A 57,671-nucleotide genomic window follows, 5' to 3' on the forward strand; every position below is an offset into this window, starting at 1 on the left:
CATGCCGGAGTGATCCATGCCGGAGTGATCCATGCCGGAGTGATCCATGCCGGAGTGATCCATGCCGGAGTGATCCATGCCGGAGTGATCCATGCCGGAGTGATCCATGCCGGAGTGATCCATGCCGGAGTGATCCTCCGCAGTATTCGAAGGTGATTGATCCTCGGCCAAGACCGGCAAGGTCGTGAGGCCTAACAGCACAGCGCCGGCCGTGAGGTAGTAGAACTTTCTTGGCATCATCGATCCCTCCGGCGGCCTGTCAGGAGCCCCACCAGGATCCCGATCAACCCGCCGATGGCGACGCCGAATACCACAAACCGCACCACGGCACCGCTGGGGACATCGGCGTTCCCGAACAGGCCGCGAATGTCGTAGTCGAGCCAAATCGGCACGCTTTTACGGTAGTACTCTGGAGTGAAGAATTTCTTCCAGTCCACGCCGTGTACTTTTGGAAAGCCGTTGTCATCCAGATACGACTCGAACGTAATCGCACTGATGGTCCCGCCGGGGTAAATGCCGTCAGTGGTTTGGGCCGCTTCGCGGTGATCGTGGAAGATCCAGATGCCTTCGCCATAGTTGTTCAAGCCGTCGTTGGTGGTCTGCAAGGTGAGATCCACCCGTTGCGCTGAGGCGATCCAAATCACGTCTCGCTGGAACTGGTTGCCAGGTGATAGCGGAATGCCGTCCAGGTGTGTGACCAAGGGCCTGAATCCGTGGCTGTGAAACGCCACCCCTTCGGAGCCGCCATTCAACACGCGCATTTTCACCTTGGTGTCCGGCTCAACGATGACCAGTGAATCCTGCAAGGTGTAAGGGAAAGACACGCCATTGAGCAGGTAATAGTCGGCGTCGTCGTCGGTAATATCCCAGCGCCGATGCTGCTCATGAATGGTCAGCCGAGGATCGGTGTGTTTCTGTATGGTTTCGCCCAGCTCCTTGAAAAAGTCCTGAAAGTGCAGGTCGTATTCCCGGTCGTGGGTTTCTCGAACCGCGACGGAACGATGCCGGACGTGCCCGGCTCCCACGTTGATGCTTTGGACCCAGTTGTTAGGGCGATTCTCTTCAATGACGAACATGCCTTGCATGCCCATGAGGATATGGACGTTGGCTTGCACGTGGCAGTGATAGAACATGGTGCCCGCTTGCCGCGGCTGAAATTCGTAGACCAAAGCATTGCCTGGCATGGCCGGCATTTCGCTGGTTTCCGCCACGCCGTCCGTACCCACACCATGCAGATGACTCATCGTCTCGTCGTGAGGGATGCCATGGTCCGCCGAAAAGGGGTGGTCGACGCCATGAAAGTGGATGGTGTGCGGCAGGTAGTGGGTGTTTTCCAGGGTGACGGTGACCTTGTCGCCCTGTTCAACGCGTAATACCGGTGCCGGCATGCGCAGCAAATCGTTGGCTTGACGGGTTTCGAAATTGGCCGTGGACATGCCGAAGGACTTGGGCGCGAAGATCCAAAATCCCGGTTCGATACCCGGGGCAATGCTGAATGTGGTCACGGGTACCGGCAGATCCGGCGAGTTGCCGTTGAGTTCGAGCACCTCGAGTTTGATGTGGATCTCATCCGGGTCCCCGTCGCCGTCGAGATCCCGACCTTTGGTTACGGTGTCGGGCAGCAGGCCGGCACTTAACAGGGTTCCCGCTGAGACCTGGTTGGTCCCTTTGACAGCCGCCGCCACAAGGTAGGGATTATCCGGTTTGCAGCCGTCGGATGCCTCGATCTCCACGCCTTCGATCACCTGCGCTTTGCGCCAACCGCGTGCGTCGGTGGGACAGATGATCTCGGGGTCCGGCAGTGGATACTCGCCGGTCGCGGGGCTTTGGCTGTAGTCCGATGCACCGAACCACTCGTAAGCAGTCACCCGCCAGCTGTGTGGAACCCATTTGGCCGGTGCAGAGAAAAACGCGATGGTGGCGAAAACCAAGGCGGCCACCACTAATAATCCGATGTTACGCAAGCTCATGATGAATTCGTCAATCGTTATTCTGGTCGAAGCGGACAACTATTAAGGCCGTTAGGAGGTGAACTAGTTCCCTAACTTTGATCACTTGTCCGCTGTGACGTTGCCCCCGCGCGATGATCAAACGTGGAGAATTGGACACAGTGTGGCAAATTGCCACGACAGTTGAAAGCGCGCACCGGACTTCGCGCGCGCGGCATTGACGCAAGTCAATGATGTGTGTCGAGTTGCGGGGCGGTGTGTTGAGGACAGCGGGAAGAAAAAACCGGTCCGTCATTGACGGACCGGGGAGTGGCGCGGCCGTTATGCAATTTCTAGCGGCTGATTTATTCGACGTACTCGATTGAGATGCCCGGTAAAAACGGTGCGATCACGCCGGCTGGCGTGGTACTCAAGGCGGCGGCCAGGGCACCCAGGACCAACTCGCTGCCGGTGTTGACACCGCGCTCGACGATCACCCGGGCGGTTCCGACCAGGGTTGGACGGTCCGTTTCCAGTGCGCTCACTATCGCGCTGATGTCGTAAGCGCCTATTACGAGGCTGCGCTCGGTGAGATCCTTGATTGTAAAGTTCGGATCTAAGATTACGGTGTCCAGTGTGATCGTCCAGCCTTGCCCGTAGATTTGCCCCAGCTCATCATGAGCCATGGGTGTCATTTCTGCGTGAGCGGAAAAAGCGGACGAGGCCAAAAGCGCGCCTCCCGCCAGTAAGTGTCTGAATTTCATATGCAACCCCCAAACTTTGCCACGGTTTGTCGTCATCTTCCGGACCCGGGCGAGGTCTGCGTAGGCGGAATCCTCGCGTGGTCTGCTTTAAGTTATCGGCGGGGGAGAGGAATGATTGAGGAACATTTGGGCCGATTCGAGTAACCCAAAAGCTGATGAGAAATAAGACCGGCGCCTAGGCGCCGGTCTTCGGTTTATCTTAGCGATTTTGTGTTATGCCAACGCCTCGCGACAGGCTTTGACAACGGCTTGGCAAGCCTCCGCCATGTCGAGGCAAATAGGGTGTTTCTTACCGTGTTTGCGGCATTCCACTTCGCAGGCTTCACATACTTTGAGGCAAACCGCTGTCATGTCCGGCAACTGTTCGGCCTGATTGTGGGCCAGGGTGACCAATGTGTTGCATGTCGTGATGGTGTTTTCCACCAAGATGCCGCATTCCGCCAGGGTGGTATCACCGCCTTTGAACTCGCGGAAGATGTGAGCCAAGCACGCTTGACCCACGTTGGTGCATCGATTGGCTGCACGAATGAGCTCGCCATGTCTGGGGTTGCCGTGTCCGTGAGAATACCCTCCGGCCGGAGCGGCCAGCGCCGGTCCCGCAACCCCTAATACGGAGACTGCGCCCGCGCCGGCCAAAAGTAGGCGACGTGTGGGGTCGATGTCCGAATCGGACCCCGTCCGTTTTCCGCTAACGGTGTTCTGAACAATCTCACGTGACATGGGGATGTCCTCCTAACTCGGTGACATAGGGCGCGGTTGGCTAAATGCATCTCGGCGTTTTCAGTTTGCGCGGGATGTTCTGCCTGTTTCATGACCGAAGTCACGCCCGGCGTGAATCAGATCGGGTGGTTGAGTCGCGGAGATACTCATCCACCGCCCGGGCGCACTCGCGCCCCTCGTGAATGGCCCAGACCACCAAAGACTGGCCCCGTCGTTGATCTCCCGCTGCGAAAACGTTCTCCAACGAGGTTTGGTAACTCGGCGTATCGGCCAGCACATTACCTCGCGTGTCCAGGTCTACATTCAATTCTTCCAATAGCCCTGGATGGATGGGGTGCACAAACCCCATGGCCAACAGGACCAAATTGGTGGGAATGTCGAACTCGCTGCCAGCGACTTCCGCCATCTGCCAGCGTGCTCCTTGGCTTTGCCATGCCATGTGTACGGCTCTCAAGCCCCGAACATGTCCCGTCTGGTCAGTATCGAAGGCTTTGGTGCCTACGCTCCACAGTCGCTCGCATCCTTCCTCATGGCTGGTGGAGGTTCGAAGTTTGTGTGGCCAGTTGGGCCAGCTCAACAGTTTGTCTTCGTGCGAGGGCGGGCAGGGCATGATCTCGATTTGGGTCACCGATTGGGCGCCCTGGCGTACGGCGGTGCCGACGCAATCGGCGCCCGTGTCGCCGCCGCCGATCACCAATACGCGCTTACCTTCGGCGGTGATCTTCGGGCCGGCGATGGCCTCACCGCTGCTGCGCTGTTTCTGCTGACTTAAAAAATCCATGGCGAAGTGAACGCCATCGGCATCGCGGCCCGGTACGTCGAGATCTCGTGGCTGTTCGCAGCCAGCGGCCAGGACGACGGCATCGAAGCGGGCCAAAAGATCTGAGGCGCGGATGTCTTTCCCAACCACCGTATTGCGACGAAATTCGACCCCTTCGGCCTGCATCTGGGCCACCCGCCGATCGATCAAGCCGGGATCGAGCTTGAAGTCGGGTATGCCGTAGCGAAGCAAGCCGCCGATCTGGTTTCGTTTCTCGAATACCACCACGTTGTGCCCCGCGCGCGCAAGTTGTTGTGCGCAGGCCAAGCCGGCCGGCCCGGAGCCGACCACGGCCACTTGCTTGCCGGTCCGGCGAGGTGGGATTTCCGGGGTAATCCAGCCTTCTTTCCACCCGCGGTCGGCGAGAGCGGCTTCGATGGTGCGAATGGCCACCGGTGCGTCCTGCAAGTTCAGCGTACACGACGCCTCGCAGGGCGCCGGACAAACCCGTCCGGTGAATTCGGGGAAGTTATTCGTTGCCAGTAGGCGTTGCAGCGCGCGGTGCCAGTGTCCGCGGTAGGTTAGATGATTCCAGTCGGGGATCAGGTTATGGAGCGGGCAGCCGCTGTGACAGAACGGGATGCCGCAATCCATGCAGCGGGCGCCTTGATCCTGAAGTTCCTCTTCACTCAGCGGAATGCTGAATTCATGAAAGTGCTGAACCCGCTCACCGACTGGCGCGTAGGCCGGGTCGCGCCGCCGGATCTCCAAAAAGCCCGTCGTTTTACCCATGACTTTAGCCTCCCATCGTCAGGCTGACGCCGCTGCGTCGGGTGGGGCGGGCGTGAGCCTGCAGACGTTCCAACGCGTGGCGGTATTCGATGGGAATGATTTTGACGAAGCGGGGCATGAACTGCGTCCAATGCTCAAGGATGTCCGCGGCACGGTCGCTGCCGGTCAATTGGTGGTGCCGATGGATGAGGGCGTGGAGCTGTTCGGCATCCCGCTGCGTCATATGAGGACTGACGTCCACCCAGCCGTGGGTGGTGAGTTCGCCCCCGTGGTGTTCCAGTACCGTGCCGTGGGCTGCCTCATCGGCGATGGGTTCCAAATCCACCATCGCCAGGTTGCAGCGTTGGCGGAAATCGCCTGCTAAATCGAGTACATAGGCGATACCGCCGCTCATGCCCGCGGCAAAATTGCGGCCCGTTTCGCCCAAGACGACCACGAGACCGCCGGTCATGTATTCACAGCCGTGATCGCCCACGCCTTCGACGACTGCAATGGCGCCAGAATTGCGGACTGCGAAGCGCTCTCCGGCGATGCCGCGGATATAGGCCTCGCCGGATGTGGCGCCATAGAGCACGGTGTTGCCGACGATGATGTTGCTTTCCGCAGCCCGTCGATGCGTGGCGGGCGGGCGGATGATCAAGCGGCCGCCGCACAGACCTTTGCCGACGTAGTCGTTGGCCTCACCGGTCAGGTCCAGCGTGATGCCCGGTCCGACGAAAGCGCCGAAACTCTGACCTGCGCAGCCCGTGAGATTCACGTGCACCTTATCGTCGCTCAGCCCGGTTGCGCCATAGCGACGAGCAACTTCTCCCGAGAGCATGGCGCCGATACTTCGGTCGGTGTTACGGGCGGTCACCGACAGGGTGACCGGTCCCTCGCAATCGAAGGCTTTTTTGGCCGCTGCGATCAGTTGTCGATCCAACACCTCGCCGAGGTCGTGGTGTTGTGTCTGGCAGTGGGCGATGGGATCACCCGGCGTCAGCTTGGGGGGATGGAGAATCCTAGAGAAATCCAGGCCCCGGGCCTTCCAGTGGTCGAGCGCCGGTCGCATGTTCAGCCGCTCGCTGTGACCGACCATGTCGCTGAATCGGCGGTAGCCCAACTCGGCCATGATCGATCGGACCTCCTGGGCAAGAAACATGAAGAAACGAACCAGATCGTCCGGGGTGCCGGGGAATCGGCGTCGCAGTTCACCATCTTGGGTCGCGATGCCCACCGGACAAGTATTGAGATGGCATTTGCGCATCATGATGCACCCTTGGGCGATCAGTGCGGCGGTGCCGATGCCGAATTCGTCGGCGCCCAACAAAGCGCCGACGACGATATCGCGCCCGGTTCGGATGCCGCCATCCACTTGCACGGCGAGGCGGCCGCGCAAGCGATTGAGAACCAGTGTTTGTTGCGTTTCGGCCAAGCCGATTTCCCAGGGTGAGCCCGCGAAGTGAATGGAGGTCAGCGGGCTGGCGCCGGTGCCGCCTTCGTGGCCGGAGATGGTCAGGTGGTTGGCATGGGCTTTGGCCACGCCGGCGGCCACCGTGCCCACGCCCACCTCGGACACCAGCTTGACGCTGATGCGTGCCTCAGGGTTGACGTTCTTCAAGTCATAGATCAGCTGGGCCAGATCTTCGATGGAATAGATATCATGGTGCGGTGGCGGTGAGATCAGCCCGACGCCGGGAGTCGAATGACGTACCCGGGCGATGGCCTCATCCACTTTGTGTCCCGGCAGTTGACCGCCTTCGCCCGGTTTGGCTCCCTGCGCCATCTTGATCTGGATGTCCTTGGCATGGACCAGATAGTCGGCGGTGACCCCGAAGCGTGCTGAGGCGACCTGCTTGATGGCGGAGCTCATCGAATCGCCTTCGGGGGTTGGCTGGTAACGAATAGCGTCCTCGCCCCCCTCGCCGCTGTTCGACTTGGCGCCCAGCCGGTTCATGGCGATGGCCATATTGGTGTGCGCTTCCCAGGACAAAGATCCGAACGACATGGCGCCGGTGGCGAAGCGCTTTACGATCTCTTCGGCCGGTTCGACTTCGTCCAGGGGTACCGGCGGCCGGTCGAAGCGGAATTCGAACAGTCCGCGCAGATTTTTCAACTGAGCACTTTGATCGTTGATCGCCGCGGTGTACGCCTTGAACTGTTCAAAATCGCCCTTGCGCACCGCGTGCTGTAACAGGGAAACCGTCTGCGCGTTCCAGATGTGCGTCTCGCCTTGCATCCGATAGGCGATCTCACCGCCGGGGTCGAGGGCGTCTTTCAGCTCGGATGCACCGCCGAAGGCCCGACCGTGACGTTGCGCGGTTTCTGCAGCGATTTCGGCCAAGCCTACCCCTTCGATGGTGCTGTGGGTGCCCGTGAAGTAGCGCTCGATGAAGTCCGTCGACAGGCCGACGGCATCGAAAATCTGCGCGCCGCAGTAGGACTGGTAGGTAGAGATACCCATCTTCGACATCACCTTCAGGATGCCTTTGTCCACCGCCTTGATATACCGCTGATGTGCGTCCGCCTCGGCCACGGGTTCAGACAGGCCGGGCAGCAAGGCGGTCACGACGTCGAATACCAAATACGGATTGATGGCCTCGGCGCCGTATCCCGCCAGCAGACAAAAGTCGTGGACGCGCCGGGCCTCGCCCGTTTCTACTACCAGCCCGGACGCGGTTCGAAGGCCTTGGCGAATGAGATGGTGATGGACCGCCGCGGTCGCCAGTAGGGCCGGTATCGCGATCTGATCGGCGGCGACATCACGGTCCGAGAGGACCAGGATGTTGTAGCCTTCGCGCACGGCGTCGGTCGCTTGTTCGCAGAGCCGGTCCAAGGCCAATTGCATGCCGCCAGCCCCGTTTGAGGCCGGGTAGCACATGGACAAGGTCCGGGTTCGGAAGGCCCGGTCCAGATGGTGCTCGATGGCGCGGATCCGTTCCAGGTCGGTGTTGGAAAGAATCGGCTGCTTGACCGCCAATCGGCGCAGGTTCCCACCCGCGTTCAGATCGAGCAAATTGGGGCGCGGCCCGATGAAAGAAGTCAGGGACATGACCAATTCCTCGCGGATGGGGTCGATCGGCGGGTTGGTCACCTGGGCGAAATTTTGTTTGAAGTAGTCGGAGAGCAGTTTGGGTCGGTGCGACAAGACCGCCAAGGGAATGTCCTGCCCCATGGCACCGATGGGGTCTTGGCCCGTAAGCGTCATGGGTTCGAGAAAAAACTTGATGTCTTCTTCGGTGTAACCAAAAGCTTGCTGGCGGTCCAGCAGCGTTTGCCGGTCAGGCGCCATGCGGCCGATTTCCCGCGGCAATGTGTCCAACCAGGTCTGCGTTTGGTCGAGCCACTGTTGATAGGGCTTGGCGGTCGCCAGCTGCGCTTTAATTTCGCTGTCGTCGATGATTCGACCTTCCTCCAGGTCGATCAGAAACATTTTTCCCGGCTGTAGTCGCCATTTTTTGACGATGCGCTCCTCGGGGATGTCCAGTACTCCGGCTTCCGACGCCAGGATCACGCGGTCATCGTCGGTGATGACATAGCGTGCCGGACGCAGGCCATTGCGATCGAGGGTGGCACCGATCTGCCGGCCGTCGGTGAAGGCAACCGCGGCCGGTCCGTCCCACGGTTCCATGAGCGAGGCGTGGTATTCGTAAAACGCACGGCGCTGGGCGTCCATCAACGGGTTGCCGGCCCAAGCTTCTGGAATGAGCAGCATCATGGCATGAACCAGCGAATAACCCCCAGCCACCAGTAGCTCCAAAGCGTTGTCCAGGCAGGCCGAGTCGGATTTGGAGTAGCTGATTAGGGGCCAAATCTTACCCAGATCGGCGCCCATGACTTCCGAGCGCATGTTGTGGCGACGGGCGGTCATCCAGTTCACATTGCCGCGAAGTGTGTTGATCTCGCCGTTGTGACAGAGATAACGAAACGGTTGCGCCAAGGACCAGCGCGGCATGGTATTGGTGGAGAACCGCTGGTGAACCAGGGCCAGGGCGGAGGTTATCGCCGGGTCTTTCAAATCCGGGAAGTAGTGCTCGAGATCCTTTGCCAGGATCATGCCCTTATAGACCACCGTTCGTGATGACAGGGAGACTATGTAGAAGTCTTCCTTGCCGGCGAAACCGGTTTGTTCGGTGGCGTGATAAGCCCGTTTGCGAATGACCAAAAGCTTGCGCTCGAAGCTGTCGGCATCCGGGCATTCGGGGCTCCGGGCGATGAATAGCTGTCGGATGACCGGTTCGCTGGCCCGGACCGAATCGCCAAGGCAGGTATTGTCGACCGGTAACTCGCGCCAACCGAGAATGCTTTGGCCCTCTTCCTCGACCAGTCGGGTCAATAGCGCTTCACAGGTCTCCCTGGCACCGGCTTCGGTGGGCAAGAACACCATGGCGACAGCGTAGTGACCTGGCGAAGGCAGTTGAATTCCGAGCGATTGGCACTCTCTGGCGTAAAAGTGATGGGGAACTTGAATCAAAATACCGGCGCCGTCGCCCGCCTTGGGGTCGGCACCCACTGCGCCACGGTGGGTGAGATTGCGCAGTACCGTCAGCCCCTGGCTGATGATGTCGTGGCTGGACTGGTTTTTGATGTGAGCGACAAAGCCGACGCCGCAAGCATCGTGTTCGAGATCGGGGTCATATAAACCCGCTCGGCGAAGCGGAGGGCGCTGCGCCATGATATGTCCTCCCGGAGCCAACTTTAACTCAGCCCATCCTCGACTGGATCGGCTTGTTTGAAGATGTACTTAATCCGTTCTTTCGATGAGCGTTCCATCCGCCATAATGCGCTCATAGAGCGCTTTAAATCGTGCTTTTTCCTCCCCGCAAAACAACACGTCCGGGCGTGGAGGCATCCTTCGGTCAATCAAACGCCAATCTTCCGGCGTGAAGGTTTTTTCCAGCATCGGGAATACCGCTTCTTCTTCATCTCGGAGATGCCCAATCTGTTTGATAAGGAAATTTTCCAGCGCTGATGAGTAGGCCTCGCGGGTTAACACTTCATCGTGGAGGAGGCCTTCGCTATGCTCTAGAAGATCGGTGGTGAGCTGTTTTATCTCGGCATGTTGCCCACTTAGTCGGCCGATAACCTCAGCCAATTCGTCGCTGCGATCCAAGTGATAAGTGAAGATCACTTCCTCCCGGGGGTGGTGATATTCGTCGGCATAACTGCGCAGATATTCCAGCGCCTCTACGATCAATTCTAGAAAAGGGTCGCCATCTTGCTGGATCAAATCCAACTCCTGTCGAAGGATGTTCAGGACCTTGGCGAAGTGGCGGTGGTCGGTGTGTAAGTCAACCATGGGATTGGACATTCGCGTTCCCCCTTCTCATCTGACCCACGCCATCCGGGGTTGCTCGCTGGGCGGGTGACGAATCGCTACGCGGTCTCGGCGCACGTTCCATCGTGGTAGTGGTGCGCCAATTGAGAACGCAGTTTGGCCAATAATCTAACATTGATGTTACGTGACCCCCCGTGATCTGAAAATGGCCAGATGGTCTACTTTTGATCTGACGCAAGATCAATGCCAATAGGATGGCGCCAAAACAAAAATTGTGTCTTGACGGTGTCTTGGCGATGCGTTGACGCGGGTGAGCTCGTTGTGTCGAATTTGATTAAGCATTCATTAAGGTCGGCGGATGTTCTCGCGATGCACTATGGTGGGGCATGGGCGCTTTTTTGGCGATCGGCCGCGAGCCGAACCAAGATTACGAATCCGAGTTGGTCAACAATCTGAAATCTAAAGACGTTTTCGTCAGATAATTCACTTGTGGGGGTGGCTCGGAACGGTTGGCATATTTTCTGCCAGGGTAAAGTCACTTGACCGTGTTCGCGGCCCTTAGCGGCTGGGGGCATAGGAACAACGAGGAACTGCGATATGTCGGGTAAGTTTCAGGACGAGCTTCGTCAACTATTGGGTTTGGAGACGGTGGACTATCGCTATGGTATGTCACACCAGGAGCTATTAGCAGCGGCGGTAGCGCACGACCGCGGACGTATCCGCCCAGATGGTCCCGACGATGAGCACAAGGCCTACGCTACCAAACTCGGCCTGGATGGGCCGCTGATTTATTACACCGATCCTTCCTGCACCGGACGCCCTGTCAACGACACGTTCGCCGTTGCTTGGCCGGAAATCGAATCGAAAGCGTGGTGGAAACCGGACTTCAAGCAGTTCGACCCTGATCGGTTCATGCCCCTACTCAGGCGGGTCTCGAATCACCTCAACCAAAGACGCAGCCGTTTATATGTTCAAGACGTCTATTGCGGCTGGGAGCAGGAACATGCGGTCCCTTATCGGTTCGTGGGTGAATACGCGACCCACGCGATGTTCGCCCGAACCATGTTCCCCAAGCATTTACCGGAATCGATGTCCCATCGCGAGTCGTTCCGCTGGACCATGCTCAATGTCCCGTCTTTCCATTGCATACCCGAACGTGACGGCACCTTGACTGAGCGTGCGGTGATTGTGGATTTTCGTCATCGCATCATTTTGGTGCTGGGGCGCGCCGACTACTGCGGCGTTATCAAAAAGAGCATGTTCACGGTAATGAACTTCCAGCTGCCGGAAATTCAGGAACTGTCTATGCATTGTTCCGCCAATGTGGGCTCGGGCGGCGACGGAGCCATTTTGTTCGGGCTGTCCGGTACCGGCAAAACCACCTTGTCTGCCGATCCCAATCGGCTGCTGATCGGTGATGACGAGCACGCCTGGACCGGCGAGGGTATTTCGAACTTTGAGGATGGCTGTTACGCCAAGCTCATCAATCTCGACAAACAGGCAGAACCGATTATTGCGGCGGCGTTGTCGATGCCGGGTACGCTCATCGAAAACGTGCCACCGTTGCCGCACAAACCGCTATCCGAGACCGATCCGCAGGATTTGAACTTGGATGATGCAAGCATCACCGAGAACACGCGTTTCGCCTATCCGCTCAGCTGCAATCCCAATGTCGCTGACGGCGGCCGTGGTCCTCATCCGAATACCATCGTGTTGTTGACGGCCGACGCGTTTGGAGTGCTGCCACCGATATCGGTCCTTGAGCCGGAGGATGTGATGTACCACTTCGTTAGTGGGTATACCAGTAAGTTGGCGGGAACCGAGGTGGGCGTCACTGAGCCCAAGGCCGCGTTCAGTGCCTGTTTCGGGGCTCCGTTCATGTCTCGTCAACCGTCCGTTTATGCCCGAATACTGGCGGATAAGATGCATCGGCACGAGGCGCGGTGTGTCATGTTGAATACGGGTTGGTCGGGGGGACCCTATGGGGTCGGACGGCGCATGCCCATTGCCCATACCCGAGCCATGTTGGATGCGGCGCTATCCGGTGATTTGCACCAACCTGGAACGGAGTATCACACCGATCCCTACTTCAATCTCAAAGTCCCGAAGCTGTGTCCGGATGTGCCGCCGGAAGTTTTGGATCCGCGGAGCACCTGGTCCGACGAGGGCGAGTACGAACAGTTTGCAAGCCGCTTAAGAGATATGTTCCGCGAGAATTTCGAACGCAAGAAATTCAATGAGCTCGGCGTCGACCCGGTCATGTGACGCGCTTACCCGAGCGTTGTGATGGTTTTGGCGGTGCACAGGAGAGATGAGCACGATGACGCAAAAACACGATAGCGTGTTCATCAGTAGTGCGCAGGCAGGGACGACCTATGAGGTTGAGGCCGTACCCCAGCTTCCACTGATCTTGGAGCGCCTACGTGAGCTGGCTGGGGACCTCTATTACAGTTGGGCCATTGAGGTTCGCCAGCTTTTTCACAACCTGGATCGGGATTTGTGGGTCCAGGTGGGTCATAACCCCAAGTTGTTTTTGCGTCGTGTTGCCCAAGCCAAGCTGAACGAAGCGGCCTGTGATCCGTTGTTTCTCGAAAACTACCACCGGATCCTTTCTGCATACGATTCCTACCTGGAAAACCCACCGAGGGCCGATGTCCAACGTTTTCTGAATCCGGAGACGGATTTGGTGGCCTATTTCTGCGCCGAGTTCGGTTTTCACGAAAGTTTGCCCATGTATTCCGGTGGGCTGGGGATTCTCGCTGGCGATCACTGCAAGGCGGCCAGTGACTTGGGCTTGCCATTTTTCGCCGTTGGGCTGCTCTACGGGTACGGCTATTTCACTCAGACGATTGATGCATTCGGCAATCAAATTGCCAGTTACACCCCATCCAACTTCGGCAACCTGCCGATTTCCCAGGTTTTGGATGTCGAGGGAGAACCCTTGGCAGTTCATCTGGATATGCCCGACGGCCGGGTGTCCGTGCATGTGTGGGCGGTGCGAGTGGGCCACATTCGCCTATATCTGTTGGATACGGATGTGCCGGGGAATGCCCCGCAATACCGTCGGATCACCTCTGAGCTTTACCCTGGCGATAGTGAAAAACGTTTTCAGCAAGAGCTGGTGTTGGGCGTCTGCGGAGTCCGTGCTTTGCGCACGCTAGGGCTCTCGCCCACGGTGTGGCACATCAACGAGGGACATCCCGCTTTTCAAATTCTGGAGCGCTGCCGGGAATATGTGGCACAAGGTTTGAGTTTCGATGCCGCCTTGGAAGCCGTTGCAACCACCACGGTCTTCACCACGCATACGCCGGTACCGGCGGGACACGATGTTTTCCACCAAGGATTGGTTCAGCATTACTTCTCGACTTTCGCCGCAGAGATGAATGTCTCTATGGATCGGCTACTGGAGTTGGGGGTGGGCCCGGGTGGTCAAGGCGGTTTCAATATGACTGCGCTGGCGACGCGTGGCTCCCGCTTTCAGAATGGGGTCAGCCGCATTCATGGGGAAGTCGCTTCGCGCATGTTGGGTTTCATCTGGCCCCGAGTCCCACGTGAAGAGAACCCGGTGCGTTATGTCACCAACGGCGTTCACGTTCCGACCTTTCTGGCTTTTGAGTGGCAGGTGCTGTTCGATATGACATTCGGTCGGGAATGGCGTCGGCAGTTGACATCGGAATCGTTTTGGGAGCGCGTCGACGAGATGCCCGATTATCGGTATTGGAGTACCCGGCAGTCGCTTAAGTCGGAGTTGTTGCGTGATGTGCGGCGTTTGGCGGTGCGTCAATTCCAGCGTAACGGCTTCAGCGAGCTCGAGATCGAGCGGCACACGCAAAATCTTTCGCCCGGTGATAACGATATTTTGATCGTGGGATTCGCCCGTCGGTTCGCCACCTATAAGCGGGCAAACTTGCTGTTCTCCGACCTGGAGCGCTTGATCCGAATCGTATCGAACAGCGAACGGCCTGTGTTGTTTCTATTTGCCGGCAAGGCGCATCCGAAGGACTTGCCCGGCCAACACCTGATCCAGTCGATCTACGATCTGTCTCGGCGGCGGGAGTTCGTCGGAAAACTGATTTTGTTGGAAGGCTACGATATGGCGTTGGCGCGCAAGCTGGTTGCCGGCGTCGACATTTGGTTGAACACGCCCGAGTACCCGCTGGAAGCCAGTGGGACGTCCGGACAGAAAGCCGCTATTAACGGCGCGGTCAACCTGAGCGTGTTGGACGGCTGGTGGGCGGAGGGTTACAACATGCGCAATGGCTGGGCGATTGCACCGCATATCACGCCGCACACTGATCCTGCCACGCGCGACCGGTTCGAAGCACAAGCCTTATTGGATATTCTGGAGCATCAGGCCATACCGCTCTACTATGAACGCAACGGCCACGGTTATTCGGAGGGCTGGGTGTCTGTTTCCAAGGCATCGATGAAATCCACCATACCCCGCTTCAACGCCTCACGTATGGTCCTGGACTATGTCAGGGATCACTACAGCCCAGCCAGCCACGCCGCCGTTCGGCTGCGACATGACGAGGGCGCGAGCGCCCAGCAGTTGGCGGAGTGGAAGCGACGTATCGAGGCGGGTTGGGACCAAGTCCAGGTTAGACGGGTCGATGGTGTGCTCACCGAATTGCCTGCAGACAAAACCCTGCCTATTCGCATCATGGTCCGGCTGGGCGGGTTGCGTGTGAGTGATGTCGCGGTGGAGTGTGTGTTGGGCGTCAAAGAGGATGGCGGGGATTTTACCATTCATCGGCGCATTCCCTTATGCGCGATGGGGGGTGAGAGCGCAGACGAGGAGTTGTTTTCCGTCGACCTAACACTACCCTTATCCGGACTCCAGCACTACAAACTACGGGTCTATCCACGCCACGAACTGATGATTCACCCGCTGGAATCCGGGCTTTTAACTTGGCTCTAGCAGGCAAAATCAATAACGGAAGGAGTGTCCCCATGGCACTGTCTTTGTTTTGTCATCAAGCAGGGCCACGCTGGTGGTCATTGATATGGATGTGGGGCGAAGGCGGCGTATGAATCAAGTGACGGATGCCAATTTGCCAGTCGATCAGGTGCTTGCATCGCACAAGTACGATCCCAATGCGTTATTGCAGATTCTCATCGACCTACAAGCCATCGGCGGCTGGCTGCCGCCCGAATGGCGGGAACAGGTCGCCCAAGCGCTCAAGGTCCCGCGGATTGAATTGGAGGGTGTGGCCGCGTTCTACAGCTTTCTGCGTCTTCAACGTCCTGCGACTTACGAGGTGTTGGTCAGCGACAATATCACCGACCGGATGCTGGGCAATACGGATTTGATCAATCGCCTGTGCAGTAACCTTTCGGCCACCATCGGTGAGATACGTTCTGACGGACGCGTTCGCGTGGCGACGACGTCCTGTACCGGCATGTGTGATCAAGGGCCGGCTGCGCTGATCAACGGCCGTGTCGTGACGCGCCTGAACACCGCTCGGGTGGATGAAATCGCCCGATTGATTGATTCCGAAGTGGCAGTGGAGCAATGGCCGAGCGAACTGTTCGAAGTGAGCAGCCAGATTCAGGTCGCCGGCCCGACGCTGTGTGCCGATTTTGACAACGGTCAGGCCATTCAGGCCGCGTTGCAGTATGGGCCGGCCGGTATCCTCGATGAGTTGGGCCAAGCCAAGCTGCGAGGACATGGCGGCGCGGGTTTCGTTACCGCGAACAAATGGCAATTCTGCCGTAATGCGCCAGGGGATGAAAAAATCGTCGTCTGCAACGCCGATGAAGGTGAGCCGGGTACCTTTAAGGATCGGGTTTTACTGCACAGCTTTGCCGACCGGGTGTTTGAAGGGATGACTGTATGCGCACACGTGCTCGGCGCCCGAAAAGGTTTTCTCTACCTGCGCGGCGAATATGCCTATCTGTGCCCGAGTCTCGAATCCGTGTTGAGCCGACGTCGCGCCGCAGGATTGTTGGGGCGCAATGTGGGGGGCTGCGATGGCTTCGATTTCGATATCCAGATTCACCTGGGGGCGGGCGCTTACATTTGTGGCGAAGAGTCGGCGTTGATCGAGTCTCTCGAAGGACATCGAGGGGTGCCGCGGATTCGCCCGCCCTTTCCGGTGACCAGCGGCTATCGGCATCGACCGACGGTGGTCAACAACGTGGAAACTTTCGCCAACGTCGCGCGTATCGCGGTCCAGGGTGGCGCCACCTTTGGCCAGCTGGGAACGGCGGAATCCACCGGCACGAAAGTGCTGAGTGTGAGCGGCGATTGCACCCAACCCGGGCTCTACGAGTATCCCTTTGGCGTTACGGTCTCGCAGGTGCTGGCCGATTGCGGAGGTAGCGACGCGCAAGCGGTGCAGATTGCAGGAGCGGCCGGCACCCTGGTGCCGGCGAGCGAGTTCCATCGCCGAATCGCCTATGAGGATCTCGCCACGGGTGGTTCGTTCATGGTGCTCGGTCCGCAGCGGGATGTGCTGGACGCGGTGCGTAACTTTGCCCACTTTTTCGCCCACGAAAGTTGCGGGTTTTGCACGCCTTGTCGGGTTGGCACGTCGTTAGTTCGCGATTTGGTTGAAAAGGTCTTCAACGGCCACGGCACTCAAGCGGATCTGGACGAACTTCGCCGCATCGGCGAACTCATGCAGCGCACGAGCCACTGTGGTCTGGGTCAAACGGCGGCCAACCCGATTCTTCAGACGCTGGATCAGTTTCCCCAAGCCTGGTTACAACGATTATCGACCACCGCCTACGAACCGTCTTTCGATCTGGATCAGGCGCTAAGTGCCTCGAGACGAATCACCGGGCGCCATGACGCCGGTTCCCACATTTGAGTCGGTGCCGGCGGTGAGTCAAGGGAACAAATGATGAGTGACGACAAACACATCACAATCGATGGCCGGCAAATACCGTTTGAACCGGGCCAGACGATTATGGATGCGGCCCTGGCGGCCAAGGTCTATATCCCACACCTGTGCCACAACCCGGAGTTTTCGCCCCACGGCAGTTGTCGGGTTTGTTCGGTCCGTCTCGGCGAGCGTATGGTTGCCGCCTGCGCAACACCCGCGGCGCCGGGTCAGGTGATCGACAGCGAAGCCGAGGACATCCGGGAGATGCGGCGGCAACTGTTGCAGATGCTGTTTGTCGAGGGCAATCACGTCTGTCCCGCGTGCGAGAAAAGCGGGGCTTGTCAGTTGCAGGCGGTTGCTTACTACTGTGAGATGCTCTCGCCCCATTTCAAACACTTCTTCCCCAAACGGCCCATCGATGCCAGTCACCCGGATGCGATCATCGATTTCGATCGCTGCATTCTTTGCGAGCTGTGCGTGCGCGCCAGCCGCGACGTGGATCAAAAAAATGTCTTCAGCGTGAGCGGGCGTGGTATCGATGCCCATTTGACCGTGAATTCGCCGTCGGGCCAATTGGGCGATTCGGATTTCGATATCAACGACAAATCGGCCCAGGTTTGTCCGACGGGCGCGATTCTGCCGAAGCACAAAGGGTATGAGGTGCCGATCGGGTCGAGGTTGTACGATCAAGAGCCCATCGACCAGGTGGGCGACGTTGCCGCAGCTCAGAGTCGTAAGGGGGGGAAGCCATGACCAAGCCGACGCTTGCGACCTGTTCCCTGGCCGGCTGTTTTGGTTGCCACATGTCGTTTTTGGATATCGACGAGCGAATCATCGATCTGGTCGACCGGATTCAGTTCGACGCCAGCCCACTGACCGATCTGAAACGGATTCAAGGGCGGGTGAATATCGGTTTGGTGGAAGGGGGCGTTGCCAATGCGGAAAACGTCCATGTCTTGCAGCATTTTCGCCAGCATTGCGACGTCTTGGTGGCGATCGGCGCGTGCGCGATCAATGGCGGGATTCCCGCCATGCGCAACAAATTCGAACTGGAAGACTGTCTCAAGGAGTCTTATCTGGATGGTATCGGTGTGGCGGATCCGCAAATTCCCAACGATCCGGAAATTCCGCTGCTGCTGGACCAGGTTCATCCGATTCACGAAGTGGTGAAAATCGACTATTTCTTGCCGGGTTGCCCCCCATCCGGGGACGCGATCTGGACCTTCTTGATGGAGTTGCTGGACGGCCAGGACATCAAATTTCCCTATCGGCAAATTCATTATGACTGAGGGCGCGTCATGACGTCGGAATTGGAAACCACCGAAAACCGGGACAACCTCACCCGGGTGGTCATTGAGCCGGTCACCCGGGTTGAGGGGCATGGCAAAGTGACGCTGCTGCTGGACGATCAGAACCAGATTCGCCAGGCACGCTTGCATATCGTTGAATTCCGCGGGTTCGAGAAGTTCATTCAGGGGCGCCCGTACTGGGAAGTTCCGGTGCTGGTGCAGCGGCTGTGCGGTATCTGTCCGGTGAGTCATCAGTTGGCCGGCGGCAAGGCCGTGGACATGCTCGTTGGCGCGTCGCAGCTGACGCCCACGGCCGAGAAAATCCGCCGGCTCATGCATCTCGGGCAGACCCTGCAATCCCATGCCACGCATTTTTTCCACCTGGCCTCCCCCGATTTGCTGTTCGGCTACGATGACGAAGTGGCGCACCGCAACATCATCGGTGTGATTGCCGACCGGCCGAATGTCGCTCTCCAGGGCGTGAAGCTGCGTAAGTACGGTCAGGAAGTTATCCGGGTCTGTTCCGGCAAGCGGGTTCACGGTACTTGCGCCATTCCCGGTGGCGTGAACAAATCCTTGAGCATCTCGGAGCGCGATGAGCTGCTGGCCGATGTGGATCAGATGATTGCTTGGGCCGGTGAGGGCGTGAGACTGATTCGCAATATTTACGAAGCCAGTCGAAACTACTACGAGAACTTCGGCCTGATTCGATCCAACTTCATGGCGCTCACCCGCCCGGACGGGGCCCTGGAGCTGTACCACGGCGGGTTGCGCCTGACCGATGCGCAAGGGCAGGTGCTGTTCGATCATCTCGACTATGTGGATTACGAACAGTACATTCAGGAACAGGTCAAGCCTTGGACCTACATGAAATTTCCGTTTATCCGCAGCCTCGGGCCGGACGACGGTTGGTACCGGGTCGGTCCGCTGGCCCGAGTGAACGCCTGTGACTTTATCGACACGCCGTTGGCGGAGGCCGAACGGGTTGCATTCAAAGCGCTTGCGGGCGCTGAACCCATGCACGGCGCCCTGGCCTACCATTGGGCGCGGATGATTGAGGTACTGCATTGTGCCGAGGCGATCAAAGTCTTGCTGCACGACCCGGATGTGTTAGGGCAAGAGTTGCGTACCACCGGCACGCTGCAATCCGAAGGGGTGGGGGTGATTGAAGCGCCCCGAGGCACTTTGTTCCATCACTACCGAATCGACGAACAGGGGTTGGTGACCAAGGCTAATTTGATCGTGTCCACCACCAACAACAACCAGGCGATGAACGAGTCTGTGCGCCAGGTGGCGAGCCGTTATCTCAACGGTCGCGAGTTGACCGAACCCTTGTTGAACCAGATCGAAGTGGTGATTCGCGCTTACGACCCGTGTCTATCCTGCGCCACCCACGCCCTGGGCAGGATGCCGCTTAAAGTGGAATTGGTCCAGGCGGACGGCACCGTGGTCGACGCCTTGAGCAAGAGCAGTACTGGCGATATTGCCCGGATGGTGTGATGGCCGGTCTCTTCGCTCCGGCGTTGGTCTTTGCCTACGGGAATCCGAGCCGGGGCGATGACGCGCTGGGTCCCGAATTTGCCCGCTGGCTGGCGACAGAAGACACGTCGGGCCAGGGCTTCTCCGGCGTGGAGCTGTTAACCGATTTTCAGCTACAGCTGGAGCACACCCTGGATATGCTCGGACGGCGCTTGGTTCTATTTGTGGATGCCAGCGCCAGCGGGCCAGACCCCTATGCTTTTTTCCCCGTCCAGGCGGAGCGCGATTTCGGATACACCAGCCACGCCTTGGCGCCTGCGACCTTGTTGGCTGTGTTTCAAGGCGTTCATGCCGAGGCTCCGCCGCCTTCGTTTGTGCTGGCCATTCGTGGCTATGGTTTCGAGCTGGGCGAGCCCTTGAGCGCCCAGGCCCGAAGTAATCTGGAGGCGGCTAAGCAGTTTGCCGAGCGACTGCTCACCGACCCGGATCCGCTGCGTTGGTCGGACTTGTGCGGCGAGGCGCCTAAGGCGCAGGGAAGATTCGGGGTTGCGGCAGGCTAAAGCGTTCGCCTTCTAGCGTGTCCAGTCTGGCGATTCGGCCAAAAGTTGGCGCAAGGTCCGCGTGAACCGGTCGATGTCGACCCGCGAATTGTGGACGCCTACCGATATCCGAAGCACCCCCGGCTCTCCCAGATCATCCAAGGTCCACGGCGCGTTGAAGCGTCCGTAGCGGACCGCGATTCCTGAATCAGCCAATCGCTTGACGCATTGAGCGCCATCGATCGACGGCGGTAGACGAAAAGCCAGGGTGCCGGCCTGTTCTTCCACCGGGCCGCCGGTCAGTGTGCGAAGCACTTTGAGCTCACCCACCGAATGGTATAGATGGCTCAAAAGCGCCGTTTCGTGCTCGGCGACAGCTGCGTAGCCATCCAAGTATTGCTGTCTGCGAGGCCTGGTTTGATTATCCGCCAGGCGGGCATAGAAATCGGCCACCGCCGTGGCGGCATAGGTTTGGGCGTAGTCGAAACTATCAGCCTGCAACCGCTCATTCACGGACCGCGGGGCCGTGGGTGCGATGGCCAGCAAGGCGAGTTGCGGGCCGTAGCATTTGAACAAACTCAGGGCGTAATAGTCGGCGCCGATTTCGCTCAGTTGCACCGGCCGATGCGCTGCGAGGGCGGTGCCATCCACGCACACAGGAATGCCATGGGCGTGCGCTTCCCGGACGATATCCGCCACCGGCTGTATCGCGCCGGTGACGTGACTCGCGTGGGTCATGCAGATCAGGCGGGTTTTGCCCGGTGTGATGAGCGACCGCAGTTGGTCCGCCTCCAGGCGGCCATGATCACCGGCAGACCACCAACGAACGCGGACTCCCTGTCGTTTCAAGGCCAGCCAGGGGTTGGCGTTGGCCATGTGCTCCAGCCGGCTGACGATCACCTCATCTCCCACTGACCAATCATCAGCCAAGGCGTCGGCGAGGTGCCTGAGTAGGGTCGTGACGCTTTGTCCGGCAACCAGGGTGGTTCCGGCGGAGCCGTCCAGCCAGCGGCAAAGGTGATTCAACGACGCTTGGATGACCCGGTGGGCCCGACCGGAGCGGTGATACGGCCCGCCCAATTGGGCGCGTGCTCGATGGCAAAATCGGCTATAGCGTTCAACGCACGCCCGCAAGATGGGTGTACCGGCCGCATTGTCCAAAAATACCGGCTCGCCCGATTCCAGCAGATCACTGGGATGGGTCAGCGGCCTCCGGCCGTTGGCGCCGGTTTGGCTCGGGTGGCTCGGCTGATCTATGCTTGGATCCATTTGCGTCAGCTGTCTCTACGTGGTGGTCGAACCGTCGGCCGGAAGGGCGTCAGGTCTATCGACCACGCGCTCGAAATCGAGGAGTGAATGGATATCATGACTGAGAATATCAAGGATCAGTTTAATCTCGAAGGTAAGGTGGCCATCGTCACCGGCGCCAGCAAAGGCATTGGCGAAGGGATCGCCTTGGCGTTGGCGCAGTTCGGTGCTCGGGTGGTGATTAGCAGCCGCAAGCAGGAAGCGGTCGACGAGGTGGCGAACCGGTTTAAAGAGGCGGGTTTGGAAGCGACCGGCGTGGCGGCCCATATGGGCGATATGGCGCAGGCGCGCGCTTTGGTGGACCGAACGGTCGAGATCTACGATGGCGTCGATATCATCGTCAACAATGCGGCGACCAATCCGGTTTTCGGGCCGATGGTCAACGCCGACGAAGGCGTGTTCGGCAAAATTATGTCGGTGAATGTGCAAGGTCCCTTGGAGTTGTCGAAGCAGGCGCTGCCTATCATGCGTCAACGCGGCGGGGGTTCCATTATCAATATCGCCAGCGTCGGCGGTTTACATCCCGAGCGCATGCTGGGCCTTTACAGTGTGAGTAAATCGGCCCTGATCAGTTTGACCAAAGTGATGGCCAAGGAGTGGGGCGGTATGGGCGTTCGGGCCAACGCGATCTGTCCCGGTCTGATCAAGACCAAGTTCAGCCAGGCGCTTTGGCAAAACGAGCAGTTGGTAAAACAGGCTTTGGCCATGGCACCGATCAATCGCATCGGAACGCCTGAAGACATCGCGGGTTTGGCCGTCTTTTTGGCCTCCAATGCATCGGCTTATTGCACCGGTGGCGTGTATGTGGTGGACGGAGGCATGACGGTCTGATCGGCCAGTTTGGCTGGGGCTGGTGTCAGGCCGGCGTCGGCGCTGAGTCGTCGGCGGCCGGCTGCGGATTCTGGATGAAGCCGAAGCGTTGGGGTACTTCGCCGGCGCGGATGGGTCGGACCGCGACGCGCTGTTCGCCGTAACCCAGGACAATCACCGTCTCGGCGTCTTGCGACATGAGCCGCTCAATGCGGTCGGCCAGCTCACGGTCGGTTAGCGGCTGGCCATCTTCGTCCAGCATGCAGGATGTCAAAGCGTCCAGGTCGCGATCGTCCAACACGCCGATGCCGAGCTCCGTTTCCAACAACAGCGAGCCTTCCTGGTCCATCCAGCTGCTGACGATCCGTTGGACTTCGATTCCGGTATGGCTTAGCAGGGAGCCTGGGCTGCCGGCGTTCCGTCCGCCGGCCAGGTGATAAACCCAGGGTGTATAGGCCAGCGCCACGAAGACCTTTTGTGGTCCATTTTGGAAGTACCACGCCCCGTGCTCGTCGCACAGGTAGTTGCGGGCAATGAACGCGATCGTTCTCTCGTGTCGCAGCAAGCGACCTTCAAGCAACCAACGGCCCCGTCGGTCCAGTGATAACCAGTGATATGCGGCCGGTACATTGGGCCATTTTTTCATTGCCAGTCGTACGCTTTCGTCCATGATTCTCGAGCGGTATCACCTTGCTGGGGTCAGGGTTGCTCAGCCGCGCAGCTCCCGGCGCAGGATTTTACCCACGTTTGATTTCGGGAGCTCGGACCGGAATTCGATGACTTTGGGTACTTTATAGCCCGTTAAGTATTGGCGGCAATGGGCGAGGATTTCTTCCTCGGTGAGATCGTCCCGTTTCGGGACGATCACGGCTTTGACCACCTCGCCGGATTTTTCATCCGGAATGCCCACCACGCCGGCTTCGAGTATATCCGGGTGCATGGCCAGGACATCCTCGACTTCATTCGGGAAGACGTTAAAGCCCGAGACGACAACCATGTCTTTCTTCCGGTCGACCAAGCGGAAAAAACCGTCGTCGGCCATGAGTCCCATGTCGCCGGTGTGTAGCCAACCGTCGGGAGCGAGCACTTTGGCAGTCTCCTCCGGCCGATTCCAATACCCCTTCATCACTTGCGGTCCGCGAATGCAGATTTCGCCGACTTCGCCTGCCGGCAGCGGCTGGCCCGCCGGATCGAAAATCGCCAGTTCGGTGGAGGGCAGGGGCAGGCCGATGGAGCCGTTATATTCCGCCAGGTCCGGGGGGTTGATGGTGGCCGCCGGGGCGCTTTCCGTCAGGCCATAAGCCTCCACCAGGGTGACCCCCGTAACGGCCTTCCACCGTTCGGCAACGGCGCGTTGCACCGCCATGCCGCCACCCAAGGCCATACGAAACGACGAGAAGTCCAACTGCTGAAACTGCTCGTTCTGAAGCAGGGCGTTGAAGAGTGTGTTCACGCCCGTGAGCGCGGTGAACTTCAGCTTGGAAAGCTCCTTGACGAAGGCCGGGATGTCTCGTGGGTTGGTGATGAGGACATTGAACCCGCCCAGATGCATGTAGGTGAGACAGTTCGCGGTCAACGAGAAGATGTGGTAAAGCGGTAGCGCCGTGATGATTGTGTCTTCACCGACTCGGGTGTGCGGCGAAATCCAGGTCGAGGCTTGGAGTACATTCGCGACCATATTGCCGTGGGTGAGCATGGCTCCTTTGGAAACACCCGTGGTGCCCCCGGTGTACTGCAAAAATGCCAAGTCGTCGTGATTGAGCTGTGGCGGCTTGAAGGGTTGCGTTCGGCCTTCCGCTAAGGCACGCCGCAGCGGCACGGGATCTTTCAGCTGCCAGTCGGGAACCATCTTACGAACGCGCTTAACGACAAAATTAACCAGCGCCCGTTTCGGAAAGGGCACCAGATCGCCGATCTGTGTGGTGATAACGCGATCAAGCTTCACCCGGTCGATGACTTGTTGGACCACGTGAGCGAAGTTCTCCAAGACCACGATTGCGCGGGCGCCCGCGTCGTTCAGTTGGTGTTCCAGTTCCCGGGCGGTATACAAAGGGTTCACGTTGACCACGACCATGCCGGCCCGAAGAATACCAAACAAGGCGACCGGGTATTGCAGCACGTTGGGCATCATGATCGCGACACGGTCGCCTTTGTTCAGACCTAAAGAACTTTGCAAATAGGCCGCGAATTCCCGGCTGAGCCGGTCGACATCGGAGAACGTGAGCGGCGAGCCCATGTTGGCGTACATGGGGCGGTTGGCGAACCGATTCACGCTGTGTTCGAACATTTCGGCTAGCGACGCGTACTGTGTTGGGTCGATATGTTCCGGAATGCCGGTGGGATACTGAGCCAACCACGGTTTGTTCATGTCTTTTGTTTTCTCCACAATCCGATACACGGGCACATTCGCATTCATTATGAATGCTCTCAACCGATTAGGTTTCCGGGTGGCGCGGAGGCGAACCCATTGATTCTTCAGAGCTTAGACTTGGGCGGCCAGTCGTGTTGCCTGGTCGATCGCCCGCTTCGCGTCCAGTTCGCTAGCCACATCGGCACCTCCAACGAGATCGACCGCAAGTCCCGCTGCCTTGAGTGGCTCAGCCAACGAACGCAGTGATTCCTGGCCGGCACAAATCACAATGGTGTCCACCGGTAAGGTTTGGTGATCATCGTTGACCTGGATATGTAAGCCCTGGTCGTCGATGGACTCGTAGCGGACGCCGGTCCATATTTTCACGCCGCGCAGCGACAGTGTTTCCCGATGGGCCCAGGCGGTGGTTTTTCCGAGTTTGCTACCCACTTTCCCTGACGAGCGCTGGAGAAGGTGAATGGTTCGTTGGCCGCTATGCGTCTGGACTTTTTTGCTCGCCAGACCGCCGCGAATCGACAAATCGGTGCTCACGCCCCATTCGGCGAAGAACGCATCGGTATCCAACCCAGGAGAGGGTTCACCAGCCCGGTGACTGAGGTAATGCGCCGTGTCGACCCCAATGCCGCCCCCGCCGATCAGCGCCACGCGCGCGCCCACGGGTTTTCGATCCGTCAGGGCGTCAACGTAAGTGATGACGCTGGGGTGCTCGATCCCCGGGATCTGCGGAACTCGCGCCGTAACGCCCGTGGCCAAAATGACCCGATCAAATCCGCCACTGGTCAAGGATTGCAAAGTGGCTTCGGTGTTCAGCCGGACAGTGACTTTCAGTCGTTGCAGTCGATGGGAGAAGTAGCGAATGGTTTCATGGTACTCCTCTTTTCCCGGAACCCGTCGGGCGAGCTTGAATTGCCCGCCCAACTCGTCGCTGGCTTCGAACAGTGTGACGCGGTGTCCCCGTTCGGCGGCGACAGTGGCATAGGCCAGTCCGGCCGGTCCGCCGCCTACGATGGCGATGTGCTGTGGACGACCCATTTCCGCATAGTTCAATTCGGTTTCGTGGCAGGCTCGGGGGTTGACCAGGCAGGAAGTCATGCGTCCCGAGAACGTATGATCCAGGCAGGCTTGGTTGCAGGCGATACAGGTGTTGATCTCCTCGACGTGGTTGTCCCGCACTTTTTGCACGAAGTGCGAATCGGCCAGCATGGGGCGGGCCATGGAAACCATATCGGCGACACCATCGGCCAATAGCCGCTCGGCGACGTCAGGCATGTTGATGCGGTTACTGGCGATCACCGGAATGCCCACCGCCGCTTTTACCCGCCCGGTGGCAAAAGCAAATGCGGCGCGGGGGACCATGGTGGCGATGGTGGGAATCCGTGCTTCGTGCCAGCCGATCCCGGTATTGATCAGGCTGGCGCCGGCGGCTTCGATGGCTTGCGCCAGTTGGACGATTTCCTGCCCCGTGCTGCCGTCTGTGACCAAGTCCAGCATGGACTCGCGATAAATCACGATAAACTCATTGCCGACACGATCTCTGACCCGTTGCACGATCGCCGTGGGAAAGCGCATCCGGCCTTCGAAGCTGCCGCCCCATTGATCATCCCGTTGATTGGTGCGCGGTGCCAACCATTGATTGATGAGATAACCCTCGGAGCCCATGATCTCAACGCCATCGTAGCCGGCGTAGCGCGCCAATTCGGCCGCCTGAGCGAAATCGTCGATGGTTTGTTCGACCTCCTCGGCGGTCATGGCATGGGGTTTGAAGGGGTTGATGGGCGCTTGGATGGCCGAAGGGGCGGCCGACTTGGGGTTGTAAGCGTAGCGACCGGCGTGGATGAGTTGCAGGGCGATCTTTCCGCCCTCGTCATGCACCCGCCGGGTGATGACGCGGTGTGCTTCGGCTTCTTCCTCGGTGGTCATTTTGCGAGCGCCCATGGCCAAAGCGCCGGTGGCGTTGACGCCAAACCCGCCGGTGACAATCAGGGCCACGCCGCCCCGAGCGCGCTCGCCGTAGAATTGCGCCATTCGCTCGAATCCATGTCGGGCTTCTTCCAGACCGGTGTGCATGGAACCCATCATGACGCGGTTACTCAGCGTGCAGTGCCCCAAATCCAGTGGGCTGAGCAGCCTGGGGTAAGTGGTGTCGGTCATGCGGGTCTCCTTTCGGTGATATCGTTTTGTTCTGTTTCGCTCGTGGTCTCTTCCGGACCCGCCGGTTCCACCAACTGGCGCAGCGTGCGTTCGCCCAAGGTCTGGTGAATGGCCTGATCCAGTGCTTGTCGCAAGCCGACCACCGGTGCTGCAAGACGGCTGGGCGCTGATTGCTGTTGTTCCGTCGGATCGCGTCGGACGCAGTTCAGAATATCGGTCAGACGAATCTGGTTGAGGTCGTAGCCCGGGACATAACAAGGTTCCCGCTCGCCTATTTCCAGTAGCAACCCCCCGTCGATGAGTTGCCCGACGGTGGATGAGAGTTCCACGCCGGTTACGCCGAGGTGGTGGGCCAATTCATCTGACGTGGGTGGTTTCGATTTAGCCAAAAAGCGCTGACCGACCATATACATGATGGACAAGGCGAGGTTTTCCCGCACTTCGCCGGGCGTGGGAGCCCGGCCGTTGCCCTTTGGCGAGAGAAAGCGGGGGTTTTGCACGTAGAACGCCGTTTGAGCACCCACCAGCAGAATCAACCAACTCAAATACAACCAGATGAGCAGCAAGATCAGGATGGCGAAGCTCGAATAGATGGCGTCAAAACGGGTACTGGAGGCCGCGAAATAGGCGAAAGCTCGGCCTGCCAATTGCCAAAGTATGGCCGCGACCACGCCACCGCTCAGTGCCGCGCCGAGGCGAACCCGGGTATTGGGCAGAAAGCTGTAGGTAAAGGAAAAGGCTGCACCGATCAAAACGTAGGGCATCAGCAGTGTTGTGAGATAAAGGCCCGTGCCGAGCGGTTTGATGGCGAGGAAATACTGCACGATTTCACTGCTGAGGACCGATGCGGTGGCGCCGGTGGCGGTAATGTAGAGCAGCGGGCCGACCAGGATGACGCTGAGGTAGTCGCTGAAACGCCGTGCCAGACGCCGGGGCTGGTCGATTTTCCAGATCTGATTGAAACTGGTTTCGATCTTCTGAATCAGAGAAATCACCGTGTAGATCAAAAAGCCCAAGCCGATCGAGCCGAGCACCCCCACGCGCATATTTTCGACGAAGCCAATGACTTCTTTGGTGATCGTGACGCCTTGTGACCCGAGTGGCTCCAGCAGGGTCGCGAGCAAGGGTTCGACCATGTTGTGAACCCCAAAGGCTTTGAGCACGGAGAAACTCAACGCCAGTAATGGGACGAGGGATAACAAGGTGGTGTACACCAAGCTCATGGCCTGGAGTTGCAGTGGGCCGCGCCAGGCATCGCGAATCACGTTGTGAAACAAACGTAGCGTCCCGAACAGCAGACGTTTGGGCCAGGGTGCGGTCTCCAGATCCGGGGACCATAGCCAATCGGAAACGGTGTCAGCGACGATCTGTAGCATGGTGGGTCCTACGGGTGTTCGTCTGCGCGCATGCCGATTCTTCAGCCGGCTGTGCGGGTGCGCAGTTGCTATCGTGGTCCAGCAAGGTCGACCAATAAGCATACTATCATTGCTGATGCGCCTCGAAAGTGCTGTGACGTTCCATGCGACCGCGCGAGCTACAACACGCCGGTGAGGTTGATGCGAGCGGTGCTCAGGGGTGAAAGGAAATCCGGTAGGCCGATTCGGTCAGCGCTGATAGCCCTTTTTGAATAAAGCGGGGCTCTTCGGACAAAATGTCTATGCGCTCCAGGCACTGGACGTTGGCGTGGGTGCCGAAGAGCTGGTGAATCTCTTGGCTGGAAACGGAAAAAGGCGGGCCGTTCATTTCGCCGAGGGGATAATCCAAGGCGATGAGCAGTGCCTCTGATCCTCGGGTGACCAAGTCGCCTATTTGCGTGGCATAACGTGTGCGCAGCGTCTCGGGAAGGGCAATCAGGGCGGCGCGATCATAGACGGCGTCGAATGTGCCGATGAGCTTAGGGGTCAGCTCGAAGAAGTCGCCCACCCAGATTTGGTAAGGGCCGCCGGACCAGACATCGAAACCGCCCCGGCGTTCCTGAGCGGGTTCCAGCTTGGCTTGCGAAAAGAAGGCTTCCGCAGCCAAATGGCTGAGCTCGATTCCAACCACTTGCTGGCCCTGTTCGGCCAGGAAAATCATGTCGACAGACTTGCCGCATAGCGGAACCAAAACGCGCGTGCCCGCGGGAATCGCGAATGTCGGCCAATGCCCGGCAAGCAGCGGATGAACATCGGATCGGTGGAAACCGATCTCGCCCCTGGTCCAACGTTCTTGCCAAAAATCCGGGTTCATCGATGATGCTCTGCTGCCCTGTGGTTCGGATGTCACATGATATCAACCCATTGCGGCGGCGTGTCGGTTTGACACACTGCAGGGGTTGGCTCAGCGGTTTCGCAGCGCAAACACTTCTTGGAGTGCAGTGCGCTTTTCCCGAGCCAGTTGCAGGGCATGATCGGACATCGGGCGCATGCCGTTGTTTACGGCCCCGGCAAAAATCTCTTCACTGGGTGCCCCTTGGCGTATCAGGCTGGCAACCTCAGGGCTGTTGACCAGCAGCTCGTAAATCACGGTTCGCCCTTTGAAGCCGGTATGGTGGCATTGTTCGCAGCCGCTTCCCCGATAGAATACTTCTCCCGCGTGGACATTCAGGGATTGTGCGACATGGGGATCGACGGTTTCCACTTCCAGACAGCGGGGGCAGTTGAGGCGAATCAGCCGCTGGGCGATCACCCCGAGGAGTGTCGAGCTCAGTAGATAGGGTTCGATGCCCATGTCCAGCAGTCGGCCAATGGTGCCGGCCGCTTCGTTGGTGTGGAGCGTGCTCAACATCAAGTGGCCTGTTAGGGCCGCTTGGGTGGCGATGCGCGCCGTTTCTGTATCACGAATTTCCCCCACCATGATCACATCCGGGTCATGCCGAAGGATATGCCGCAAGGCGCGGGCGAAGTCGTACCCGATATGATTATTAACCTGAATTTGCTCCATGCCCTCGAGTTGATACTCCACCGGGTCTTCGACGGTAATGGTGTGGCATTCCCGACGGGCGATTTGGGACAGCATGGCATAGAGCGTGGTGGTTTTGCCGGAGCCGGTGGGGCCGGTGACGAGAAACATACCTTGGGCACGATTGGCGAAATCAACAAGCCAAGCGTGGTCTTTTTCCTGAAACCCGATTTCCTTGAGAGGGCGAACTCCCCGCTGTTTATCGAGGATGCGAATCACCACGCTCTCACCGTTCACCGTGGGGATCACCGACATTCGCAAGTCCACCGGATGGTTCCGTTTCGATACCCGGGCGTTGCCGTCCTGCGGAAGCCGCCGTTCGGCGATGTTCATCCCCGCGATGATTTTGATCCGTGCCACCAATGCCGCCAGCAGCCCACGATCCAGGGTTCTGGCCAAGTGCAGTTTGCCGTCCACGCGGTGATAGATGTTGATTCGATCGGGCGTTGGTCGGATGTTGATATCCGATGCGCCCTCGTGGATTCCGCGCATGATGATGGCGTTTACCAAACGGACTACCGGTTTGCGGCTGCCTTCGATTTCGGCCTGGTAGTCCGGTTTGCTGGGATCTTTGGCGCCATCGATATTGCTGGCCGGGGTGGAGAAGTTGAGTTCTTCCAAGGCCTGATCGGCAGCTTCGGAGGCATAGTAGCGATGCAGCGCTTGGCCGATGTCCTCGGTCGAGGCCAGTAGCGGGTGAATGGTTCGGCCGGTGAAGAAGCGGATGTTGCTTAGTGCTTGGTCGTCGAACGGGTCGGCGGTGGCGACAATCAGTGCGCCGCTGATAATGGCCAAGGGAAGTATCTCGTATTCCAGTGCCATCCGGTCAGGAATGATGGCAACGATCTCCGGGCGGATTTGAAAATTACGCAGACGGATACGTGCGATTCCGAATTGTTCGGAAAGCAGTTCAGTGATTTGTTGCCCGGTGATCTGTTGCTGTTTGACCAGCCACTCCCCGAGCCGCGGGGCTTGGGGTTGTTCTGTTTCCCGAAGCGCGTTGTTGAGATCGGCTGGTCCGATATAGCCACGCTCCAGCAGCATCTCGCCGAGCCGTCTGCCGGCTCCCTTGCGAGCTTGCTCAATGAGCGCTTCGAGGCCATGTTCGTCTTCGACATCAGACCCCAGTGACTCGATGTTTAAGGCGAGCCGATTGTCAACGGACACAACGATATCCCCGGGTCTTGTGACGACCTGGCTTTGTCCGTACAGGGCATGTTGCCCTCCGGGTTAGGCATCGGAGTCCGCGTCGGTGTGCTCCAATTTCACGCCGTGCGTGCGATGCTGCCGATCGTCTTTTTGTTATTGGTACGTCGTCGCTTGGGATCGACTTTGATTATGCGTCTGTAGCGGCAGGATTATAACTTGAACGCCCTTTCCCTTGCAGCGTTTTGCAGTGACAGGCCCGCCTTAGCCACGTTAGCGACCAAACGTGCGCGTGACTAAAGCTTGTGTCACTCGGCCGATGGGTCCCTCGGCATCGTGCAGTTGAGTTTCGACCGCACCGATGCCGTGTTCCTCCATGCGAGCGCGGGCATCCAGACAAACCCACTGTCCGCGCGGATAACGGTACAGGTGCAAGGTGATGTCTGCATTGATGCAGCCGGTTTTGCCGTCTAGGTAGAGTTGGCCCAAACCGTTTCCGAAATCCGCCAGTGCGGCGACATGCACGAATGGGCTGGTTTGGGTTCCGGCGACAATCGGCAGGGCGAAGCGCAACCAGGCGGCACCCTCGCCACGGAGTTTCATACCGGAAATCATCTTTGCTTGAAGCGCGAAATGCATCCCCGGCGGTAACTGGTCAGAGGGCGGCAAGGGTCCCCCCATTAGCGTCGTCACGGGAATATGAGCGGGGTCCGGTGGCGCTACGGTGTCTGGTTGAGCGTGGTCTGGCACCGCGACCGAGGCGGTGCGGAGCGCCAGCGCGCGGGCGCGAGCGACTTCCTTATCACCGGCCAGAAGTCGAGCCTCGATAATCTGCAGCCGTTTCCCCTCACGGAGCGTTTCAGTTTGAGTGGTGAGGGGGGCGAACGGCACCGGGCGGAACAGGTCCACCGTCAGACGCGCAAATTGAAACGCCGGGTCTGAGAGATGCTGTTCGACGGCATAGGCGAAAAGGCCGCCCGTGGCGCCACCGTGCAGAAGCCCGGGGTCCCACGGTCCGACTGCGCGATCAGTCGGAGTATATTGGTGGTTTTCAAACTTGAATAATGCGTCTGTCGTCATGGTGCGGTGCCAAGCCTCCGGCGAGTCGTCTTGGGTGGCGTCTCTGGCGCCAAAAGAGCAGCATCATGCCATCCCGGTTGATCATTGTCTTGTGGGGCATGCCGGAGCCTTGGGAATCGGTGCTGCCGTCACCATCATATGAACGCGAGCTCCCAACGCCAAAATGAACGGTTTCGAGGAATTTTTGATGAACGAAGTCCAGCACGTCGTTTGTAGTACGTGTCGTGCGGTTAATCGTCTTCCGGCGGATGCCTTGCCGGTGCGCCGCCCAAAGTGTGGAAAATGCCATCAACCGCTGTTTACGGGCGCGCCGATGATTCTCGATGGTTCGGAGCTCGCGCGTCATCTACAGCACGATAGCATTCCGTTGTTAGTGGATTTTTGGGCCCCTTGGTGCGGGCCTTGCCGAATGATGGCACCGATATTTGATCAGCTGGCCGGCGAGGTGGAACCAAGGGCTCGGTTCGGCAAAGTGAATACGGACGAACAGCAGGCCGTCGCGAGCCAATTCGCAATTCGTAGTATCCCCACTCTGATCCTCTTTCGCTCTGGAAAGGAGATTTTAAGACACGCCGGTGCGATGGATGGCCATCGTTTACGGGGATGGCTGGATCGTGCGCTGGCGTAGTGGCGTGGGCGTAACGGGCGGCGTGGGGTGGCAAACGTGCCATGATTTTTGGGTGCTGCGATCTTGAGTTAGACTCAAATTTTTCGCCCGGTGGCGTTCGTCGTCGATTGAGGTATCTAAGGAGAGGGAATGGCTGACAGTGAATTGACCCAGGAACGCGCCGAGCTCGCGTTAACCTGTACCGCTTCCATGCTACGTACGTTGTACGAGGCCGGTCCGCAGCCCGCTAACGAAGCACAGAGCCCAATGCAGCGGATCATGGACAGCCCGGCGAAGGACGACATTCTGACGTTGATGAAGCTGCTGACTTGGAACATCGTCGAGAAACTATTGCCGATGATGAAAGGGGACAGCCCGATGAATCCGGCTATTCTCGGATTGGATACGGGGCGTGTGGTCGTTGAGGGCGATACGGCGATTTATCGCATCAAACCGGGTCGTCTTATCACCCATTGGGTCGATGAAAAAGGCCAATACAAAATCAACGACTTTGAGTTCAAAGTGAACTGGCTGTGGGTCATCCTAAACTGGCGTCTCATTCGAGACATGCGCCGGAAGAGGCAGGAGAGCGAGGTGGCTGAGTGAATGCACCGAACCGTATTTTTGCGCCGCCATGCGCCCATGAAAATCGGGGTGTGACAAACGACAGCCGGCGCTCCGTGGCGCGGCCAGCCATGGAATCGTATTAGCGAACGTCAGCCAGCTAACCTATGCGTTTGCCCGGCTGCCTGACCACTCGGTCGCCACGTTTTCGTGAGGACGCCGGGTTACGGCAGCCGGGGAAATCCGCTGGTTGTGGCTCAGCGAAGCGTGCGAAGGAAATTAAGCAAAGCTTCCTGGCTTACCGGGTCAAGGCGCTGGTAATTGTCCAGCAGTTCTTGCTGGTCAAGTTGCAGGCCCCGGCCCGGCGTTCCCGCCGCTTCCCGTGTTGTAGTAGGCCGGAAATACATCGGACCCTTCCCGGTTGCCAACCACTCGTAGTTGACTTTCAGGATTTGTGCGATTTCTTCCAGCCGTTCTCGACGCGGTGAGGTTCCGCTGTCGGACTCCCATTGACTGCATGCGCTACGCGTTACCCCAAGTAACTTTGCTAGTCTGGTTTGAGAGATGCCGACTTTTTCTCGTGCTTGTTTTATACGACGACCAATGCTCATAGCGTTCAAGTCTTTAAATTTCCGGATAATCGGAGAAGTTTTTGAGTGTCGGTACACTCGCTAAATTAGGTTGGAGCTAACCGGTTATAGTTCCCCGCCGGTCAGTCAACCTACCCCAAGTAAGATGGCGTTGTTGGTTTGTGCTCGTTGGCTCAGGTCCGGTTGGAGCCGGTTGTGCTTCCCGTTCGCTCTTGGTATCCGAGCCGGCTTGCACGCACGTCACAAGCGCCATCGTTTCGCGACGACAGTCCGATCGGTATGCGATGCGAAGTTGGCCATACCTTTCGGGGGTTCGCTGCGCTTGCCTAGCTTATCACTCCTTAAGTACAGGTATTCCAGGCGCGCGCCAAAAGCGCCAAGTAAAACTTGGCGCTCCAGCTTGTCGTCGTTAGGCGTGTCTCAGAGTACAGAACCCAAGACACGGCAACAGATGTCCGCTGGTGCAGATGCGTTCCCCAACATCACCTGCTCGGACCGATAAAGAAAACCGCAGACGTTACACAGCCATTGCCCCGGCTGGTTCTTCTACTCTGCCCGTTTCCTTGGGCCTCGGTTGATCGCGGAAGTACCGTTCGGCAGCGTCGACTAACGCGGGTATACCACTGCGTAAGTTCTGCTCCATGGCGATCCGCCGCTCCGACTCAGAGGCCATATTGTAATCCCAGTCGAGCAGGCGAGGGGCCATGAGCTCGTTCCATAGTGGTGGGATCAAGCAAATCAACATACTGACCACATAGCCATAGAGTGTCAACGGTGCCTGGTCAGGGTAGGCCTTGAGATCCCAAAACTCTACGCTGGCATCGGCGTGGTGGTGGGAGTGTCGGGAAATGGCCACGGTCATGCAATAAGCCGCGGTTTGGTTGCTATTCCAGGCATGCCGGACTTGCATCGGTTCATCGGGTAGTCGAACGAGGCCGTAGTGCTCAATATAGTTGGCGAGCTCCAGGCCAATATGCGTGACCAAGCTAACGCCCAGGATTCCAAACAAACCGGCCCAGCCCGCTGCGTATACGAAAAACAGCACCACCAGCACTTCGATTCCCCACCACCGCAGGGCACGGTTGTCCCAATTCCACGGCGACTTGCCGATACGTCGTAGGCGCATGGCTTCCAGATCCCAGGTCATCTTTTTCTGACCGATGATTGACCGAATAAAGAAGTGGTAGAAGTTCTCCCCGCGGAATGCGGTAGCCGGATCGGCCGGCGTGCATACTAAATTATGGTGTCCATAGGGGTGTCTGATAGAAAAGTGGGTGAACAGCGAAAAGGCTTCTCCCAGTCGACCCATAAACACCGCAACCGGGTTTTCCGTGCGATGGGTCAGCTCATGGCCGATGGCAATGGACCCTAGCGCTCCGGCGATGCCCGCAAGAATGCCGGCGGAAAGCACCACGCCCCAGGTGTCATTGGCCATGTGGTTGGCAATGACGTCGAAGCCGATTAGCGTGCTTGTTGCAGCACCGATCCCGAATAAATCATTGGGCAGGCCCAGCATCCAGGCAAAGGTGATGATCAGCACGATGCCGGCAATCTGGCTGGCGTATTGCAAGGCGTAGAAGATTCCCGGATGCGCATACTCGGGTTCTTCTTCGTAGCGCTTCGTAAGTAGTTCTGATCCCACGGCGGCGATGCCCACCAGTATTGCGTACCATTTGACGATGGGACCGCCAATGATGAGGATGGGTATCGCGCCCACCACCACAGCTGAACCGATAAAGAATCGGCCGTATTTCCAAACCGCGCGTATCGCGTCCATTTCTGTCTCCTCCGTTTAACAGGGACCCCGCCATCTTCCAATTTCTTTCATACGTGATTTTGGTTTTTTTTCGGTGGGGGTATGAACGGCCCGGTCACGACTAACCGATCGTTCAATTCGCCTCCAGTTTAACCGTCTTAAGGCGGCGCCTGTCAAGGCGATATGCGAGGCATATTGTCGCGGTGGTGATTCAAGGGTTCCGCCCGACATTCGGTTGAACATTTGCAAATACCAAGTGGCTTTGGCGACTCTTTGCCGTTCACCAGAGGCAGGCTACGGTCAGTCTTTGGCCAGCGACTATGGATTGTGATCTAGGCACCCCCGCTCGCCGACACTGACACTGATGGTGCGAAGATGAGGTGCCAAGGTTTGTTGCCATATTTCCCGTTCGTGTTCCTCCCATGCGCAGGACCAGCGGGAGATAATATTGGCGCGGAAAGGGTCCGAGAGAGCGCTCGGGAACATCCAAACGACTTGCGTTCTCCATGAGTCGCGAAGTGGCGGTTTGTCGGTCCATGCGGCCCAAAGTGAGAGGGTGTGTATCAGGATGGGGGTTAGACAAATGGCCGCGATGACATTCCAACGTCGACGATCGCCCCTATTTTGGGACGCGCGGGCAACGGATTTTGGTACCGGAATCGCCAGGGCCAGTCCGATGGCGGTAAATGCCATGGGTAAGGCGTGATACAAAGTGCCATCGACCACAGAGAAGATACCCAGCATCAGCGCCAGCCAAAAGCCGATGAAGTGGCGCCCATACGGGTCTTCTGATCGTTGAGTCCGGAGCTTCCAGCCGATGAGCACGGCGGCGGTCAGTAACAATGCGACGGCCAGCGCACCGCCAACAAAACCCCAGCTCACCACGGCTTGTATCAAAAAGCTATGGGGTTGAACTGTGCCGGCCCATCGGGGCGAGGTTTCCAGCAAGTAGCCGTCGGGCCCCAAGCCAAACCAGGGCCGCGATGCAATGAGGGCCAGTGCGTCCTGCCAAAGGGTAAGGCGGCCGCTCGAATATTGATCCATACTTTGGCTGTTGGCCGCGGTCTGAATGAGCCGGTCTGCGCCCAGTGAGGATGTGGCGAAGACATCCGATAAGTAGAATCCGATAACCGCCGTCGTCACCAAGATGATCAATAGTTTGCGGGGGTTCGGGATCAGGCCGACCACCGCGAGCAAACCGATGGATGTGAACAGGGCGAAGAACGGACCTCGGCCACCGGCCCAGAACAACAGCGTCCAGCAAGCCACCAGCGCCAAGGTGCAAAAGACCCGTAATCCGGTTGATCCGGCTTCTCGTTTCGTTGCCCATGGCCAGCAAGCGAGGACCAGGCAGGCGCTTGCGTAGTAGCCGAAATGGCGGATGTGGGCGAATCCCGGCATAGAGCCAATCCATCGCGCTTCGGTTGGATCCGGCGTCGCAAACCAGGCCAGGGTGAATAGGCCGAGATAGGCGAAAAAGCCGCCAACCGCTGCAATTGAAAAGCGCCTGCCCATTTCCGGGCTTAACTGAAGGTAGATCCAGAGGCTGACCGCGAACAGGCCGTGAAGCAGCCATTCGCCATGACGCACGACAGCGTTGATCGGATGCCCGGCTAGAATCACCGATAGCGTTGACCATGCCAGCCACGCGCCGCCTATCCACAATAGTGAACGAGGGATGATTCTCCAGTTCGGAATGGGAGCCTGGCGCTGATTGATCACAAGAACAACAAAAGCACCCTCCAGCAAGCCGACCAGGCTTTTCATGGCGATTGTCGTGTCGAAAAACGCTGTTCGATCGGCTAATACCGGAACGAGGCAAATCAAGGTGAGCAGTCCCGTTGCGGCCGCATCGGGTGCCGATAAGTTGATGCGGTGCGCGGCGTCAGTTGTTAACGGAACGTGGGAGGCGGGAGATTTCATGGGTTCCGGCATGGGTGTGGGATTCCTTGCGAATGACTTCTGCGGCCCCGGCGAGCGGTACTCTAGCTCCGGGATGGCACTTCTGAAGGGGGCATCGGCATCACGGTGGCGTTGCTTGATGGCCCGCATTGCGCCTTGATGGCGAACTCGGTATCCGACCGATAGTGTTGGCACAGGGCTAACATAAGCGACTCGATGGGGGCATCCGTTTGGGCCCAGGTGTTATGGGGCCACCAGGTCGATGTTTCGATATCGCCCAACACCCAGTTGATGTTGCCCTGTTGATCCGGGAGAGCCGCCAGCAGCCAGCGATCGCGTAATGCGGCGCGCTGTTTCTCCCGCAGTAGTTGGGGTACCAGGTCATTGCGGAGGATGACCCGGCCGCGCTCGTCGATTCGATAGTAAAGACCGGCCTCCGCGAATGCCGCTGCTGCCGATGGGTTGCCGCCGGTGATGCTTTTTGGCGACAACCCGGTTTCCAAAAACAGCGTACGGTCAGGTAGAGGGGCCGAGGCGTCCTTCAAGTTGGCCACCAAAGGCTGACCAGCGCTTTTCTCGTCGTGCTCCAGACCCAAAAGCACGCGGAGCGTCGGTGTAATATCGATCAAAGACACGTTGCCGCGCCGAGCGCCGGACGGAAAAGTCTCGCCACCGGTGCGGCGGAATGCCAACAACACGCGGTATTGGGCCGGGCTCATGACGTGGGTTCCGTGACCGGAAAACGCGACCAGTCGGTTGCCATTCGCAGATGGTCCGTGAAACCAAACCGATTCGCCTTGCCCGAAGTCTTCACCGTGATCGGATAGGAACACCACAACCGCGTCGTCTAGTAGCCCGTGTTGTTCCAATTCACCCATGAAGCTCTCGACTTGTTGGTCGGCGCGTTGTAGGGCTTGCCGATATTGAGCCGGCGAGGAGGGGAGTTCCACATGCGCTGTTTCAGTATCTGAAGCCGAATGCGGTGCATCGGCCCACGTGTAAGGCCAATGGGGCAATTCGAAATGGACCGCGAGAAAAAGCGGCTGCTTCGGGTTGTGAGATTGAACAAACCGGGCCAATTCTTTATTGAAAGTCTCCGGTCGATAAGTCACTTCGGCCCCACGATTGCTGTAGGTGAACGGAAACAGTCTTTTGCCCAGCCAGGTATTGCTGATGAGGTTGCACAAGGGGATATCGTTCATGGCGCCGAGTAGGAAGTCGGCCGCACCGATGGCCGGCCCAATGATGTGATCGAAGCCATGCTGCTGGTCGATACTGGCGAATCGCCGTTCATCGATGGCGAAGGCGGTGGTGTATCCGTGGTCGCGAAGCATATTTGTCAACTGGCCGTTCAAGTCCACTCGATTCGGATCGGTCAGGTTGTAACGCGCCCCATGGGCGATGGGGTCGCGTCCGCTCAGTACGCTCAGCCAGGCAGGATACGTCCGCGCGAAGGGTGTATAGGCGTCGGAGAACACGGCGGAATTTTCGAGTTGCCGGCTCAGGAACGGCATTAAGGGATTGGGTGCTCCGGCCGGTGCTAGGTGGTCGGGGCGCAGCGCATCCACGCCGATGATGAAGATGTTGGGCTGGCCTGTCGACACGTGGTCGGCGTGAGAGGTATTCGGAGGCGGGCTGGCCCATAGAAAGGCGACGAATGCTGACGTTACCACCATGGCGATAGACCGGCGGGCTCCAAGGCGGCTCAGTCCATCGTGCAGCAGCCCCAGTCCCCCGAACGCGACGATGCCCGCGATCGGTATGCCCAAGCCGAAATAAAAAATGGTTCCGAGGGCGCTCATGGCGAGACGGTCCACGCCCATCGCAAACAGCGAAAGAGGGAACCAGCGTGCGTTGGCCAGCAAGATCCAAAAGAACAGCAGCAAGAAACCCAGTAGGCCGAGCTGAAACCGGTCCTTGGCGTTCAAGGGCCATGTTCGGGAGGCGCGGATCCACGCAAAGGCCCAAATAAGGCCCACGAGAACATGGATCAACGATACGGCCAAGGTGTAGCCGGCGATATGGACACCCAAAGATACGGGCATGTCATTGAGCGCGGACAGAATAGAGGCGGAGGCGCGGTGATCGGAGAAGTCCCGAACGAACAAGAAACCCCGATAGGCGAATGCCAGCACGGCAAGTACCAAAGCCAATCCCGTTATGGAGCCGGTGAATGTTTTTCGCGGGAAAGAGAGGTCTTTTTGGATACTCATCCGCGGCCTGGATGTTCCATTATCGGGTTGTTGCAATGCGCCAAGCCCCTCTCGCGAGGGGCTTGGCGGCTTTGGGTTTTTCACCCGGTTTTCCTATCCCGATAGGGCTTAGGAAGTAGCGCGGCAGTTGGCCGGTACGAAGGAGGCCAGGGTCGCGTCATTGATAAAGCAATCCCAAGTAATAGTGCCGTTGGTCTCGACGGTGGGGCTCAAAGTCAGGGCAAGGTTAGTACCGCCCACCTGGGCGTTTACGAAGCCGATATCGATGACACCAGCGGTCACGGCCATCGTATCAACCACATCTGTCGCGTCGAAGCGCGCACCCGCATCGGCCAGGCTGTTGATGTTAGCGAGCGCTGTCCCGGAAGCGACCGTTTCAGAGACCGCGAGTTTCACGGAGTTCGCCAGGTTAATCCCTTCCGTGACGCGGGCACGGATGGTGTAATCTTGATACGCGGGGATGGCGATGGCCGCTAAGATACCCACGATCGCGACCACGATCATGAGTTCGATGAGTGTAAAACCTTTTTGTGTTTGCATGGCTGGAGTTCCTCTATTTATCTCATTCAGTTTGGGTCAGGATTTTCTTGATTGTCAGATTGTTATTGTTATGTTTCCGGTCAGTTTTGAGTCTCAAGGCAACGCTCAATGGCACACGAGGCGATTTACCTTGAAGGGAGAAATGCAAAGCGCGTGCCAGTGTTTGATTGTCGTTTGTGTTCCAAGGATATTTCTGAAAAAACAATCATTTGTGTTCTGGTTCTGTGATTGCGGTGAAGTCTGCTACCAAGCAAAGTGAACCTGTGGGTCAGTTAGTGATTTCGTGAATCGTCAAAAACTGACGTTCGGCGTCACATTTCCAGCGCTTACTCCAGTCCCAGTTTCTTCAGCCGGTATCGCAGCGCCCGGAATGTGATACCCAACGAGCGGGCGGTCGCTGTTTTGTTCCAGCGGTGTGCCTCCAACGCTTTCAGGATGGCTTCACGTTCGATGTTGTTCAGTTGCTCATCCAGGCCGGAGGGGTCCTTCTCGAGGGTCTCCGGCTGTTCCACTTCGGCGGGCGAATCCGGTAGTTGTAGGTGCCCCTGGGCGATGGTTTTGCCATCGGACAGCGTGTAGGCGCGCTGCAGAATGTTTTCCAACTCGCGCACGTTGCCCGGAAAGCTGTAGCTGCGCAAGCATTTCATGGCGGACTCGTCCAGGGTTGGGATCTCGTCGGCGCCCGTGAGCTGTTTGAGAATATGGGTGACGAGCAGCGGAATGTCCTGCCGGCGTTCTCGCAGGGGCGGCACTTTCAATTCAATGACGTTGATCCGGTAGTACAAATCTTGTCGGAACAGCCCGTCGCCGACCATTTGCTCCAAGGGCTTGTGTGTGGCGCTGAGTAAGCGCACATCGACTGGCACTTCCTTGGGCGCACCCACCGGACGGACCGCGCGTTCCTGAATGGCGCGTAGCAATTTCACTTGCATCGGCAGGGGCAGTTCGGCGACTTCATCGAGAAAGAGCGTGCCGCCGTGAGCGGTTTGGAACATCCCCGGGTTGTCGGTTACCGCGCCGGTAAAACTGCCCTTTTTGTGCCCGAACAGTTCGCTTTCCATCAGCTCAGCCGGAAGTGCGCCGCAGTTCACAGGAACGAATGGGCCGTCCGCCCGGGCGCTTTGGCCGTGAATCAGCCGGGCAACCAGTTCTTTACCGGTTCCGGATTCGCCACTGACGTAGATCGGCGCTTGGCTGCGAGAGACTTTTGCAATCATGCCGCGGAGTTGCCGCATCGGTTCCGATTCGCCGAGCAGAATATGTCGGGAACGACGGTTTTTCCCCGACTGCATAGACGTTTTCATCGCGGTATTGACCAGCTGGCGAAGAACCGACAGGTCAACCGGTTTGGAAACGAAATCGAAAGCGCCGGCTTTCAGGCTTTCAACTGCAAGCTCCACATTGCCATGGGCCGTGATGACGGCCACCGGCAATTCCGAACCGGATCCGGAAATTTCTCTTACCAGATCGATGCCGCTGCCGTCGGGCAAGTTCATGTCCGTCAGACACAAGTCGTAACGGCGATGGGCGACGAGTTCGCGTGCCTCAGAGAGATTTTGTGCGCTGTCGGTGCCCAGATCCATGCGGCGCAGCGTCATTTCGAGCAGCGCCCGGATATCGGGCTCATCGTCCACTATCAGAACAGTTTTCTTGCTATCCATATTCATGCAGTCCGACGTTGAGAATCGTGGAAACTCAGGCGAAATCGGCAACCCGGCCCCGCCTCCTGTGCCAGTTGAAGGCTGGCGCCATTGAATTCACACAGCTCGCGGCAAATGAACAATCCGAGTCCGGTGCCTTGGTGGCTGGTGGTAAAAAAAGGCTCGAAGATGTTTGCTGCGACATGCGGGGGAATGCCGCCGCCGTTGTCGGCGACATCGACGAAAATGCGCTGGCTGTCCGTCGCGCGGGTGACCGACAGCTGAATGATGGGCATGCCGTCGGCGGGGCGGCCATGCAGCAGCGCATTGTCGATGAGATTGGAGAGAACCCGCCGCAGATGTTCCGGATCGACCCGGACCGGTATCGCTTCTTCGGGAACGTTCAAACGCAGTTCGAAATTGTCCATTGGCCGCTCTTCCCGATAGTTGCGGACGTAACCCGCTAGCCATGCCGACAGTTCCACATGCTCGGCTTTCGCCGTTGGTTGGCGGGAAAGCTGGAGGATGTCTTCGACAATGTCGTTGATGCGGCCGCAGTGCTTGCTGACGATGCTTGTGAGTTTGCGGTCTTCGCTGCTCACGGTGGGAGATTCGGCCAGTAGCTCACTGGCGTGGTTGATCGCGGAGAGGGGGTTGCGAATTTCGTGGGCAATGCTTGCGCTAAGACGTCCCAGCGCCTTGAGTTTGAGGTCCTGCATGCGTCGCTTGGTGACGCTCATGTCTTCCAGGAAAATCAACGTGCCGTTTTCGCCCGTCTCCCCCAGCGACGTAAAGGCCGGTGCGATTTCGCTATGGTCTGCAGGCGATTGAAAACATAAATGCTCGGTATCTGGCGCATCTTCCCATTGGTCCAACAACTCACTGAGTTCCTTGGAGACGTTTTCCAGAGCCCGACCGGCGGCGGTCCGATTGCGGCGTAACAGCATTCGGTCGGCTTGTCCGTTCGAGAGTTGGATTTGGCGATGCGCATCGATCACCAAAATGCCACTTTGAATGGTTTGGATGACGATTTCGTTCAGTTGCGACAGGTCTTTCAGGTCGATAGCCTGTCGCTCGGCCAAGTGCATACTCTCTTCAGCCCGGCGCGCCAAAATATTGGCGCTCGCCGCCGCCAAAAAACCGATACTGCCGAGCAGGATCGCTTGCGGGAACGCCCCGTCGGTGCCCAGCACGCGCTGCTGATAAAGTTCTGCCCCTAATAGAATGCTCGCGGCCGTGGCGGCCAGGGAGGCGGAAGCGCTGACGGGAAGAACCAATCCGCTCACGGTGATCGGTAGTAGAAACACCACGCCCAACCCGGCTGGAAGCCCACCGGCGCTATAGACAATAAGCGTGAGCAACGGTAAGTCGGCTGCGAGTTGTATCCAGGCTTGGCGGGATAATCGGGGCCAGCCACGCAATAACATCGCGCCGCAGATAATGGAAAATATCCAATAGCCGAGAACCCCGAAGAAGAATAGGTCGCTGTTCGTCTGCCAAGGCGCAGTATCCCAGCGGACGAGGCTGATGCCGAGCAATAACAGAGCGAACACCGCGCGAAAGGCGTTGAGCAGCGCCAAAATTCGCCACACATACGACGCTTGGCGCTGTGTGCGGGACGATTCGTCTGCGACAGGGCCAGCGGACAAGCGGCCCCTCACGGTTGGACTGGGTGCGGTAATAGTAGCCATGGTCCCGTGTGTTGGTTGTTAGGTTGGGAGCAAGTGCGATGGTGGTGAACCGTCAACTGTGTTGATCTCGGCGATTCTTCGGCTGTTTCCCAATGGAGGGAGTGCGCAAATTGCGCGCCAACTTAACACCGCTCCCTCGCTCTCTATTTCGCTTGATGTGGCGAAAAGTTTAATTATTGCTGTTCTATGGTGATGCGCTGTCTTTTTCGCCGGTGTGCGTTTGGCCCGGACATCTGCGCTTTGCGCCAAGCCCGCTGCATGAGCGAGAATAATCCGGAAATCGCTAGCGCAAGGAGGCCCGACCGCCCATGAATCTACACGAATACCAATCCAAACAGTTGTTCGCGGAATACGGTATTCCCGTCCCTGTCGGCAAAGTGGTTGGGTCGACCGAAGAGGCCGCGGCCGCAGCTGACCAACTGGGCGGTGATCGATGGGTGATCAAGGCTCAGGTTCACGCGGGTGGTCGAGGCAAAGCCGGGGGCGTCAAACTTGTCGACAGTGCAGCCGATTTGGCGGCGGCCGCCAAGCAGATGCTGGCTAACCGGCTGGTGACACACCAGACAGATGCCGCCGGATTACCGGTATCGCATTTGCTGGTCGAGAAAGGCCTTGGGATCGCCCGGGAGTTGTACTTGAGCGTCTTGACCGACCGCGCAAGCGAAGCGGTGGTCTTTATGGGGTCAGCCGCCGGTGGTATGGATATCGAGGAAGTGGCGGAAAAAACCCCGGAAAAGCTGGTGACCGTCACGGTACCCACCGCCGCGGGATTCCAGGCCTACCAAGCGCGACGTCTCGGTTTTGGAATGGGTTTGACGAAAGACCAAGTCGGGCAGTTCGTGAAAATTGCTCGAGCGCTCTATGATTTATTCATGGATTGCGACGCCAGCCTGGTGGAGATCAATCCGCTAATCGTCACCAACGATGGCCAATTGCTGGCGTTAGACGCTAAAGTCAACCTGGACGACAACGCTTTGTACCGTCAGCAGCGCTTAGCGGAGTGGCGCGATGCCAGCCAAGAGGATCAGCGGGAGTATGAAGCCAGCCAACATCATCTGAACTATGTCAGCTTGGATGGGACGATTGGCTGCATGGTCAACGGCGCGGGTTTGGCCATGGCGACCATGGACGTGATTCAGCTGCACGGCGGCCAGCCTGCTAACTTCCTGGACGTGGGTGGCGGCACCACCGCCGAGCGCGTCGCCGAGGCGTTTAAACTCATCGTGGCAGACCAGAAAGTCGCTGCGATTCTGGTTAACATCTTTGGGGGAATCGTGCGCTGTGATCTCATCGCCGAAGGGATCATCACTGCAATCAAAGAAGTGGGAATTCACATTCCTGTCATCGTTCGCCTGGAAGGCACCAATGTTGAAAAAGGTCGCGCAATGTTGGCCGAAAGCGGTCTGGATATCATCACGGGGGATGATTTGGATGATGCCGCTTTAAAGGCCGTAGCTGCGTCCCGATAACGCGATTCAAATTTTTTTCGAATATAAGGTTGGTGACGATGAGTATCTTAGTCAGTGCGGACACCAAAGTGCTCTGTCAAGGCTTTACTGGCAAACAGGGAACCTATCACTCGCAGCAAGCCATAGAATACGGTACCCGCTTGGTGGGCGGCGTCACCCCCGGTCGCGGTGGGGAATCTCATTTGGGATTGCCGGTGTTCGATACGGTGGCTGAAGCGGTTCAGGAAACCCAGGCCGATGCCACCATGATCTATGTGCCGGCGCCGTTCGCTGCCGATGCGATTTTGGAGGCTGCCGATGCCGGCATCGGTGTCATCGTGTGCATCACCGAGCACATTCCCGTTCAGGACATGATGCGGGTGAAAGCGGCATTGCGAGGAACCGACATTCGACTGGTCGGTCCGAACTGTCCCGGCGTGATCACGCCGGGTGAATGCAAAATCGGCATTATGCCCGGCATGATTCACAAACCCGGGTCCATCGGTATTGTCTCTCGCTCGGGCACTTTGACCTACGAAGCGGTGTTTCAAACGACGCGTAACGGTCTTGGCCAATCAACCTGCGTCGGGATTGGCGGTGATCCTATCCATGGCATGAATTTCGTCGACTGCCTGGAGTTGTTCGAGCAAGATCCCCAGACCAAAGGCATCATCATGGTCGGCGAGATCGGTGGCGGCGAGGAGGAAGATGCCGCCGAGTACATCAAGCAACACGTGTCCAAGCCGGTAGTCGGCTACATTGCCGGCGTCACCGCCCCCCCCGGAAAACGTATGGGGCACGCCGGTGCCATCATCACCGGTGGTCGGGGTACGGCAGAGGGCAAGTACCGTGCCCTCGAGCAATCCGGCGTGACCACCGTTCGATCGCCCGCCGCGCTCGGGCAGCGTATGGCCGAACTCCTTTAGTATATCGCTAGTGCCCATCGTTTTTTCGCCGGTTGCGAATTCTGCGGAGGTCTGGTGATGCCGTCGGCCGTTCCAATTAAAGTCGTCATGGCCCAACTCGATTTGTGGGTGGGTGATATTCAAGGCAACACCCAGCGGGTGATCGAGGTCGCTTGTGAGGCCCGGGACAATGATCAAGCCGACTTGATTGTATTCCCGGAATTGGCGCTCACCGGCTACCCGCCCGAAGATCTGCTGCTTCGAGCCAGCATGCGGATTCGAATCGCCGAGGCGCTAGAGCGTATTCGTGAGGCGGTGCACGGCATCCACGTGCTATTCGGTTATCCGGAGTACGCCGATGGGATGATTTACAACGCCGCGTGTGTGATGCGCGACGGCGTTGTGGTTGCCAACTACCGCAAACAACGGCTGCCAAACTACAGCGTCTTCGACGAAAGGCGGTATTTCACGCCCGGCGTGAAACCCGCGGTTTTTACCATTCGCGAGCTGCCCATCGGCGTGACCATCTGCGAGGATATTTGGGAATCGGAGCCGGCACGACTGGCCGCTGAGGCGGGCGCAAAGCTACTGATCAATGTCAACGCTTCGCCCTACCATATCGACAAAGGGGTCGATCGTGCGCGAGTGCTGGCGCAGCGGGTGGCGGAGACGGGGCTTCCCATTGTCTACGTCAACCTGATCGGGGGGCAGGATGAGTTGGTATTCGATGGCGAATCGCTGGTGGTGGATCGCTCCGGCGCCGTCGTTCTTCGCGCGCCAGCTTTCGTCGAGGGATCCTTCCCGGTCGCCTTCGACGCCAACGGCGATCCCGTAGGTTTGAGTCACCCTCCCGCCGATCCCTTGGCCGTGGAAGCGGCGATCTACAAAGCGTTGGTTCTGGGCATTCAGGACTATGTCAATCGACAGAGTTTCCCGGGTGTGGTCGTCGGCTTGTCCGGGGGAATCGATTCAGCGTTGACGCTCGCATTGGCTATTGATGCCTTGGGCGCCGAGCGCGTGATGGCCGTGATGATGCCATCTCGCTATACCTCGAAGATGAGCCTGACCGATGCGCAGGCAGAAGCCGAAATGGCCGGCGTGCGTTACGAGGTTCTCCCAATCGACCCGATTTTCGAAGCCTTCAAGTCCGGATTGTCACCGATTTTTCAGGGGCTGCCGGAAGACGTCACCGAAGAGAATTTACAAGCGCGCATCCGCGGCGTGTTGTTGATGGCGATTTCCAATAAAACCGGGCGCATGGTTCTGACAACAGGGAATAAAAGCGAAATCGCCGTGGGATACGCGACCTTATACGGCGATATGGTCGGGGGCTTCGCGCCGCTCAAGGATGTCAGTAAGACCATGGTCTATCGTCTGAGCGCGTACCGTAACGCCGTATCGCCCTTGATTCCTGCGCGGGTGCTGGAACGGCCCCCGTCTGCGGAGTTGCGTCCCGATCAGTTGGACAGCGACAGCCTGCCACCCTACAACGTACTCGACGCGATCTTAGAGCTGCATGTGGAGCAGGACATGCCCATACCGGAGATCGCCAAACGGGGATTCGACGAGGCCACTGTCAGGCGCGTCGCCCGGATGGTCAAGCGGGCCGAGTATAAGCGGCGTCAAGCGCCTCCGGGGATCAAAATCACGCGACGTGCTTTTGGTCGCGATCGTCGCTATCCCATATGTTCGGGGTACTAGCTTGGATCGTGCGGAGCGGCTCGCCTAACTCTTGCCGTAATAAGTGACCATCTCGGATATCGGCCGTCGGTGTGTGAGCTGGGGTGTTTCGGCCGGATAACCGAGACAGATCAGCGCGACGGGGCGTAAGCTGTCGGCCAATTCGAGAGCATTGCGTATTTTCTCTTCGTTGAACGAGCCGACCCACGCTGTTGCCAAGCCCGCAGCCACAGCGGCCAGTTGCGTGTAGCTGGCGGCGATCGTGGCATCTTGAGTGGAAAAAAGATCGGCACCGCGCGTTCCGTACTGCTCGGCGGCACGTTGCGCATCGGCACAGAACACCAGATTAACCGGTGCTTCGGCGATAAACGCCTGATTGCCCGCGGCTTGAACCAGCGCCTGTTGGGTGCCGGCATCGGTGACGACGACGATTCGGTAGGACTGCAGATCGCCGGCCGACGGTGCGCTACAAGCGACCTCCAAAATCGCGTGAAGCTTGTCGCGTTCCACTGGCAGGTCGCTCCGGTACTTGCGCACGGAATGCCGATGTCTGACGGTTTCGAAAAAGTCCCACATGGTCACTCTCCGTGTTCGCTCGTATCCTGGTGGGATTGAGTCGGCTAATTTTGTCTGGCTCCGAACCGGTCACGGTTGAGCTCTCGAACCCGCTCGACCTGCTGCGCCAAATCGTTCATACCCAGTTCGCGGTAGGCGTTGATCAACAAATCCAGCGTTGGGATTATGGCTGGCGTGCCCTGGTATTGGATCAGGATATCTTGCGCTCGATTGGCTGCCGCGACGAACGTGCCGCGGCGGAAATAGAATTCCGCGATGCCCAGTTCTTTCTCCGCCAGCCGGTTTTTGAGAAACACCATGCGCTGATACGCATCCGGCGCGTACTCACTGTCCGGAAAGCGTCGCAACAACATCGCAAAGTTGCTGAACGCGCCGCGAACGTATTCGGTGTCGCGTTTTACGTTGTCGGTATTCAGCCCGGTGCGATTGAGCCAGGTCCTTTCGAGTAAACCGATGCTGCGCTCGAAATTGATTCGACCGCGCATGTAGTACACATAGTCGACGTGGGGGTGGCTCGGATACTCGCGCAAAAACCGGTTGCTCGTGGCCAACGCCGATTCCCACTCACTCATCATGTATTGCGCGAAAATGAGTTCGATCTGAGCGCGTCGGGCATAGACGCCGAACGGATAACGGGCTTCCAACGCGTTGTACCGGTCGACGGCAACGCCATAGTCGTGGTCTACCAGGGCTGAATGCGCGCGGGTATACATCTCCGCCGGACTCACGTCCGGTTCGAGGGATTTGTCCTTGTTGGCGCAGGCGGTCAGCAACATGATGACAAGCAGCAGCAGGTATCGGCTGGCGGCCGTGATAGACTCTTTGAGCTTCATCTGGATGCGGTCAGACATAAGGGTTTGGCCCAGGCTGAAAGTCGCCGAAGTATAACCAAAACCATATCGTTTCGCATGAACGTGCTCCAACAAGACATCCGGCAATATACCGTGCCCGAAGAGTTTTCCGGCGAGCGGCTGGACCAAGTGCTCTCGCGCCTGATGCCGGAGCATTCCCGCAGCCGGCTGCAAGGCTGGATTCGGGATGGCCACGTGCGCGTGGGTGGATCGACCAGGCGCCCCCGAGACCGGGTCGATGCGGGCGAACGCATCGACGTGGTGGTTCCCGAAGCGCCGGCAGATTCCGTCGTTCGGGCGGAGGCGTTGCCACTGGACGTGGTGTTCGAAGACGCGCATATCCTGGTGGTCAATAAACCATCCGGGTTGGTGGTGCACCCCGGCGCGGGGAATCCCACCGGTACCTTGCAAAACGCTTTACTGCACCATGCCCCGGCGTTGGCGGCGGTACCTCGCGCCGGCTTGGTACACCGTCTGGACAAAGATACGAGCGGACTGTTGGTGGTGGCAAAAACCCTGACGGCCCACACGCGTTTGGTGGCCAATCTTCAGGCACGCGAGATCGGACGGGAGTACGAAGCCTTGGTTCAGGGCGCCATGGTAGCCGGGGGTACCGTCGATCGTCCCATTGGCCGGCATCCTCGTGATCGGCTGCGCATGGCGGTTCGCCAAGGCGGGCGCGCTGCCCGCACCCACTACCGGGTGATCGAGCGCTTCAAGCAGCACACGCGCTTGTGGCTGCAGCTCGAATCTGGCCGCACCCACCAGATTCGCGTCCACATGACGGATATCGGTTATCCCATCGTGGGCGACCCCTTATACGGCGGGCGCCGGCGGGCGCCGGCGGGTACCGATGCGGGCATTCGGGAAGCACTCCAGCGTTTCACTCGCCAGGCCCTCCACGCCGCCCGTCTTTCTCTGACCCACCCCGTCGACGACACCCCGATGAGCTGGGAGGTGTCACCACCGGCGGACATGGTGCGGTTATTGCAGATTTTGCGCGATGACTCGGCCGGCTCCGCCTGAGGGTGTTCATAACACCCAGCCGGTGGGGTTGGTGCGAAAAGGCGATCTTTCCGTCGTTGCGCCGGACTGGCCTGCTCCCGAGTCAATTACGGCGTATACGACCACCCGTCAATCCGGCCTGAGCGAGGGCGGTTACAGCGCCTTGAATGTGGCCGATCATGTGGGAGATCGCCCGAGTGCGGTGGCGCAGAATCGGGCCCGCATATGCTCGGGTCTGGCAATGCCAAGTCATCCGCACTGGTTAAACCAGATCCATGGTTGTCAGGCCGTTTATCTGGCTGACGGCACAGTACCCACACAAATACCGACGGCCGATGCCAGTTGGACTGATCGTCCCGGCGTGGTCGCCGTCGTGGCCACGGCGGATTGCCTGCCGCTGTTGCTTTGCGATGCCGAGGGCCGTTGGGTGGCCGCCGTCCACGCTGGTTGGCGCGGGCTGGCCGCCGGTATTGTCCAGCAGACGCTCAATGTTATCGCGCCGGATCGCCCCAACACCCTGGCTTGGATGGGGCCGGCTATCTCCGCCCACGCCTTCGAAGTCGGTCCCGAAGTGCGCAGCGCGTTCATCTGCAGAGATGCGGCGCACGCGGCCTGCTTTCGACTTGGTGAGGGCGACCGCTGGTGGGCGGATCTGTATGCGTTGACGCGTCTGGAGTTGGCCAATGCCGGCGTGAGGTCCGTGTTCGGCGGCCACTGGTGCACGTATCTTCAACGGGATTGGTTTTACTCTTATCGACGTGACCGAGTCTGCGGCCGCATGGCGTCGTTCATTTGGCTCGACGGCCGTTGACGGGTCCTCAAGCGCTTTTTGGTTTCTGACGCGCCCGGTGTGGTCATCGAAGATGTCAGCTTGGCTGAAAATCGGCACGTCTCTGGGTTGATATGCGTCAACCCTGTCCCCACTAATTTGAACAATCCTTGGTGGCAAAGCCGACCAGTCGAAAACGATTCGGGGACAAATCAATGCGGATGGATAAATTAACCAGCAAGTTTCAAATGGCACTGGCTGACGCGCAGTCGTTGGCGGTCGGTCGTGATCACCAGTTCATTGAGCCCACGCACCTCATGCTGGCGTTGTTAGATCAGGAGGGCGGCAGTGTTCGCCACTTGTTGAGCGCCGCCGGCGTGCAAGTGAATGCCTTGCGTTCGCAGCTCGGTGAGGCCTTGGACCGCTTGCCCAGCGTGCAGGGTGCCGCCGGCGAGGTTCACCTTTCCAATGATTTGGTGCGCCAGTTGAACATTGCCGACAAACTGTCGCAGCAACGCAAGGACCAATTCATCAGCAGCGAGCTGTACGTCCTGGCGGTACTCAACGACAAGGGTTCGGTCAAGGAGCTGCTGCAGAACGCCGGTGCGTCGACGGCCGCGGTCGAACAGGCGATTAACGAGGTGCGCGGTGGCCAATCGGTCAATGACCCCAATGCCGAAGACCAGCGTCAATCGCTGCAAAAGTACACCATTGATCTGACCGAGCGGGCCGAGCAAGGCAAGCTTGACCCGGTGATCGGTCGTGACGAGGAAATCCGCCGAACTGTCCAGGTGTTACAGCGCCGTACCAAGAACAATCCGGTGCTCATCGGCGAGCCGGGTGTGGGTAAAACCGCGATTGTGGAGGGTTTGGCCCAGCGCATCGTCAACGGCGAGGTACCCGAAGGGTTGAAGGATAAACGTATCTTGGCCCTTGATATGGCCGCGCTGATTGCAGGAGCCAAGTTTCGCGGTGAGTTCGAAGAGCGCTTGAAGGCAGTGCTCAACGAGATCGCGCAGCAGGAAGGGCAAGTGATCCTTTTCATCGACGAGATTCACATGGTGGTCGGTGCCGGCAAGGCCGAAGGCGCCATGGATGCCGGGAATATGCTCAAGCCCGCATTGGCTCGCGGCGAGTTGCACTGCGTCGGCGCCACCACCTTGGATGAATACCGCAAGTACATTGAAAAAGACGCGGCTCTAGAGCGCCGTTTTCAGAAAGTGCTGGTGGATGAGCCCACGCTGGAGGACACCATCGCGATTTTGCGCGGTTTGAAAGAACGTTACGAAGTCCACCACGGTGTGGACATCACCGACCCGGCCATCGTGGCCGCTGCGACCTTGTCTCAGCGCTACATCACCGACCGGCAGCTGCCCGATAAAGCGATCGACTTGGTGGACGAAGCGGCCAGCCGAATCCGGATGGAGATCGACTCCAAACCCGAGAGTATGGATCGCTTGGAGCGCCGCCTGATTCAGCTGAAGATCGAACGTGAGGCCTTAAAGAAAGAGACCGACGAGGCGTCGCGCAAGCGCTTGGCGGGCCTTGACGAAGACATTGCCCAACTGGAGCGCGAATACGCCGATCTGAACGAGGTGTGGACCGCGGAGAAAGCCGCGGTTCAAGGCAGTCAGAGCGTGAAAGAAGAGCTGGATCGGGTACGGATTGAGATGGAAGCTGCGCGTCGCGCTGGCGATCTCAATCGCATGTCCGAGTTGCAGTACGGGCGAATTCCAGAGTTAGAGCGACAATTGGCTCAGGCCGACCAGACCGAAAGCCAAGAGATGCGGCTGTTGCGGAACAAAGTTTCGGAAGAAGAGATCGCGGAAGTGGTATCACGGTGGACAGGGATTCCCGTGTCCAAAATGTTGGAGGGCGAGCGGGATAAACTGCTGCGCATGGAAGAGAACCTCCATCAGCGCGTTATCGGTCAAAGTGAGGCGGTCGCTGCGGTTTCCGATGCCATTCGTCGTTCGCGCGCCGGGCTATCCGATCCGAACCGTCCCAATGGTTCGTTTCTATTCCTGGGGCCGACCGGGGTCGGTAAAACGGAACTGTGCAAAGCGTTGGCGAGTTTCCTGTTCGACACCGAAGAGGCCATGGTCCGCATCGATATGTCGGAGTTCATGGAAAAGCATTCCGTCGCGCGCCTGATTGGCGCGCCGCCGGGTTATGTGGGTTATGAAGAAGGCGGCTATCTCACCGAGGCGGTTCGCCGGCGACCCTATTCGGTGATTTTGATGGATGAGGTCGAGAAGGCCCATCCCGATGTGTTTAACGTGTTGCTCCAGGTGTTGGACGACGGACGACTCACCGACGGTCAGGGCCGAACGGTGGATTTCCGCAACACCGTGGTGGTGATGACCTCCAACCTGGGTTCCCAGGTGATTCAGGAACTGGCAGGCGAGGAAAACTATGAGCGAATGAAGTCCGCTGTGATGGAAATCGTCGGTCAGCATTTCCGGCCGGAATTCATCAATCGGGTCGATGACGTGGTGGTGTTTCACCCGCTTGGTCGCGAGCACATCCGCCGCATTGTCGATCTGCAGGTCGCCTACTTGAAGCGCCGTTTGGCCGATCGCGATTTGGCGCTAGAAATCACCCCGGCGGCATTGGATTATCTGGGTGAGGCCGGGTTCGATCCCGTGTACGGCGCCCGCCCGCTGAAACGGACCATTCAGCATCGCTTGGAAAATCCGCTGGCCAAGCAGATTCTCGAGGGGCGCTTTATGCCCGAGCAGACGATTCAGGTCGATGCCGGAGAAGACGGCCTGCGCTTTGTCGAGGCCCGGCGGAGCGATGCGGCTTGATCGATGCAAGTTCGGTTCTTAACAGCGAGTGCGGCGAAGCTTTATAATTCGCCGCGCTCGCCGTCGAGAACCTATTGACGGAACCGCTTGGGGTTCGATCCGAGCACATTGCCCCCTGACCTCGGTGTAAAATTTTGACGGGATCGCGCGTGGGTTAGAGCCAGGGAAGGTTCATTATTTCGGTGCGGTTGAGATCGTGCCTCGCCATGAGAAGAGGATAGTTTGCGTGCCAATTTACGAATACGAATGCGGCAACTGTGGCCATCATTTGGAAGTCTTGCAGCGAATCAGTGAAGATCCGCTCAAAGACTGTCCGGCATGTAGTAAACCGGCGCTTAGCCGACTGATATCAGCAGCGGGTTTCCGTCTTAAAGGTGGCGGCTGGTACGAGACGGATTTTAAAACCGGCAACCGCAAAAACGTGACCGAAAAGCAAAAGTCGGAAACCAAGTCCGCATCTTCGTCTGACTCCGGTGGAAGTGCATCCTCCGGCGGTGGTGAGAGCAAACCAGCCGCAACGGGTACGGACTGATTCGGTTTACCCGTCGGCTTAGCAGGTGAAACCCGCGATCTGGCATCGAAAACGAGCCAGTTTGCTTGCTTGTCCCCCGATACCTTTCTTAAGATGACCGGCCAGCGGTTACCCTCACCGCTGGCTTTTGCTGTTTTTTATCGCGGGCCTGTGGCGTTGTTCCACGGACTATCGTATTGCACTGGAACCCTCTTTATGCGAACTCACTACTGTGGCGATGTTGAGACCTCACTATTGGATCAGGAAGTGGAAGTGGCCGGTTGGGTTCACCGGCGCCGTGATCACGGTGGTGTAATTTTCGTCGATCTTCGGGATCGCGAAGGGCTATTGCAGATCGTCTTCGACCCCGACGATCCGGCGATGTTCGCCATTGCCGAATCGGTCCGGAACGAATACGTTTTGCGCGTTCGCGGACGGGTCAGGCGCCGGCCGGAAGGAACTGTGAATCCCAAGCTGCCGACCGGCGAGGTCGAAGTCCTGGCGACCGAGCTCGAGGTTCTCAACTCGGCCCAAACACCGCCCTTTCAATTAGACGACGAGGTGGGGGAGGACGTTCGGTTGCGTTACCGCTACGTCGATTTGCGTCGTCCGGTGATGATGAACAACCTTCGCCTCAGGGCGCAGGTCACTCGTGTGCTGCGGAATTTCCTCGACGCCAACGGTTTCTTGGAAATCGAAACGCCGATGCTGACACGCGCCACGCCCGAGGGCGCGCGAGATTATCTGGTGCCCAGTCGTACCCATCCCGGGCAGTTTTTCGCGCTGCCCCAATCGCCGCAGTTGTTCAAACAGCTGCTGATGATGTCCGGCATGGATCGTTACTACCAGATCGTGCGCTGTTTTCGGGATGAAGACTTGCGTGCCGACCGGCAACCGGAATTCACCCAAGTGGATCTGGAAGCGTCGTTCATTGACGAGAACACCATCACTGGCCTGATGGAAGCGATGGTTCGGCAACTCTTCGACGAGGTGCTGGGTGTCGGGCTCCCGGATCCATTTCCCAGGATGACTTATGCCGAGGCGATGGACCGCTATGGCTCGGATAAACCGGATCTGCGTATTCCCCTGGAGCTGGTCGAAGTGTCCGACCTGCTACGTGGCGTGGAGTTCAAAGTGTTTTCCGGTCCCGCGATTGACCCCGGTGGACGGGTGGCGGCCTTGCGAGTGCCCGGCGGGTGTCGCCTCAGCCGCAAAGAGATTGATGTTTATACCGAGTTTGTCGGTCGATACGGCGCCAAGGGTTTGGCATATATCAAAGTCAACGATGCCGCCGCGGGGATTGCCGGGTTGCAGTCGCCGATCCTGAAGTTCTTGCCCGATGATGTCGTGCTCGCAATTCTCGAGCGCTGCGGTGCGACCACTGGCGATGTGGTTTTCTTCGGGGCCGATAAAGCTGCGGTGGTGAACGAATCCATCGGTGCACTGCGCGTCAAACTCGGTCACGACCTCGATCTGGTCGAAGCGGGCTGGCGGCCCCTTTGGGTGGTTGATTTTCCCATGTTCGAATGGGACGAGCGCGAGGGGCGCTATCAGGCCTTACACCATCCCTTCACGGCGCCGGCTTGTTCTGTGGAAGAGCTGCGATCCGACCCGGCGGGCTGTATCTCGCGAGCTTACGACATGGTGCTCAACGGGACTGAACTCGGGGGCGGCTCGATCCGTATTCATCGGCCCGAGACTCAAGCGGCGGTCTTTGAGTTGCTGGGTATCGGACCCGAGGAGGCGGAAGAGAAATTCGGCTTCCTGCTCGAAGCGCTGAAATACGGTTGCCCACCCCATGGTGGATTGGCGTTCGGTCTGGATCGTATGGTGATGCTCATGGCCAACGCGCAAACGATTCGGGACGTGATGGCGTTCCCGAAGACCCAGACCGCCAGTTGTCTGTTGACCCAAGCGCCGGGACCGGCGAACCCCAAACAGCTCCGAGAGCTCGGTTTGCGTCTTCACAAAGCACCCGGAACATCGGAGGGTTAGAGTCGCACGGTGTCCACTCGGCCACGGCGGGCAGAATCGGTCTTGGTCGTTGTGGCGGCGCCGCAGCGGTTTTTACTGTTGCGGCGTTGCCAGCCGGCGAACTTTTGGCAATCGGTGACCGGTGCGCTGGAATGGGGTGAGACACCGCACGCCGCTGCTCGCCGGGAGCTTAAAGAAGAAACGGGATGGGATGGCGACCCTAGGGATTTGCAGTTTTGCTTTCGCTTTCCGATCGTGCCGCCTTGGACGGCCCGTTATCAGTTCCGTGACAAGACCAATCTCGAGCATGTGTTCGCGTTTCATCTGTCCAGTGCGATTCCGCCCGTTTTGAATCCGGAAGAGCATTGTGAATTCGCGTGGTTACCGCTGGATGAGGCCTTGCGCCGTGTGAGTTCGGAAACCAACCGCCGCGCGATTCTCGCCTGTTCTGCAGCGGACGAAGCCATGCGGCAGGAATCGGGAAACGGCAGTGATTAGCCTCGGTCATTGACCCGCGTACTCGGTAGCCAGCGGCGCAATGTCGCGAGCAGGCCGGCGGTGTCCAGGCCGCAGCTGGCCAAAAGCTCCTCACGGCTGCCATGTTCGAGGAAACGGTCGGGCAGCCCCAGTTGAAGTAGGGGGATCTGAGCCCCGTGGCTGGCCAGAAGTTCTCCCACCGCACTGCCCGCACCGCCGGCCACCGCGTTTTCCTCCAGCGTGACCAGATGGGTATGCTCCCGTGCCATAGCCAAAATCAGCTTCTCATCCAGCGGCTTGATAAACCGCATGTTGACCACGGTCGCATTCAAGGTGCGGGCGATGGTCATAGCAGGCTCGACCATGGCTCCGAAGGCCAACAGGGCCACATCGCGTCCTTCTCGCCGGACTTCGGCTTGTCCGATAGCTAGCGCCTCCATCTTCGAGGCGGTCGCTAGGCCCGGTCCGCTGCCGCGCGGATACCGCACGGCGGTCGGGCTATCCAGGGTGTGGGCGGTGTATAACATGTTCCGGCATTCGGGCTCATCCGCCGGGGCCATGATGGTGAAGTTCGGCAGGCAACGAAGGTAACTGAGGTCGAAGCTGCCGTGATGGGTGGCACCGTCCGCACCCACCAACCCGGCCCGGTCGATGGCAAACACCACCGGCAGATTCTGGATGGCCACATCATGGATGGCTTGGTCATAGGCGCGTTGCAGGAACGTCGAATAGATCGCCACCACCGGCTTGAGTCCATCGCAGGCCATGCCGGCGGCCAAGGTGACGGCGTGCTGCTCGGTAATGCCGGTATCGAAGTAGCGCTCCGGGAAGCGTTGTTCGAATCCCACCATTCCCGAACCTTCCCGCATGGCGGGTGTGATGCCAATGACTCGGGGATCCTGCTGGGCCATATCGCATAACCACTGACCGAACACCTGACTGTAGGTGGGTTTGGATGGGCTTTTCTTGGCTGCGAACTGTCCGGTTTCGGGGTCAAA

The 57,671-nt window shown here is 58.6% G+C and carries 44 protein-coding genes (1 of these 44 only partly in view); 19 read left to right on the forward strand and 25 right to left on the reverse strand.

Annotated elements, in window-relative coordinates; translation table 11 throughout:
• The 7 genes from SVU69_05700 to SVU69_05730 form a co-directional block, all read right to left on the reverse strand.
• The coding region (locus SVU69_05700; GenBank protein ID MDY6942493.1) for a copper resistance protein B at positions 1–240 on the reverse strand (240 nt) is incomplete at its 3' end.
• Positions 237–1,970: a multicopper oxidase domain-containing protein gene (locus SVU69_05705; GenBank protein MDY6942494.1), complete on the reverse strand. Its 1,734-nt coding sequence runs from the start codon at positions 1,968–1,970 to the stop codon at positions 237–239. The genes SVU69_05700 and SVU69_05705, both read right to left, overlap by 4 nt.
• Positions 1,971–2,293: 323 nt before the next feature.
• Positions 2,294–2,692 carry a hypothetical protein gene (locus SVU69_05710; GenBank protein ID MDY6942495.1) on the reverse strand — a complete coding sequence of 133 codons (399 nt, stop codon included), beginning with the start codon at positions 2,690–2,692 and terminating at the stop codon, positions 2,294–2,296.
• Between the two features lie 213 nt (positions 2,693–2,905).
• On the reverse strand, positions 2,906–3,412 hold the full coding sequence (locus SVU69_05715; GenBank protein MDY6942496.1) for a Csp1 family four helix bundle copper storage protein: 507 nt from the start codon (positions 3,410–3,412) through the stop codon (positions 2,906–2,908).
• A 100-nt stretch (positions 3,413–3,512) separates the two neighbouring features.
• Positions 3,513–4,964 carry a glutamate synthase subunit beta gene (locus SVU69_05720; protein MDY6942497.1) on the reverse strand — a complete coding sequence of 484 codons (1,452 nt, stop codon included), beginning with the start codon at positions 4,962–4,964 and terminating at the stop codon, positions 3,513–3,515.
• Positions 4,965–4,968: 4 nt separating this feature from the next.
• The gene (gene gltB, locus SVU69_05725; GenBank protein ID MDY6942498.1) at positions 4,969–9,618 is read right to left on the reverse strand and encodes a glutamate synthase large subunit; all 4,650 of its coding nucleotides are present in this window, start codon (positions 9,616–9,618) and stop codon (positions 4,969–4,971) included.
• A 69-nt stretch (positions 9,619–9,687) separates the two neighbouring features.
• A complete protein-coding gene (locus tag SVU69_05730) occupies positions 9,688–10,254 on the reverse strand; it encodes a hemerythrin domain-containing protein (protein ID MDY6942499.1) in 567 nt (188 codons plus the stop codon).
• A 564-nt stretch (positions 10,255–10,818) separates the two neighbouring features.
• Between SVU69_05730 and SVU69_05735 the strand changes: the two genes are divergently transcribed.
• From SVU69_05735 to SVU69_05765, 7 genes are all read left to right on the forward strand, one after another.
• On the forward strand, positions 10,819–12,486 hold the full coding sequence (locus SVU69_05735) for a phosphoenolpyruvate carboxykinase (ATP) (protein MDY6942500.1): 1,668 nt from the start codon (positions 10,819–10,821) through the stop codon (positions 12,484–12,486).
• A 55-nt stretch (positions 12,487–12,541) separates the two neighbouring features.
• Positions 12,542–15,142 (forward strand): alpha-glucan family phosphorylase, encoded by a 2,601-nt coding sequence (glgP, locus tag SVU69_05740; protein MDY6942501.1) that lies wholly within the window; start codon positions 12,542–12,544, stop codon positions 15,140–15,142.
• A 109-nt stretch (positions 15,143–15,251) separates the two neighbouring features.
• The gene (locus SVU69_05745) at positions 15,252–17,036 is read left to right on the forward strand and encodes an NAD(P)H-dependent oxidoreductase subunit E (protein ID MDY6942502.1); all 1,785 of its coding nucleotides are present in this window, start codon (positions 15,252–15,254) and stop codon (positions 17,034–17,036) included.
• A gap of 33 nt (positions 17,037–17,069) precedes the next feature.
• The gene (locus tag SVU69_05750; protein MDY6942503.1) at positions 17,070–17,804 is read left to right on the forward strand and encodes a 2Fe-2S iron-sulfur cluster-binding protein; all 735 of its coding nucleotides are present in this window, start codon (positions 17,070–17,072) and stop codon (positions 17,802–17,804) included.
• Positions 17,801–18,340 carry an NADP oxidoreductase gene (locus SVU69_05755; GenBank protein MDY6942504.1) on the forward strand — a complete coding sequence of 180 codons (540 nt, stop codon included), beginning with the start codon at positions 17,801–17,803 and terminating at the stop codon, positions 18,338–18,340. The genes SVU69_05750 and SVU69_05755 overlap by 4 nt, the downstream gene beginning before the upstream one ends.
• A 9-nt stretch (positions 18,341–18,349) precedes the next feature.
• Positions 18,350–19,840, forward strand: a complete 1,491-nt coding sequence (locus SVU69_05760) for a Ni/Fe hydrogenase subunit alpha (GenBank protein MDY6942505.1) — start codon at positions 18,350–18,352, stop codon at positions 19,838–19,840.
• Positions 19,840–20,379 carry a hydrogenase maturation protease gene (locus SVU69_05765; GenBank protein ID MDY6942506.1) on the forward strand — a complete coding sequence of 180 codons (540 nt, stop codon included), beginning with the start codon at positions 19,840–19,842 and terminating at the stop codon, positions 20,377–20,379. Before SVU69_05760 ends, SVU69_05765 begins: the two co-directional genes overlap by 1 nt.
• A gap of 12 nt (positions 20,380–20,391) precedes the next feature.
• On the opposite strand, the gene SVU69_05770 is transcribed toward SVU69_05765, so the two are convergent.
• Positions 20,392–21,627, reverse strand: a complete 1,236-nt coding sequence (locus SVU69_05770) for an aminotransferase class V-fold PLP-dependent enzyme (protein ID MDY6942507.1) — start codon at positions 21,625–21,627, stop codon at positions 20,392–20,394.
• A gap of 96 nt (positions 21,628–21,723) precedes the next feature.
• Between SVU69_05770 and SVU69_05775 the strand changes: the two genes are divergently transcribed.
• Positions 21,724–22,497: a glucose 1-dehydrogenase gene (locus SVU69_05775; GenBank protein ID MDY6942508.1), complete on the forward strand. Its 774-nt coding sequence runs from the start codon at positions 21,724–21,726 to the stop codon at positions 22,495–22,497.
• Between the two features lie 25 nt (positions 22,498–22,522).
• Here the strand turns inward: SVU69_05775 and SVU69_05780 are convergent, their stop codons facing one another.
• The 7 genes from SVU69_05780 to SVU69_05810 form a co-directional block, all read right to left on the reverse strand.
• On the reverse strand, positions 22,523–23,146 hold the full coding sequence (locus tag SVU69_05780; protein MDY6942509.1) for a DUF2946 family protein: 624 nt from the start codon (positions 23,144–23,146) through the stop codon (positions 22,523–22,525).
• A 39-nt stretch (positions 23,147–23,185) separates the two neighbouring features.
• Positions 23,186–24,844, reverse strand: a complete 1,659-nt coding sequence (locus SVU69_05785) for an AMP-binding protein (GenBank protein MDY6942510.1) — start codon at positions 24,842–24,844, stop codon at positions 23,186–23,188.
• Between the two features lie 114 nt (positions 24,845–24,958).
• Positions 24,959–26,998 (reverse strand): NADPH-dependent 2,4-dienoyl-CoA reductase, encoded by a 2,040-nt coding sequence (locus SVU69_05790; GenBank protein MDY6942511.1) that lies wholly within the window; start codon positions 26,996–26,998, stop codon positions 24,959–24,961.
• On the reverse strand, positions 26,995–28,374 hold the full coding sequence (locus SVU69_05795) for a YhjD/YihY/BrkB family envelope integrity protein (GenBank protein MDY6942512.1): 1,380 nt from the start codon (positions 28,372–28,374) through the stop codon (positions 26,995–26,997). The genes SVU69_05790 and SVU69_05795 overlap by 4 nt, the downstream gene beginning before the upstream one ends.
• A gap of 193 nt (positions 28,375–28,567) precedes the next feature.
• Positions 28,568–29,227: a thiopurine S-methyltransferase gene (locus SVU69_05800; protein ID MDY6942513.1), complete on the reverse strand. Its 660-nt coding sequence runs from the start codon at positions 29,225–29,227 to the stop codon at positions 28,568–28,570.
• A 90-nt stretch (positions 29,228–29,317) separates the two neighbouring features.
• Complete coding sequence (locus SVU69_05805; protein ID MDY6942514.1) at positions 29,318–31,105, reverse strand: GspE/PulE family protein; 1,788 nt, start codon at positions 31,103–31,105, stop codon at positions 29,318–29,320.
• A 252-nt stretch (positions 31,106–31,357) separates the two neighbouring features.
• Positions 31,358–32,164, reverse strand: a complete 807-nt coding sequence (locus SVU69_05810) for a thioesterase family protein (protein MDY6942515.1) — start codon at positions 32,162–32,164, stop codon at positions 31,358–31,360.
• Between the two features lie 187 nt (positions 32,165–32,351).
• On the opposite strand from SVU69_05810, the gene trxC reads away from it, so the two are divergent.
• Positions 32,352–32,792 (forward strand): thioredoxin TrxC, encoded by a 441-nt coding sequence (gene trxC, locus SVU69_05815; GenBank protein MDY6942516.1) that lies wholly within the window; start codon positions 32,352–32,354, stop codon positions 32,790–32,792.
• 129 nt (positions 32,793–32,921) lie between these two features.
• A complete protein-coding gene (locus tag SVU69_05820; protein MDY6942517.1) occupies positions 32,922–33,377 on the forward strand; it encodes a hypothetical protein in 456 nt (151 codons plus the stop codon).
• Positions 33,378–33,592: 215 nt separating this feature from the next.
• On the opposite strand, the gene SVU69_05825 is transcribed toward SVU69_05820, so the two are convergent.
• The 7 genes from SVU69_05825 to SVU69_05855 form a co-directional block, all read right to left on the reverse strand.
• Entirely contained in the window at positions 33,593–33,946 is a 354-nt protein-coding gene (locus SVU69_05825) for a helix-turn-helix transcriptional regulator (GenBank protein ID MDY6942518.1), read from the reverse strand.
• A gap of 496 nt (positions 33,947–34,442) precedes the next feature.
• On the reverse strand, positions 34,443–35,702 hold the full coding sequence (locus SVU69_05830) for an alkane 1-monooxygenase (protein MDY6942519.1): 1,260 nt from the start codon (positions 35,700–35,702) through the stop codon (positions 34,443–34,445).
• A 297-nt stretch (positions 35,703–35,999) separates the two neighbouring features.
• Complete coding sequence (locus SVU69_05835; protein ID MDY6942520.1) at positions 36,000–37,616, reverse strand: O-antigen ligase family protein; 1,617 nt, start codon at positions 37,614–37,616, stop codon at positions 36,000–36,002.
• Positions 37,617–37,666: 50 nt separating this feature from the next.
• The gene (locus tag SVU69_05840) at positions 37,667–39,796 is read right to left on the reverse strand and encodes a sulfatase-like hydrolase/transferase (protein MDY6942521.1); all 2,130 of its coding nucleotides are present in this window, start codon (positions 39,794–39,796) and stop codon (positions 37,667–37,669) included.
• A 108-nt stretch (positions 39,797–39,904) separates the two neighbouring features.
• Positions 39,905–40,336 carry a pilin gene (locus SVU69_05845; protein ID MDY6942522.1) on the reverse strand — a complete coding sequence of 144 codons (432 nt, stop codon included), beginning with the start codon at positions 40,334–40,336 and terminating at the stop codon, positions 39,905–39,907.
• A 326-nt stretch (positions 40,337–40,662) separates the two neighbouring features.
• Positions 40,663–41,997 carry a sigma-54 dependent transcriptional regulator gene (locus tag SVU69_05850; protein ID MDY6942523.1) on the reverse strand — a complete coding sequence of 445 codons (1,335 nt, stop codon included), beginning with the start codon at positions 41,995–41,997 and terminating at the stop codon, positions 40,663–40,665.
• A gap of 2 nt (positions 41,998–41,999) precedes the next feature.
• Complete coding sequence (locus SVU69_05855; protein MDY6942524.1) at positions 42,000–43,625, reverse strand: ATP-binding protein; 1,626 nt, start codon at positions 43,623–43,625, stop codon at positions 42,000–42,002.
• Between the two features lie 350 nt (positions 43,626–43,975).
• Here SVU69_05855 and sucC point away from each other — a divergent pair, with 350 nt between their 5' ends.
• Genes sucC through SVU69_05870 form a run of 3 tightly spaced genes read left to right on the forward strand, consistent with a single transcriptional unit; the run spans position 43,976 to position 47,721 of the window.
• Positions 43,976–45,136 (forward strand): ADP-forming succinate--CoA ligase subunit beta, encoded by a 1,161-nt coding sequence (gene sucC, locus SVU69_05860; protein MDY6942525.1) that lies wholly within the window; start codon positions 43,976–43,978, stop codon positions 45,134–45,136.
• A gap of 38 nt (positions 45,137–45,174) precedes the next feature.
• Positions 45,175–46,041 (forward strand): succinate--CoA ligase subunit alpha, encoded by an 867-nt coding sequence (gene sucD / locus SVU69_05865; GenBank protein MDY6942526.1) that lies wholly within the window; start codon positions 45,175–45,177, stop codon positions 46,039–46,041.
• 57 nt (positions 46,042–46,098) lie between these two features.
• Positions 46,099–47,721, forward strand: coding sequence for an NAD+ synthase (locus SVU69_05870; GenBank protein ID MDY6942527.1), 1,623 nt, complete (start codon positions 46,099–46,101; stop codon positions 47,719–47,721).
• 24 nt (positions 47,722–47,745) lie between these two features.
• Here SVU69_05870 and SVU69_05875 read toward each other — a convergent pair whose 3' ends face one another.
• Together SVU69_05875 and SVU69_05880 are read right to left on the reverse strand one after the other, a co-directional pair.
• Entirely contained in the window at positions 47,746–48,276 is a 531-nt protein-coding gene (locus tag SVU69_05875) for a nitroreductase family protein (GenBank protein MDY6942528.1), read from the reverse strand.
• A gap of 44 nt (positions 48,277–48,320) precedes the next feature.
• Positions 48,321–49,127, reverse strand: coding sequence for an outer membrane protein assembly factor BamD (locus SVU69_05880; protein ID MDY6942529.1), 807 nt, complete (start codon positions 49,125–49,127; stop codon positions 48,321–48,323).
• A gap of 57 nt (positions 49,128–49,184) precedes the next feature.
• Here SVU69_05880 and rluD point away from each other — a divergent pair, with 57 nt between their 5' ends.
• The 6 genes from rluD (at position 49,185) to nudB (ending at position 56,694) form a co-directional block, all read left to right on the forward strand.
• The gene (gene rluD, locus SVU69_05885; protein MDY6942530.1) at positions 49,185–50,153 is read left to right on the forward strand and encodes a 23S rRNA pseudouridine(1911/1915/1917) synthase RluD; all 969 of its coding nucleotides are present in this window, start codon (positions 49,185–49,187) and stop codon (positions 50,151–50,153) included.
• Positions 50,131–50,943, forward strand: a complete 813-nt coding sequence (gene pgeF / locus SVU69_05890) for a peptidoglycan editing factor PgeF (GenBank protein ID MDY6942531.1) — start codon at positions 50,131–50,133, stop codon at positions 50,941–50,943. Before rluD ends, pgeF begins: the two co-directional genes overlap by 23 nt.
• 179 nt (positions 50,944–51,122) lie before the next feature.
• A complete protein-coding gene (gene clpB / locus SVU69_05895; GenBank protein MDY6942532.1) occupies positions 51,123–53,711 on the forward strand; it encodes an ATP-dependent chaperone ClpB in 2,589 nt (862 codons plus the stop codon).
• A 226-nt stretch (positions 53,712–53,937) separates the two neighbouring features.
• Complete coding sequence (locus SVU69_05900; protein MDY6942533.1) at positions 53,938–54,243, forward strand: zinc ribbon domain-containing protein; 306 nt, start codon at positions 53,938–53,940, stop codon at positions 54,241–54,243.
• A gap of 195 nt (positions 54,244–54,438) precedes the next feature.
• Positions 54,439–56,217 carry an aspartate--tRNA ligase gene (aspS, locus tag SVU69_05905; protein MDY6942534.1) on the forward strand — a complete coding sequence of 593 codons (1,779 nt, stop codon included), beginning with the start codon at positions 54,439–54,441 and terminating at the stop codon, positions 56,215–56,217.
• Positions 56,218–56,226: 9 nt separating this feature from the next.
• Positions 56,227–56,694 (forward strand): dihydroneopterin triphosphate diphosphatase, encoded by a 468-nt coding sequence (gene nudB, locus SVU69_05910; protein MDY6942535.1) that lies wholly within the window; start codon positions 56,227–56,229, stop codon positions 56,692–56,694.
• Here the strand turns inward: nudB and dxs are convergent.
• Positions 56,691–57,671, reverse strand: the 3' portion of a protein-coding gene (dxs, locus tag SVU69_05915; protein MDY6942536.1) for a 1-deoxy-D-xylulose-5-phosphate synthase. 903 nt of this gene lie beyond the right edge of the window; only the last 981 of its 1,884 coding nucleotides appear in the window; its start codon lies off the right edge, out of view; the stop codon is at positions 56,691–56,693. The two genes, nudB and dxs, sit on opposite strands and share 4 nt — an antisense overlap.

It is taken from the genome of Pseudomonadota bacterium (assembly GCA_034189865.1).
Taxonomy (GTDB): domain Bacteria; phylum Pseudomonadota; class Gammaproteobacteria; order UBA5335; family UBA5335; genus JAXHTV01.

What these genes read in the sequence shown, in the direction of transcription:
- SVU69_05705 (MDY6942494.1), bottom strand. Translation starts at nt 1,970, where the DNA reads ATGAGCTTGCGTAACATCGGATTATTAGTGGTGGCCGCCTTGGTTTTC.
- SVU69_05710 (MDY6942495.1), bottom strand. Translation starts at nt 2,692, where the DNA reads ATGAAATTCAGACACTTACTGGCGGGAGGCGCGCTTTTGGCCTCGTCC.
- SVU69_05715 (MDY6942496.1), bottom strand. Translation starts at nt 3,412, where the DNA reads ATGTCACGTGAGATTGTTCAGAACACCGTTAGCGGAAAACGGACGGGG.
- SVU69_05720 (MDY6942497.1), bottom strand. Translation starts at nt 4,964, where the DNA reads ATGGGTAAAACGACGGGCTTTTTGGAGATCCGGCGGCGCGACCCGGCC.
- gltB (MDY6942498.1), bottom strand. Translation starts at nt 9,618, where the DNA reads ATGGCGCAGCGCCCTCCGCTTCGCCGAGCGGGTTTATATGACCCCGAT.
- SVU69_05730 (MDY6942499.1), bottom strand. Translation starts at nt 10,254, where the DNA reads ATGTCCAATCCCATGGTTGACTTACACACCGACCACCGCCACTTCGCC.
- SVU69_05735 (MDY6942500.1), top strand. Translation starts at nt 10,819, where the DNA reads ATGTCGGGTAAGTTTCAGGACGAGCTTCGTCAACTATTGGGTTTGGAG.
- glgP (MDY6942501.1), top strand. Translation starts at nt 12,542, where the DNA reads ATGACGCAAAAACACGATAGCGTGTTCATCAGTAGTGCGCAGGCAGGG.
- SVU69_05745 (MDY6942502.1), top strand. Translation starts at nt 15,252, where the DNA reads ATGAATCAAGTGACGGATGCCAATTTGCCAGTCGATCAGGTGCTTGCA.
- SVU69_05750 (MDY6942503.1), top strand. Translation starts at nt 17,070, where the DNA reads ATGAGTGACGACAAACACATCACAATCGATGGCCGGCAAATACCGTTT.
- SVU69_05755 (MDY6942504.1), top strand. Translation starts at nt 17,801, where the DNA reads ATGACCAAGCCGACGCTTGCGACCTGTTCCCTGGCCGGCTGTTTTGGT.
- SVU69_05760 (MDY6942505.1), top strand. Translation starts at nt 18,350, where the DNA reads ATGACGTCGGAATTGGAAACCACCGAAAACCGGGACAACCTCACCCGG.
- SVU69_05765 (MDY6942506.1), top strand. Translation starts at nt 19,840, where the DNA reads ATGGCCGGTCTCTTCGCTCCGGCGTTGGTCTTTGCCTACGGGAATCCG.
- SVU69_05770 (MDY6942507.1), bottom strand. Translation starts at nt 21,627, where the DNA reads ATGGATCCAAGCATAGATCAGCCGAGCCACCCGAGCCAAACCGGCGCC.
- SVU69_05775 (MDY6942508.1), top strand. Translation starts at nt 21,724, where the DNA reads ATGACTGAGAATATCAAGGATCAGTTTAATCTCGAAGGTAAGGTGGCC.
- SVU69_05780 (MDY6942509.1), bottom strand. Translation starts at nt 23,146, where the DNA reads ATGGACGAAAGCGTACGACTGGCAATGAAAAAATGGCCCAATGTACCG.
- SVU69_05785 (MDY6942510.1), bottom strand. Translation starts at nt 24,844, where the DNA reads ATGAACAAACCGTGGTTGGCTCAGTATCCCACCGGCATTCCGGAACAT.
- SVU69_05790 (MDY6942511.1), bottom strand. Translation starts at nt 26,998, where the DNA reads ATGACCGACACCACTTACCCCAGGCTGCTCAGCCCACTGGATTTGGGG.
- SVU69_05795 (MDY6942512.1), bottom strand. Translation starts at nt 28,374, where the DNA reads ATGCTACAGATCGTCGCTGACACCGTTTCCGATTGGCTATGGTCCCCG.
- SVU69_05800 (MDY6942513.1), bottom strand. Translation starts at nt 29,227, where the DNA reads ATGAACCCGGATTTTTGGCAAGAACGTTGGACCAGGGGCGAGATCGGT.
- SVU69_05810 (MDY6942515.1), bottom strand. Translation starts at nt 32,164, where the DNA reads ATGACGACAGACGCATTATTCAAGTTTGAAAACCACCAATATACTCCG.
- trxC (MDY6942516.1), top strand. Translation starts at nt 32,352, where the DNA reads ATGAACGAAGTCCAGCACGTCGTTTGTAGTACGTGTCGTGCGGTTAAT.
- SVU69_05820 (MDY6942517.1), top strand. Translation starts at nt 32,922, where the DNA reads ATGGCTGACAGTGAATTGACCCAGGAACGCGCCGAGCTCGCGTTAACC.
- SVU69_05825 (MDY6942518.1), bottom strand. Translation starts at nt 33,946, where the DNA reads ATGAGCATTGGTCGTCGTATAAAACAAGCACGAGAAAAAGTCGGCATC.
- SVU69_05830 (MDY6942519.1), bottom strand. Translation starts at nt 35,702, where the DNA reads ATGGACGCGATACGCGCGGTTTGGAAATACGGCCGATTCTTTATCGGT.
- SVU69_05835 (MDY6942520.1), bottom strand. Translation starts at nt 37,616, where the DNA reads ATGCCGGAACCCATGAAATCTCCCGCCTCCCACGTTCCGTTAACAACT.
- SVU69_05840 (MDY6942521.1), bottom strand. Translation starts at nt 39,796, where the DNA reads ATGAGTATCCAAAAAGACCTCTCTTTCCCGCGAAAAACATTCACCGGC.
- SVU69_05845 (MDY6942522.1), bottom strand. Translation starts at nt 40,336, where the DNA reads ATGCAAACACAAAAAGGTTTTACACTCATCGAACTCATGATCGTGGTC.
- SVU69_05850 (MDY6942523.1), bottom strand. Translation starts at nt 41,997, where the DNA reads ATGGATAGCAAGAAAACTGTTCTGATAGTGGACGATGAGCCCGATATC.
- sucC (MDY6942525.1), top strand. Translation starts at nt 43,976, where the DNA reads ATGAATCTACACGAATACCAATCCAAACAGTTGTTCGCGGAATACGGT.
- sucD (MDY6942526.1), top strand. Translation starts at nt 45,175, where the DNA reads ATGAGTATCTTAGTCAGTGCGGACACCAAAGTGCTCTGTCAAGGCTTT.
- SVU69_05870 (MDY6942527.1), top strand. Translation starts at nt 46,099, where the DNA reads ATGCCGTCGGCCGTTCCAATTAAAGTCGTCATGGCCCAACTCGATTTG.
- SVU69_05875 (MDY6942528.1), bottom strand. Translation starts at nt 48,276, where the DNA reads ATGTGGGACTTTTTCGAAACCGTCAGACATCGGCATTCCGTGCGCAAG.
- SVU69_05880 (MDY6942529.1), bottom strand. Translation starts at nt 49,127, where the DNA reads ATGTCTGACCGCATCCAGATGAAGCTCAAAGAGTCTATCACGGCCGCC.
- rluD (MDY6942530.1), top strand. Translation starts at nt 49,185, where the DNA reads ATGAACGTGCTCCAACAAGACATCCGGCAATATACCGTGCCCGAAGAG.
- pgeF (MDY6942531.1), top strand. Translation starts at nt 50,131, where the DNA reads ATGACTCGGCCGGCTCCGCCTGAGGGTGTTCATAACACCCAGCCGGTG.
- clpB (MDY6942532.1), top strand. Translation starts at nt 51,123, where the DNA reads ATGGATAAATTAACCAGCAAGTTTCAAATGGCACTGGCTGACGCGCAG.
- aspS (MDY6942534.1), top strand. Translation starts at nt 54,439, where the DNA reads ATGCGAACTCACTACTGTGGCGATGTTGAGACCTCACTATTGGATCAG.